55 protein-coding genes (1 of these 55 running past the window's edge) are annotated in these 54,674 nt (G+C 66.9%); 24 read left to right on the top strand and 31 right to left on the bottom strand.

What is annotated here, in order from left to right; translation table 11 throughout:
- Both ACODRX_RS15760 and ACODRX_RS15755 read right to left on the bottom strand, forming a co-directional pair.
- A protein-coding gene (locus ACODRX_RS15760; protein ID WP_488872471.1) for an NAD(P)-dependent oxidoreductase crosses the window boundary here: on the bottom strand, positions 1 to 491 show its 5' portion. 433 nt of this gene lie to the left of the window's left edge; the window shows 491 of its 924 coding nt (coding positions 1–491); its start codon is at positions 489 to 491; the stop codon falls past the left edge of the window.
- Between the two features lie 107 nt (positions 492 to 598).
- Positions 599 to 1,645, bottom strand: coding sequence for a type IV pilus twitching motility protein PilT (locus ACODRX_RS15755; protein WP_488872470.1), 1,047 nt, complete (start codon positions 1,643 to 1,645; stop codon positions 599 to 601).
- Between the two features lie 120 nt (positions 1,646 to 1,765).
- On the opposite strand from ACODRX_RS15755, the gene ACODRX_RS15750 reads away from it, so the two are divergent.
- Genes ACODRX_RS15750 through ACODRX_RS15740 form a run of 3 tightly spaced genes read left to right on the top strand, consistent with a single transcriptional unit; the run spans position 1,766 to position 4,082 of the window.
- The gene (locus ACODRX_RS15750; protein ID WP_488872469.1) at positions 1,766 to 2,488 is read left to right on the top strand and encodes a YggS family pyridoxal phosphate-dependent enzyme; all 723 of its coding nucleotides are present in this window, start codon (positions 1,766 to 1,768) and stop codon (positions 2,486 to 2,488) included.
- A gap of 34 nt (positions 2,489 to 2,522) precedes the next feature.
- Positions 2,523 to 3,656 carry an aminotransferase class V-fold PLP-dependent enzyme gene (locus ACODRX_RS15745; protein WP_488872468.1) on the top strand — a complete coding sequence of 378 codons (1,134 nt, stop codon included), beginning with the start codon at positions 2,523 to 2,525 and terminating at the stop codon, positions 3,654 to 3,656.
- Positions 3,657 to 3,674: 18 nt separating this feature from the next.
- On the top strand, positions 3,675 to 4,082 hold the full coding sequence (locus ACODRX_RS15740) for an FKBP-type peptidyl-prolyl cis-trans isomerase (protein WP_488872467.1): 408 nt from the start codon (positions 3,675 to 3,677) through the stop codon (positions 4,080 to 4,082).
- A gap of 97 nt (positions 4,083 to 4,179) precedes the next feature.
- On the opposite strand, the gene ACODRX_RS15735 is transcribed toward ACODRX_RS15740, so the two are convergent.
- From ACODRX_RS15735 to norR, 6 genes are all read right to left on the bottom strand, one after another.
- Positions 4,180 to 4,434 carry a Txe/YoeB family addiction module toxin gene (locus tag ACODRX_RS15735; RefSeq protein ID WP_488872466.1) on the bottom strand — a complete coding sequence of 85 codons (255 nt, stop codon included), beginning with the start codon at positions 4,432 to 4,434 and terminating at the stop codon, positions 4,180 to 4,182.
- Positions 4,431 to 4,682, bottom strand: a complete 252-nt coding sequence (locus ACODRX_RS15730) for a type II toxin-antitoxin system Phd/YefM family antitoxin (RefSeq protein ID WP_488872465.1) — start codon at positions 4,680 to 4,682, stop codon at positions 4,431 to 4,433. Before ACODRX_RS15730 ends, ACODRX_RS15735 begins: the two co-directional genes overlap by 4 nt.
- Before the next feature lie 66 nt (positions 4,683 to 4,748).
- On the bottom strand, positions 4,749 to 4,997 hold the full coding sequence (locus ACODRX_RS15725; protein ID WP_488872464.1) for a DUF3297 family protein: 249 nt from the start codon (positions 4,995 to 4,997) through the stop codon (positions 4,749 to 4,751).
- A 62-nt stretch (positions 4,998 to 5,059) separates the two neighbouring features.
- Complete coding sequence (locus tag ACODRX_RS15720) at positions 5,060 to 5,458, bottom strand: type II toxin-antitoxin system VapC family toxin (protein WP_488872463.1); 399 nt, start codon at positions 5,456 to 5,458, stop codon at positions 5,060 to 5,062.
- On the bottom strand, positions 5,455 to 5,706 hold the full coding sequence (locus ACODRX_RS15715; protein WP_488872462.1) for an AbrB/MazE/SpoVT family DNA-binding domain-containing protein: 252 nt from the start codon (positions 5,704 to 5,706) through the stop codon (positions 5,455 to 5,457). The genes ACODRX_RS15720 and ACODRX_RS15715 overlap by 4 nt, the downstream gene beginning before the upstream one ends.
- Positions 5,707 to 5,755: 49 nt before the next feature.
- A complete protein-coding gene (gene norR, locus ACODRX_RS15710; RefSeq protein WP_488872461.1) occupies positions 5,756 to 7,351 on the bottom strand; it encodes a nitric oxide reductase transcriptional regulator NorR in 1,596 nt (531 codons plus the stop codon).
- Positions 7,352 to 7,500: 149 nt separating this feature from the next.
- On the opposite strand from norR, the gene hmpA reads away from it, so the two are divergent.
- Positions 7,501 to 8,679, top strand: a complete 1,179-nt coding sequence (gene hmpA, locus ACODRX_RS15705) for an NO-inducible flavohemoprotein (RefSeq protein ID WP_488872460.1) — start codon at positions 7,501 to 7,503, stop codon at positions 8,677 to 8,679.
- A 112-nt stretch (positions 8,680 to 8,791) separates the two neighbouring features.
- Positions 8,792 to 10,105: a DUF445 domain-containing protein gene (locus ACODRX_RS15700; protein ID WP_488872459.1), complete on the top strand. Its 1,314-nt coding sequence runs from the start codon at positions 8,792 to 8,794 to the stop codon at positions 10,103 to 10,105.
- 33 nt (positions 10,106 to 10,138) lie between these two features.
- On the opposite strand, the gene ACODRX_RS15695 is transcribed toward ACODRX_RS15700, so the two are convergent.
- The 3 genes from ACODRX_RS15695 to ACODRX_RS15685 all read right to left on the bottom strand — a co-directional run bounded on the left by ACODRX_RS15695 (position 10,139) and on the right by ACODRX_RS15685 (position 13,623).
- Positions 10,139 to 11,494: an L-type lectin family protein gene (locus ACODRX_RS15695; protein WP_488872458.1), complete on the bottom strand. Its 1,356-nt coding sequence runs from the start codon at positions 11,492 to 11,494 to the stop codon at positions 10,139 to 10,141.
- A gap of 298 nt (positions 11,495 to 11,792) precedes the next feature.
- Complete coding sequence (locus ACODRX_RS15690; protein ID WP_488872457.1) at positions 11,793 to 12,518, bottom strand: OmpW/AlkL family protein; 726 nt, start codon at positions 12,516 to 12,518, stop codon at positions 11,793 to 11,795.
- A 184-nt stretch (positions 12,519 to 12,702) separates the two neighbouring features.
- The gene (locus ACODRX_RS15685; RefSeq protein ID WP_488872456.1) at positions 12,703 to 13,623 is read right to left on the bottom strand and encodes a phosphoribosylaminoimidazolesuccinocarboxamide synthase; all 921 of its coding nucleotides are present in this window, start codon (positions 13,621 to 13,623) and stop codon (positions 12,703 to 12,705) included.
- 452 nt (positions 13,624 to 14,075) lie between these two features.
- Here ACODRX_RS15685 and hpf point away from each other — a divergent pair, with 452 nt between their 5' ends.
- The 3 genes from hpf to hprK all read left to right on the top strand — a co-directional run bounded on the left by hpf (position 14,076) and on the right by hprK (position 15,990).
- The gene (gene hpf / locus ACODRX_RS15680; RefSeq protein ID WP_488872455.1) at positions 14,076 to 14,408 is read left to right on the top strand and encodes a ribosome hibernation-promoting factor, HPF/YfiA family; all 333 of its coding nucleotides are present in this window, start codon (positions 14,076 to 14,078) and stop codon (positions 14,406 to 14,408) included.
- A 126-nt stretch (positions 14,409 to 14,534) separates the two neighbouring features.
- A complete protein-coding gene (locus ACODRX_RS15675) occupies positions 14,535 to 15,029 on the top strand; it encodes a PTS sugar transporter subunit IIA (protein ID WP_488872454.1) in 495 nt (164 codons plus the stop codon).
- Positions 15,030 to 15,033: 4 nt separating this feature from the next.
- The gene (hprK, locus tag ACODRX_RS15670; RefSeq protein ID WP_488872453.1) at positions 15,034 to 15,990 is read left to right on the top strand and encodes an HPr(Ser) kinase/phosphatase; all 957 of its coding nucleotides are present in this window, start codon (positions 15,034 to 15,036) and stop codon (positions 15,988 to 15,990) included.
- Between the two features lie 66 nt (positions 15,991 to 16,056).
- On the opposite strand, the gene fur is transcribed toward hprK, so the two are convergent.
- Complete coding sequence (gene fur, locus ACODRX_RS15665) at positions 16,057 to 16,485, bottom strand: ferric iron uptake transcriptional regulator (RefSeq protein WP_488872452.1); 429 nt, start codon at positions 16,483 to 16,485, stop codon at positions 16,057 to 16,059.
- Positions 16,486 to 16,615: 130 nt separating this feature from the next.
- Between fur and ACODRX_RS15660 the strand changes: the two genes are divergently transcribed.
- The 4 genes from ACODRX_RS15660 to ACODRX_RS15645 are packed head-to-tail and all read left to right on the top strand — an operon-like array spanning position 16,616 to position 19,236.
- Positions 16,616 to 17,191, top strand: coding sequence for an outer membrane protein assembly factor BamE (locus tag ACODRX_RS15660; protein ID WP_488872451.1), 576 nt, complete (start codon positions 16,616 to 16,618; stop codon positions 17,189 to 17,191).
- A 54-nt stretch (positions 17,192 to 17,245) separates the two neighbouring features.
- Entirely contained in the window at positions 17,246 to 18,070 is an 825-nt protein-coding gene (gene dapB, locus ACODRX_RS15655) for a 4-hydroxy-tetrahydrodipicolinate reductase (protein WP_488872450.1), read from the top strand.
- Between the two features lie 16 nt (positions 18,071 to 18,086).
- Positions 18,087 to 18,812: a MotA/TolQ/ExbB proton channel family protein gene (locus ACODRX_RS15650; protein WP_488872449.1), complete on the top strand. Its 726-nt coding sequence runs from the start codon at positions 18,087 to 18,089 to the stop codon at positions 18,810 to 18,812.
- A 10-nt stretch (positions 18,813 to 18,822) separates the two neighbouring features.
- Positions 18,823 to 19,236: an ExbD/TolR family protein gene (locus tag ACODRX_RS15645; protein ID WP_488872448.1), complete on the top strand. Its 414-nt coding sequence runs from the start codon at positions 18,823 to 18,825 to the stop codon at positions 19,234 to 19,236.
- Between the two features lie 83 nt (positions 19,237 to 19,319).
- On the opposite strand, the gene ACODRX_RS15640 is transcribed toward ACODRX_RS15645, so the two are convergent.
- Positions 19,320 to 20,549 carry a mechanosensitive ion channel family protein gene (locus ACODRX_RS15640; protein WP_488872507.1) on the bottom strand — a complete coding sequence of 410 codons (1,230 nt, stop codon included), beginning with the start codon at positions 20,547 to 20,549 and terminating at the stop codon, positions 19,320 to 19,322.
- A gap of 338 nt (positions 20,550 to 20,887) precedes the next feature.
- Between ACODRX_RS15640 and leuS the strand changes: the two genes are divergently transcribed.
- The 3 genes from leuS to holA are packed head-to-tail and all read left to right on the top strand — an operon-like array spanning position 20,888 to position 25,152.
- Positions 20,888 to 23,590, top strand: a complete 2,703-nt coding sequence (leuS, locus tag ACODRX_RS15635) for a leucine--tRNA ligase (RefSeq protein ID WP_488872447.1) — start codon at positions 20,888 to 20,890, stop codon at positions 23,588 to 23,590.
- Positions 23,591 to 24,106, top strand: a complete 516-nt coding sequence (locus ACODRX_RS15630; protein ID WP_488872446.1) for an LPS-assembly lipoprotein LptE — start codon at positions 23,591 to 23,593, stop codon at positions 24,104 to 24,106. It abuts the gene before it with no gap.
- Entirely contained in the window at positions 24,106 to 25,152 is a 1,047-nt protein-coding gene (gene holA, locus ACODRX_RS15625; RefSeq protein WP_488872445.1) for a DNA polymerase III subunit delta, read from the top strand. The genes ACODRX_RS15630 and holA overlap by 1 nt, the downstream gene beginning before the upstream one ends.
- Positions 25,153 to 25,221: 69 nt before the next feature.
- On the opposite strand, the gene ACODRX_RS15620 is transcribed toward holA, so the two are convergent.
- The gene (locus tag ACODRX_RS15620; RefSeq protein ID WP_488872444.1) at positions 25,222 to 26,238 is read right to left on the bottom strand and encodes a 1-aminocyclopropane-1-carboxylate deaminase; all 1,017 of its coding nucleotides are present in this window, start codon (positions 26,236 to 26,238) and stop codon (positions 25,222 to 25,224) included.
- A 139-nt stretch (positions 26,239 to 26,377) separates the two neighbouring features.
- Here ACODRX_RS15620 and ACODRX_RS15615 point away from each other — a divergent pair, with 139 nt between their 5' ends.
- Entirely contained in the window at positions 26,378 to 26,887 is a 510-nt protein-coding gene (locus ACODRX_RS15615) for an Lrp/AsnC family transcriptional regulator (protein WP_488872443.1), read from the top strand.
- 49 nt (positions 26,888 to 26,936) lie between these two features.
- On the opposite strand, the gene ACODRX_RS15610 is transcribed toward ACODRX_RS15615, so the two are convergent.
- Entirely contained in the window at positions 26,937 to 27,128 is a 192-nt protein-coding gene (locus ACODRX_RS15610; protein WP_488872442.1) for a hypothetical protein, read from the bottom strand.
- 142 nt (positions 27,129 to 27,270) lie between these two features.
- Complete coding sequence (locus ACODRX_RS15605) at positions 27,271 to 27,552, bottom strand: hypothetical protein (protein ID WP_488872441.1); 282 nt, start codon at positions 27,550 to 27,552, stop codon at positions 27,271 to 27,273.
- A 55-nt stretch (positions 27,553 to 27,607) separates the two neighbouring features.
- On the opposite strand from ACODRX_RS15605, the gene ACODRX_RS15600 reads away from it, so the two are divergent.
- From ACODRX_RS15600 to ACODRX_RS15590, 3 genes are all read left to right on the top strand, one after another.
- Positions 27,608 to 28,888 (top strand): glutamate-5-semialdehyde dehydrogenase, encoded by a 1,281-nt coding sequence (locus ACODRX_RS15600; protein WP_488872440.1) that lies wholly within the window; start codon positions 27,608 to 27,610, stop codon positions 28,886 to 28,888.
- Positions 28,889 to 29,000: 112 nt separating this feature from the next.
- The gene (gene trkA, locus ACODRX_RS15595) at positions 29,001 to 30,494 is read left to right on the top strand and encodes a Trk system potassium transporter TrkA (protein ID WP_488872439.1); all 1,494 of its coding nucleotides are present in this window, start codon (positions 29,001 to 29,003) and stop codon (positions 30,492 to 30,494) included.
- Between the two features lie 16 nt (positions 30,495 to 30,510).
- Positions 30,511 to 31,977, top strand: a complete 1,467-nt coding sequence (locus tag ACODRX_RS15590; protein ID WP_488872438.1) for a TrkH family potassium uptake protein — start codon at positions 30,511 to 30,513, stop codon at positions 31,975 to 31,977.
- A gap of 30 nt (positions 31,978 to 32,007) precedes the next feature.
- Here ACODRX_RS15590 and ACODRX_RS15585 read toward each other — a convergent pair whose 3' ends face one another.
- The 15 genes from ACODRX_RS15585 to ACODRX_RS15515 form a co-directional block, all read right to left on the bottom strand.
- Positions 32,008 to 34,518 carry a penicillin acylase family protein gene (locus tag ACODRX_RS15585; protein ID WP_488872437.1) on the bottom strand — a complete coding sequence of 837 codons (2,511 nt, stop codon included), beginning with the start codon at positions 34,516 to 34,518 and terminating at the stop codon, positions 32,008 to 32,010.
- A 43-nt stretch (positions 34,519 to 34,561) separates the two neighbouring features.
- Complete coding sequence (locus ACODRX_RS15580) at positions 34,562 to 35,650, bottom strand: 2Fe-2S iron-sulfur cluster-binding protein (RefSeq protein ID WP_488872436.1); 1,089 nt, start codon at positions 35,648 to 35,650, stop codon at positions 34,562 to 34,564.
- Between the two features lie 21 nt (positions 35,651 to 35,671).
- On the bottom strand, positions 35,672 to 36,199 hold the full coding sequence (paaD, locus tag ACODRX_RS15575) for a 1,2-phenylacetyl-CoA epoxidase subunit PaaD (RefSeq protein WP_488872435.1): 528 nt from the start codon (positions 36,197 to 36,199) through the stop codon (positions 35,672 to 35,674).
- A gap of 4 nt (positions 36,200 to 36,203) precedes the next feature.
- Complete coding sequence (gene paaC, locus ACODRX_RS15570) at positions 36,204 to 36,986, bottom strand: 1,2-phenylacetyl-CoA epoxidase subunit PaaC (RefSeq protein WP_488872434.1); 783 nt, start codon at positions 36,984 to 36,986, stop codon at positions 36,204 to 36,206.
- 2 nt (positions 36,987 to 36,988) lie between these two features.
- Positions 36,989 to 37,285 (bottom strand): 1,2-phenylacetyl-CoA epoxidase subunit PaaB, encoded by a 297-nt coding sequence (gene paaB, locus ACODRX_RS15565; RefSeq protein WP_488872433.1) that lies wholly within the window; start codon positions 37,283 to 37,285, stop codon positions 36,989 to 36,991.
- Positions 37,282 to 38,295, bottom strand: coding sequence for a 1,2-phenylacetyl-CoA epoxidase subunit PaaA (paaA, locus tag ACODRX_RS15560; RefSeq protein ID WP_488872432.1), 1,014 nt, complete (start codon positions 38,293 to 38,295; stop codon positions 37,282 to 37,284). The genes paaB and paaA overlap by 4 nt, the downstream gene beginning before the upstream one ends.
- 36 nt (positions 38,296 to 38,331) lie before the next feature.
- Positions 38,332 to 39,477 (bottom strand): ABC transporter substrate-binding protein, encoded by a 1,146-nt coding sequence (locus ACODRX_RS15555; protein ID WP_488872431.1) that lies wholly within the window; start codon positions 39,475 to 39,477, stop codon positions 38,332 to 38,334.
- Between the two features lie 36 nt (positions 39,478 to 39,513).
- Positions 39,514 to 40,839 (bottom strand): phenylacetate--CoA ligase PaaK, encoded by a 1,326-nt coding sequence (gene paaK, locus ACODRX_RS15550; protein ID WP_488872430.1) that lies wholly within the window; start codon positions 40,837 to 40,839, stop codon positions 39,514 to 39,516.
- Between the two features lie 64 nt (positions 40,840 to 40,903).
- Entirely contained in the window at positions 40,904 to 41,368 is a 465-nt protein-coding gene (gene paaI / locus ACODRX_RS15545) for a hydroxyphenylacetyl-CoA thioesterase PaaI (protein WP_488872429.1), read from the bottom strand.
- Between the two features lie 2 nt (positions 41,369 to 41,370).
- The gene (gene paaG / locus ACODRX_RS15540) at positions 41,371 to 42,171 is read right to left on the bottom strand and encodes a 2-(1,2-epoxy-1,2-dihydrophenyl)acetyl-CoA isomerase PaaG (protein ID WP_488872428.1); all 801 of its coding nucleotides are present in this window, start codon (positions 42,169 to 42,171) and stop codon (positions 41,371 to 41,373) included.
- Between the two features lie 10 nt (positions 42,172 to 42,181).
- Entirely contained in the window at positions 42,182 to 43,849 is a 1,668-nt protein-coding gene (gene paaN / locus ACODRX_RS15535; protein WP_488872427.1) for a phenylacetic acid degradation protein PaaN, read from the bottom strand.
- A gap of 264 nt (positions 43,850 to 44,113) precedes the next feature.
- A complete protein-coding gene (locus tag ACODRX_RS15530; protein WP_488872506.1) occupies positions 44,114 to 44,815 on the bottom strand; it encodes an ABC transporter ATP-binding protein in 702 nt (233 codons plus the stop codon).
- 46 nt (positions 44,816 to 44,861) lie between these two features.
- Positions 44,862 to 45,623: an ABC transporter ATP-binding protein gene (locus ACODRX_RS15525; RefSeq protein ID WP_488872426.1), complete on the bottom strand. Its 762-nt coding sequence runs from the start codon at positions 45,621 to 45,623 to the stop codon at positions 44,862 to 44,864.
- A 2-nt stretch (positions 45,624 to 45,625) separates the two neighbouring features.
- Complete coding sequence (locus ACODRX_RS15520; protein ID WP_488872425.1) at positions 45,626 to 46,564, bottom strand: branched-chain amino acid ABC transporter permease; 939 nt, start codon at positions 46,562 to 46,564, stop codon at positions 45,626 to 45,628.
- Between the two features lie 2 nt (positions 46,565 to 46,566).
- Positions 46,567 to 47,442, bottom strand: coding sequence for a branched-chain amino acid ABC transporter permease (locus tag ACODRX_RS15515; protein WP_488872424.1), 876 nt, complete (start codon positions 47,440 to 47,442; stop codon positions 46,567 to 46,569).
- Between the two features lie 406 nt (positions 47,443 to 47,848).
- Between ACODRX_RS15515 and paaX the strand changes: the two genes are divergently transcribed.
- From paaX to gshB, 5 genes are all read left to right on the top strand, one after another.
- Positions 47,849 to 48,820, top strand: coding sequence for a phenylacetic acid degradation operon negative regulatory protein PaaX (gene paaX, locus ACODRX_RS15510; protein ID WP_488872423.1), 972 nt, complete (start codon positions 47,849 to 47,851; stop codon positions 48,818 to 48,820).
- A gap of 139 nt (positions 48,821 to 48,959) precedes the next feature.
- Positions 48,960 to 50,249: a glutamate--cysteine ligase gene (gene gshA / locus ACODRX_RS15505; protein ID WP_488872422.1), complete on the top strand. Its 1,290-nt coding sequence runs from the start codon at positions 48,960 to 48,962 to the stop codon at positions 50,247 to 50,249.
- A gap of 198 nt (positions 50,250 to 50,447) precedes the next feature.
- On the top strand, positions 50,448 to 52,322 hold the full coding sequence (locus ACODRX_RS15500) for a potassium transporter Kup (protein ID WP_488872421.1): 1,875 nt from the start codon (positions 50,448 to 50,450) through the stop codon (positions 52,320 to 52,322).
- Between the two features lie 70 nt (positions 52,323 to 52,392).
- Complete coding sequence (locus ACODRX_RS15495; protein ID WP_488872420.1) at positions 52,393 to 53,571, top strand: benzoate/H(+) symporter BenE family transporter; 1,179 nt, start codon at positions 52,393 to 52,395, stop codon at positions 53,569 to 53,571.
- Positions 53,572 to 53,597: 26 nt separating this feature from the next.
- Entirely contained in the window at positions 53,598 to 54,548 is a 951-nt protein-coding gene (gshB, locus tag ACODRX_RS15490; RefSeq protein ID WP_488872419.1) for a glutathione synthase, read from the top strand.
- Positions 54,549 to 54,674: the final 126 nt, after the last annotated feature.

Here is a 54,674-nt window from a genome sequence, read left to right as displayed (position 1 = left end):
TCGAAGGCCGCCGCGTCGCCGCCGCACATCACCGTGAGCTGGCCGTTCTGCGCACCGGCCTGGCCGCCGGAGACTGGCGCGTCGACGAAGTGCAGCTCGCGCTGGCGCGCCTGGGCGTACAGCTCGCGCGCCACCTGGGCCGAGGCGGTGGTGTGGTCGGCGAAGATGGCGTCCGGCCGCATCCCGGCAAAGGCGCCATCCGGCCCCAGCACCACCGAGCGCAGGTCGTCGTCGTTGCCCACGCAGCAAAAGACGATGTCGGCGCCGGCGGCGGCCTCGCGCGGGGTGGCGGCCTGGCGGTGGGCGCCGCTGGCGGCGAATTCATCGGCCCACTGGCCGGCCTTGGCGGCGCTGCGGTTGTAGACGGTGACCCGGTGGCCCGCCTGGGCCAGGTGGCCGGCCATGGGGTAGCCCATCACGCCCAGGCCCAGGAAGGCCACGGTGCGTGCGGGAGTGGGTTCGTAGCTGCGAGCGTTGATGCTGGAAGTCATGGGTCTTTAAAAAAGTGAGCTGCTGGCGCTAATGTACCAACGGTTTTCAATGCTTGGGTCTTGAAGAGGCAAAGGGGTCAAGCGCTGGCAGCTATGGTTTTTCGGGGTCAAGCCGGGGGAAGGCTCTCGGGGGATTTTGCCTTGCCGCGCGCCTCGGCGGCGCTGATGGCCTTGCGCTGCACCAGCGCGGCCAGGCTCTGGTCCAGCGTCTGCATGCCCAGGTGCTGGCCGGTCTGGATGGCGGAATACATCTGCGCCGCCTTGGCCTCGCGGATCAGGTTGCGGATGGCCGGCGTGGCGAGCATGATCTCGTGTGCCGCCACGCGGCCCTGGCCGTCGCTGGTCTTGCATAGCTGCTGCGAAATCACCGCCTGCAGCGATTCGGACAGCATGGTGCGCACCAGCTCCTTTTCCCCGGCCGCGAAGACGTCGACGATGCGATCCATGGTCTGGGCGGCGCTGGCGGTGTGCAGCGTGGCGAACACCAGGTGGCCGGTTTCGGCGGCGGTCAGCGCCAGGCGGATGGTTTCCAGGTCGCGCATCTCGCCGACCAGGATCGCATCCGGGTCTTCGCGCAGGGCGGAGCGCAGCGCGGCCGAGAACGAATGCGTCTGCGCGCCGACCTCGCGCTGGTGGACCAGGCATTGCTTGGAGTGGTGCACGAACTCGATCGGGTCTTCGATGGTCAGGATGTGGCGCTGCGTGTTCTCGTTCAGGTGGTTGAGCATCGCCGCCAGCGTGGTCGACTTGCCCGAGCCGGTGGGCCCGGTCACCAGCACCAGGCCGCGCGGCCTGAGCGCCAGCTCGGCGAAGACCGGGGGCGCGTGCAGCTGCCGCAGGGTTGGCACCTGGCCGGCAATGGTGCGGATCGCCGCACCCGCGCCGCGGCTGTGGGTGAAGGCGTTGGCGCGAAAGCGCGCCAGGCCGGCGATCTCGAACGCGAAGTCGATCTCCAGCGCTGTGCCATACACTTGGCGCTGGGCCTCGCTCATGAGGCTGCAGACCATGGCGTGCACGGTCTGGTGGTCCAGCGGATCGAGCTTGATGCGGCGCATGTCGCCATGCACCCGGATCATTGGCGGCAGGCCGGCGGACAGGTGCAGGTCCGATGCCTGGTGCTTGACGCTGAAGGCCAGCAGTTGGGTGATGTCCATGTCGAATCTCCCTCGAATTTTTTGCCGCCGGGCCGCCCCCGGGCAAAAGGAGCCCCTTTGGATGCGCCTGGCGCAGTGAGCAAGCGTGGGGGGCAAAATTTTGGTATGTTGTGCTGCATTATGAACAGCATCCCGCAAAACATGGAGCAGGTGCGCCGGCAGATCGCCGACGCCTGCGCACAGGCCGGCCGCGACCCCGCCGGCGTGCAACTGCTCGCCGTCTCCAAGACCTTCGGCGTCGACGCCATTGCCGAGGCCATCGCGGCCGGGCAGCGGGCGTTCGGCGAGAACTATATCCAGGAGGCGGTGGAGAAGATCGTGCATTTCCGCGCGCAGCCCGGGGCGCAGGCGCTCGGCCTGCAGTGGCACTGCATAGGCCCGATCCAGAGCAACAAGACCCGGCTGGTGGCCGAGCATTTCGACTGGGTGCACACCATCGACCGGGCCAAGACCGCGCAGCGCCTGTCGCAGCAGCGGCCCGCGCACCTGCCGCCGCTGCAGGTGTGCCTGCAGCTCAACCCCGACGGCGGCGCCACCAAGTCCGGCATCGCGCCGGCCGAGGCGCCCGCGCTGCTGCGCGAGCTGCTGGCGCTGCCGCGGCTGCAATGGCGCGGGGTGATGAGCATTCCCGATGTAGCCCCCGGCTTCGAGGCGCAGTGCGCGCTGCACCGCAGCGTGCGGGCGGTCTTCGAGCAGATCGCCGCGCTGCGCCTGCCTGGGCTGGAGCGCTGGGACACCGTCTCGCTGGGTATGACCGCCGACCTGCTGGCCGCGATCAGCGCCGGCAGCACCATGGTGCGCGTGGGCACCGGTATTTTCGGCAAGCGGCACTACGCATGCTAAGCTGCGACGCGAAAATTTTTCAGGAGTGATGCATATGCCCGGCCTGCTGCCCGACGTCGATCCCGACGGCCTGCTCGAATTCTCGGTGGTCTACACCGACCGCGCGCTGAACCACATGTCCAAGCGCTTTGCCGGCGTGATGCAGGACATTCTCGGCGTGCTCAAGGAGGTCTACCACGCCCACACCGCCGTGCTGGTGCCGGGCAGCGGCACCTTCGGCATGGAGGCGGTCGCGCGCCAGTTCGCCAACCGCGAGAAGGTGCTCATCGTGCGCAATGGCTGGTTCAGCTACCGCTGGACGCAGATCTTCGAAGAAGGCGCGCTTGGCGGCGGCGCGGTGGTGTGCAAGGCGCGCAAGCAGGGCGATGGCCCGCAGGCGCCCTGGGCGCCCTGCCCGGCCGCAGAGGTGGCGGCCGCGATCCGCGCCGAAAGGCCCAAGGTGGTTTTCGCGCCGCATGTGGAAACCGCCAGCGGCATCATCCTCGGCGACGACTACCTGCGCGCCGTGGCCGATGCCGCGCATGAGGTGGGCGCGCTCTTCGTGCTCGACTGCGTGGCCTCGGGCGCGATGTGGGTGGACATGGAGAAGACCGGTGTCGACGTGCTCATCAGCGCGCCGCAAAAGGGCTGGAGCAGCTCGCCGTGCTGCGCGATGGTCATGCTCTCGGCCCGCGCGCGCGAGGCCATCGAGCACACGCGCAGCTCCAGCTTTTCGTGCGACCTGAAGAAGTGGATGCAGATCGCCGAAGGCTACGAAAAAGGCCAGCATGCCTACCACACCACCATGCCCACCGATGCGCTGGTGCGCCTGCGCGACGTGATGCTCGAAACCCGCGACTACGGCTTCGCCAAGGTGCGCGAGGAGCAGCTCGCCCTGGGCGCCCAGGTGCGGGCGCTGCTGGAGGCGCGCGGCTTTCCGAGCGTGGCGGCCGATGGCTGGAAGGCGCCGGGCGTGGTGGTCAGCTACACCACCGACCCGGGCATCCAGAGCGGCAAGAAATTCCTCGACGTGGGCCTGCAGACCGCTGCGGGCGTGCCGCTGCAGTGCGACGAGGGACCGGATTTCAAGACTTTCCGCATCGGCCTGTTCGGCCTGGAGAAATGGCACAACGTGGAGCGCAGCGTGGGCCATCTGCGCACGGCATTGGATACGATTGCCAAGGCCTGAGAACTGGAAGACCTGCATATGAGCAAAACCATCGTCACCCTGGCCGCCTGCGCGCTGCTGGCCGGCGCGGCCCATGCGGCTGCCCCGGTCAAGACCGCCAGCGGCCTGGTCTATGAAAGCCTGAAGGAGGGCAGCGGCGACAGCCCCAAGGCGAGCGACACCGTCAAGGTGCACTACCGCGGCTGGTTCCCCGAATCGGGCAAGGAGTTCGACAGCTCGATCGCGCGCGGCCAGCCCATCGAGTTCCCGCTCTCGGGCGTGATCCCCTGCTGGACCGAGGGCGTGCAGAAGATGAAGGTGGGCGGCAAGGCCAAGCTCACCTGCCCACCGGCCATTGCCTACGGCAGCCGCGGCGCCGGCAAGGTGATCCCGCCCAATGCCACGCTGAACTTCGAGGTGGAGCTGCTGGGCATCAAGGGGCGCTGAGCGGGGGCGGGTGTGTCCTGGTTTCAGGACGTTGCGACGCTGGCTGAGGAAAGCGTCTTGTATTCAGGACGCAAAAGGGCCGATTCCCGGATTCGGATCAGTAGTGAAACCGCAGCTGGGCCAGCTGCAATTCGTCCGGTTCCACTCGATACACCATGCGGTGCTCATCGTTGATGCGGCGCGACCAGAAACCCGCAAGCGCATGCTTGAGCGCCTCCGGCTTGCCCATGCCGGAATAGGGCTCCCGCCGGGTCTCTTGGATCAGCTTGTTGATGCGCAGCAGCATTTTTCGATCGTGCTGCTGCCAGTACAGGTAGTCCTCCCAAGCGGCAGCGGCGAAGACCAGCTTCACTCGGCCAGCTCGCGCGCAGAGCCTTGGCCCGCATTCAGTTGCGCGGCGGCCGCCAGCAGGCGCTGGGCATTGGCTGGCGTGCGTAGCAGGTAGGCGGTCTCCTCAAGCGCCTTGTAGTCTTGCAGCGAGAGCATGACGACCGATGGCTCGCCGTTGCGGGTGATGATGAGCGGCTCGTGGTCGTTGCAGACGCGGTTCATCGTGCTGGCCAGATTGGCGCGTGCGGCGCTGTAGCTGATGGCATCCATGGGATCTCCTTGGTCGGTACGTGATATTGTACGGGTTGGCCTCCCATGGCCCTGCCAGCGGCCCTGTCAGCGGTAATACGCCTCGACCTTTCCCTTGAGCTTGATCAGCAGCGGGCGGCCCTTGCGGTCCACGGTCTTGCCGGCGGGCACCTTGATCCAGCCTTCGCTCACGCAGTATTCCTCCACGTCGAAGCGTTCACTGCCGTTGAAGCGGATGCCGATGTCGTGGGCGAACACGGCGGCCACATGGTACGGGCTGCGGGGATCGATGCTCAGGTGGTCGGGCAGTTCGGGGCGCTCGGCGGTGTCGGTCATGCTGGAGGTTCTCCGGTGGAAAAAGGGGCCATTGTCGTGGATTGGCGGCGCAGGTGCCGCGCTTAGCCGATCAGTTGTGCTTGCAATCCTTGAGCGCTGGCCAGTGAAACCGCCTTTTTGTCGAAGGAGACAAAGATTTCGCCGCCCAGCCAGTGGCCCTCGTAGGCCACAATGCCATCCGCGAAATCGCCGCCAGCCTCCAGAAAGGCCAGGCCTGCTTCGACGGCCGGCCGATTCATGACAGCGTTGCCCGTTGCCAGCAGGGCCCGGATGGCCAAGGCAATGCTGCTGGAGGGCAGGCCGTAGACCCGTCTCAGTACCCAGACGAATTCGCACAGGCAAGGCAGTGAAATGGCAATCAGCGTGGCTTGCTGGAGAATTTTCTCGGCAGCCTGGGCCTGGGCGGCATCGTCGCGCACCGCGGCCCGGACGAGCACATTGGTGTCGGCGATGATCTTCACTTGATCCCGGCCCAGCCTGCGGCAGCGGCTTCGTTGATTTCCTCGATGGTGGCGACCTTGTCGGTTTGACCGGCAAGCACGCCCAGGAAGCTGTCAATGGTTCCGTTCGACTGCGCTGCCCGCATGCGCAGCTCTCCGCCGGGGAGCTTGTCGAGTTCGACCCGCTCGCCGGGCCGGATGCCCAAGTGTTGCAGCAGATCACGCTTGAGCGTTATCTGGCCTTTGATGGTGACGGCGAGTGAGGGCATGGCAATCCTTGCAGCGCAATATATATCCTTCGGATTGTAATGAAAATATTCATTCCTTTCCTGTGGCAAGCACGCCCAGCCGTCGCGCCAGGCGCTGCAGGTTGGCGCGGTCCATGCGCAGCTCGCGCGCGGCGGCGGCCCAGTTGCCGGCATGGCGCCGCAGGCTGGCCTGCACCAGGCCGCGTTCATAGCGCTCAACGGCGTCGCGCAGGCCCTGGGGCGGTGCGGCCTCGGCATGGGCCGGCGCAGGCGCTGCTGTGGCTGCGCCTGCATCGGCGGCGGGCGCCGCATCCCACAGCTCGGCCAGGCCCAGCGTGACGATGCGCGGCCGCGTGGCGGGGCTGTGCGGCGCGCGGGGCGCCCGGCTCAGCGCCTTGAGCACGCCGCGGCTGAGCAGGTGCTCCAGCTCGCGCACATTGCCCGGCCAGGGCTGGGCCAGCAGCGCCGACTGGGCGGCGGCATCGAGCCGCAGGCCGCCGAGCTGCAGGCGCGAGCGGTTGTCTTCCAGGAAAAAGCCGGCCAGCAGCAGCACGTCGCTGTCGCGCTCGCGCAGCGGCGGCACCTGCAGCGGGTAAACGCTCAGCCGGTGGTAGAAGTCGGCGCGCATGCGGCCGGCCTGCACCTCGGCGGCCAGGTCGCGGTTGGTGGCGGCGATCACGCGCACATCCACATGGTGCTCGCGGTCCGAGCCCAGGCGCTGCAGCTGGCCGCTTTGCAGCACGCGCAGCAGCTTGGCCTGCACCGGCAGCGAGAGTTCGCCCACCTCGTCGAGAAAGAGCGTGCCCTGGTGCGCCTGCTCGAACTTGCCACGGCGGTCGGCCAGCGCGCCGGTGAAGGCGCCGCGCACATGGCCGAACAGCTCGCTTTCCACCAGGTTGTCGGGCAGGGCCGCGCAGTTGATGCTGACCAGCGGCCGGTGCGCGCGCGCCGACTGCGCATGCACCGCCTGCGCGACCAGTTCCTTGCCGGTGCCGGTCTCGCCGCTGATGAGCACGCTCAGCTCGCTGGCGGCCACCAGCGCAATGTCCTTTTGCAGCTGGCGCATGGCCGGGCTGTGGCCCAGCAGCGGGCGTTGCACCGGCGCGGCCTGGGCTGCCGCCGTGGGCGGCGCGGCTGGCGGGCGGGCCAGCTCGCGCAGCCGCTCGGCGGTGCTCACCGTGGCGGCGGCCAGGTTGCTGAAGGCCTGCAGCGCGGCCAGCGAGGCCGGGTCGGCAAAGCGCCCGGCATCGAGCGCGTCCAGCGTCAGCAGCCCCCAGGGCAGGCCGCCGGCCTGCAGCACGCAGCCCATGCAGTCGTGCACATGCAGGCGGGCGATGGTCTGGCCCTGCTGCGCGACCAGCCCGTCGTAGGGGTCGGGCAGCGGGCTGTCGGGCGCGAAGCGCATGGCCTGGCCGGCGGCCAGCAGCTGGGCGAAGCGCGGATGCTCGGCGATGCGAAAGCGCCGCCCCAGCGTGTCGGGCACCAGGCCGTCGATGGCCACCGGCCGCAGCCATTCGCCTTCGAGCCGCAGCAGCGCCGCCGCATCGGCCGGCAGCACCGCGCGCAGCGCTGCCAGCAGGCGGCGCAGGCGCTCGCGCTCGGGCAGCTCCTGGGCCAGGTCGGCGACCAGCGGCACCAGGGCATGCAGGATGGCAGATGTGGTCATTTTGACTTGATATAGGTCATATAGACACGACTTTATCGCTGTCGAATTGACTCCTGTTGACGCAAGTGCTTGATGTGGCTGGTGCGCAGGGCTGGCATGGGGCTTGCCTGTGGAAAAGCCGAGTCCATTGACCGCAAGGAGTTTTTTCTGTGCTGACCGAGAACCAACGCGCCATCGTCAAGTCCACCGTACCGCTGCTCGAGACCGGCGGCGAGGCGCTGATCACCCATTTCTACAACACCATGCTGGGCGAGTACCCCGAGGTGCGGCCGCTGTTCAACCAGGCCCACCAGCAAAGCGGCGCCCAGCCGCGCGCGCTGGCCCACAGCGTGCTGATGTATGCCAAGCATATCGACAGGCTAGACGCCCTGGGTGATCTGCCCGCGCAGATCGTCAACAAGCATGTGGCGCTGCAGGTGCAGGCCGAGCACTACCCCATCGTCGGCACCTGCCTGCTGCGCGCCATCCGCGAGGTGCTGGGCGCCGAGATCGCCACCGACGAGGTGCTGGCCGCCTGGGGCGCGGCCTACCAGCAGCTGGCCGACATCCTGATCGCCGCCGAGCGCGATGTGTACGAGCGCACCGCCGCGGCCGAGGGCGGCTGGCGCGGCGAGCGTGCCTTCAAGGTCGAGAAGAAGGTGCAGGAGAGCGCCGAGATCAGCTCGCTGTACCTGGTGCCGGCCGATGGCGGCAAGGTGATCGCGCACCTGCCGGGCCAGTACATCGGCCTGCGCGTGGTGGTTGGCGGCGTGGAGCAGCGGCGCAACTATTCGCTGTCGGCGCCGGCCAACGGCCGCAGCCTGCGCATCAGCGTCAAGCGCGAGCCGGGGGGCAAGGTGTCCAACTTCCTGCACGACCAGGTGCAGGTGGGCGACACGCTGCAGCTGTTTCCGCCGGCCGGCCATTTCACGCTGCAGCACAGCGACAAGCCGCTGGTGCTGATCAGCGGCGGCGTCGGCATCACGCCCACGCTGCCCATGCTGGCGACCGCGCTGGCGGCCGAGCGGCCGGTGACCTTCATCCACTGCGCGCGCGAGCGCTCGGTGCATGCCTTCCGCGAACGCATCGACCAGCTGGCGGCCGAGCATCCGCAGCTCACCCGCTACTACTGCTACGACCGCGCCGTGCCCGAGGACGCGGTGGACGCCGAAGGCTACCTGAGCGAGCAGCGCCTGGGCGAATGGCTGCCCGCTTCGCGCGATGCCGACGTGTACTTCCTTGGCCCGCGCCCCTTCATGCGCGTGCTCAAGCGCTCGCTCAAGAACCTGGGCGTGCCCGACAAGCAGGTGCGCTACGAGTTCTTCGGGCCGGCCGAGGCCCTGGCCTGATAAATCGATAGCTGCCAGCGCCCTCTACGTAAAGGTTTTAATGCTGTAGAGCATTGAAATCTTTATCAATAAAGCGCTGGCAGCTATGCTTTTACTCGGCTACAGTGGAGCAATGCTGACAGCCGAACAACAAGCCCTGCTGCGCCGCGCCAAGCGCGTGCCGTTATTGCTGCTGCTGGCGGCAGCCGCGCTGTTTCTCGGGGTGAGCTGGCTGCTGCCGCAGCCTGGCGTGCAGGCGGCGTCCTGGCAGATGCTGCTGCGCTGCACCAAGGCCGTGGCCGAGGCGGCCATGGTCGGCGCGCTGGCCGACTGGTTCGCGGTGGCTGCGCTGTTTCGCCACATTCCGATTCCCTGGGTGCAGCGGCATACGGCCATCATCCCGCGCAACAAGGACCGCATCGGCATGAACCTGGCGACCTTCGTACGCGACAAGTTTCTCGATGCCGACTCCCTGGTGCGCCTGATCCGCCAGCACAGCCCGGCCGACAAGCTGGCGCAGTGGCTCAAGAGCCCGGCCCATGCCGAACTGCTGGGCCACCAGGTGGCGCGGCTGGCGGCGGCGGCGCTCGATACCGCGCAGGACCAGCAGGTGGAGCGTTTCATCAAGACCGCGCTGCGCACGCTGCTCGGGCAGATGGATCTGTCGCAGACCCTGTCCAGGGTGCTGGCCACGCTGACGCAGGACGGCCGCCACCAGGCCCTGCTGGAGCAGGCGCTCGGCCGGCTGGTCGAGCTGCTGCACGAGGCCGAGACCCGCACCCTGATCGCGCAGACCATTGCCCACTGGCTCAAGACCGAGCATCCATGGAAGGAGAAGATGCTGCCCACCGACTGGCTCAGCGGCAAGGGCTCGGACATGGTGGCCAGCGCGCTCGAATCGCTGCTGGAGGCGATCGCCGACAACCCGCAGCACCTGCTGCGCGCCAAGTTCGATGCCAGCATGCACGAATGGGTGGAGCGGCTGGCGCACGATCCGGCCTGGCTGGCCAAGGGCGAGGAGCTGCGCCGCTACCTGCAGCACGACCCGCAGGTGGGCGCCTATGTGCAGGCGCTGTGGCAGAGCCTGCGCGCCGCGCTGCAGCGCGACCTGGCGAGCGAGCACTCGATGCTGGCGCGCAATGTGCGCGCCATGGGGCTGTGGCTGGGCCGCTCGCTGGCCGGCGACGAGGCGCTGCGCCGCTCGCTGAACCGGCGCATGGAGATCTGGGTCCAGGGCCTGGCGCCCGATATCTCGCAGTTCCTGGCCGCGCACATCGAGGAGACGGTCAAGCGCTGGGATGCGCGCGAGCTGAGCGACCTGGTCGAGTGGAACATCGGCCGCGACCTGCAGTTCATCCGCATCAACGGCACGCTGGTGGGCGGGCTGATCGGGCTGGTGCTGTTCTGGGTCGATCAGCTGTTCCAGCTGCGCTGGGCCGGGCCCTGAGGCCCGCCTGCCCCGTCTCGCCTATCGCGCCGCTCAGTCGGCCTGGCGGGCTTTGCGGCGCCGCGCCAGCAGCGCGCCCAAGCCGCCCAGGCCGGCCGATGCCAGCAGCAGCCCCGCGCCCTGCAGCAGCGGCACCGGCGCTGCCGCGGCAGGAGGCTGCGGCGGCTGGGTGGGGACCTGCGCCGTCAGCTCGGCCGTGGCCTCTTTCTCTGGTCCGGCATAGATCGAGTTGGCGTTGAAGCTGATCTTGGCGGTATTGGGAATCACCTGGCCATCGGTGACGCCGCTGGCCAGCTGGCCGGTGACGGTGAATTCCACCTTGCCATTGGCCTCGAAGCTGCCGCCGTTGAGCGCCTGGATGCTGCCGCTGCCGCTGGCTCCCGGGCAGCCGGTGCCGGCGCAAGTCCAGCTCGGGTTCGTGATTTCGGCGGGAATCGCATCTTCGAACCTGATGTTGCCGCTCGGGATGTCGAAGGACGAGAGGTTGCTGAAAGTGATCTTGTAGGAAACGGTCGATCCTGGCTTCGCAGGCGTGGGCGTCAACAGGGTCTTGGCTGCGTCCACCTCGGCCAGCACGGCAAACACCGCATTGCGCACCTCGTGGATGTTGGTGCGGGTGCCGGTGGCAGAGGTAAAGCCCAGGCGCACCGCGGCCGGGGCCGCATAGGGGAACGACACATTGTTGTGCACCACGGTGGATGCGCCGTCGCGCACCAGGGTCACCGTGATGTTGTAGCCCGGCGATGCCGGCTGCAGCGTGGCCTGGACCTTGGTGACGGTGGGGCGCTCGGTCACCGCAGGAACATCGATGCCCGGCGCGTATTTAGTGGTGGCCACCAGCGGGTAGTTGTCCGTCTCCGGTCCACGGATCACCACGCTTTGGGCATGTTCTGCGCGTGCGGGGTCGGTATTCAGGAAGCCGCAGTTCTTGGCCGGCCACGACGGGCCGGAGAAATTGCCCCATTCGTCCAGCCCGATGGCCAGGTAGGCGCCTGCGCCCGCGCAATAGCCGAGCGAGCCGCCGGAGGAGGCGCCCGACATGTCCTTGCTTGCGTCGTACAGGAACGCCGCCAGGCCATCGGCGCCGTTGCCGCCCCAGGAGACGTATTCGAACTCGAAATACAGCGGCGTGCCGGGCGTGAGTACCTCGGATGCGCCGCTCAGCACCGCGCGGCCGATCTGCGACTGCTTCAGCGGATTCAGGCGCAGCCAGCCCGAGCCATCGGCGTCGATGCTCGGCGCCGTCAAGGCCGAGTTGTTGGAGATGGTCCAGTTGGGAGCCGTGGTGCCGGTGAAGGTTTCTCGTATGGCCGCCTGCGACAGCGATGCGCCCAGAAGGGCGGGCAGCAGCCACCATGCGGCTTTGGAGCAATGTCGTGAGAGTGCCATGGGAGATCTCCTCGTGGGGCGCGCGGCCTTGCCTGGACCGCAGGATTGGATGATTTGGATTGATTATTTTTATATTGAAAACTCAATGAATTGAAAATATGAATTGTCAAGATTTGATAACTGTCAGCGCCTGCAGCGCAGGCGCAGCCATCGTGGTGCGGGAAAAATGGCCCCCACGCTTGCCCACTTCGTGTGGCCGCTGCCCCCCGAGTGGGTGCTTTTTGCCTTGGGGCGGCCCGGCGGCAAAAAAAAGCGCCCCGCAGGGCGCTTGGAATCTCCGCTCCAGTGAGCAGGCGGGTCAGAACTTGTAGGTCAGGTACAGGAAGGGGACGAACGGGTCCAGCGTGACCCGCGTCTTGGAGACGGCCACCGTCTTGCCGCCGACCTGCGTGGTCAGCGTGGCGTTGGTCTTCATCGGGATGTAGGACACCGAGAAGGTCAGGCCCCAGTTCTTGTCGATCGCGTAGTTGGCGCCCACGTTGAACACCGGTGCCCATTTGCTGTCGATGTCGGCCGAGGTGGACGATGCGCCCGGCGGCAGCTTGAGCGCGCCGCCCAGCGTGTTCTGCAGGCCCTGGGTCAGGTGGACGCTGCGAAACGCGGTGTAGGTGACGCCGGCGCCCACCGACAGGCGGAACCTGTCGTCGGCATTGCCGAAGAAATACTTGGCCAGCACGGAGGGCGCGTACAGCTTGGCGCTGCCCAGCTCGCCAATCGGCGCCAGCGTGCCGGCGCCATCGAGCTTGATCTTGGGGGGCACGCCCAGCACGCCTTCGATGGCCCAGTTGTCGGTCAGGAAGTAGTGCACATTCAGGCCCAGCGTGGTGGCGTTGTGCACGTTTGCGCCCGAGCCGGGGATTTCCTGCTGCACCGGGCTGACGAAGCGCAGCGGCGTGGTGCTGTCCTGCGGCGCATAGAGCAGTGCGCCCGCGCCCACCACCCAGTCGCCTGCCTTCTGCGCGTGGGCACCGCCGGCAATGGCGGTCAGGGTCATGGCGGCGACCCAGATCTTGGAAAATTTCATGGCTTGTCTCCTTGCATGGTCAGGGTTGGTTTTTTGGCTATTCTGATCTGAGCATGGAAAAAAAGCACGGCCGTTCGCATTGAATGTGTAATAAAAAGCACATTCGTTCGAAATTGTGGTTTGTTCATAAAAAAACCTGCCGCAAGGGCAGGTTTTCGGTTAGGCGGAGCGAGGGCGGTTTGGCTCAGGCGGTCAGCCGCTGCAGCGCCTCGCGGTACTTGGCGGCGGTCTTCTCGATCACCTCCTGCGGCAGGCGCGGGGCGGGGGCGGTCTTGTCCCAGGGCTTGCCACCCACCTTGGCCTGCTCCAGCCAGTCGCGCACGAACTGCTTGTCGTAGCTGGGCGGGTTGGCGCCCTGGGCCAGCGCGTCGGCATAGCCTTCGACCGGCCAGTAGCGCGAGCTGTCGGGGGTGAGTACCTCATCCATCAGCACCAGCTGGTGGTTCTCGTCCAGCCCGAACTCGAACTTGGTGTCGGCGATGATCATGCCCTTGTCCAGCGCGATGGCGGCGGCCTTGCGGTAGATGGCGATGCTGATGTCGCGGATCTGGGCGGCCAGCTCGGGGCCGACCATCTCCACCGTGCGCTCGAAGCTGATGTTCTCGTCGTGCTCGCCGGCCTCGGCCTTGGCGGCGGGCGTGTAGATGGGCTCGGGCAGCTTGGCGGAATTGGTCAGGCCCGCGGGCAGCGGCACGCCGCACACCGATTGCGACTCCTGGTATTCCTTCCAGCCGCTGCCGGCCAGATAGCCGCGCACCACCGCCTCGATGGGCACCGGCTTGAGGCGCTTGACCAGCATGGAGCGGCCCTGCACCTGCGGCACTTCGGCGGGGGTGACCACGCTCTCGGGCGCGTCGCCGGTGAGATGGTTGGGGCAGATGCCGCCCAGCTTGTCGAACCAGTACAGCGCCATCTGGGTCAGCAGCGCGCCCTTGCCCGGGATGGGCTCGCCCATGATCACGTCGAATGCCGAGAGGCGGTCCGAGGCCACCATCAGGATGCGGTCGTTGCCCACTGCGTAGTTGTCGCGCACCTTGCCCCGCGCCAGCAGCGGCAGGGAGGTGATCTTGGAGGTATGCAGGGCAGTTGTGGTGGCTTGGGTCATGGTCGGGAGAAGGCTCGATTGCAGCGGGCCCGGCCAAGTCCTGGCGCGGGTCCAACGGGTGATTCTAGTCGGCAACCGGCCGGGCGGGGCGTTTGCGCCCGGCGCAGGCCGGCGGCTGCGGCCAAGCCGCACACGAAAGCACGTAGTCCGATAGGTGAGGGCGCCAGGCCGGGCGGCGCGGTGCTGAATTTTTTTAGGAGCAGCGCATGCGCGCCAAGCATGATCGACATGCCGGTGGCGCCGCAGCTTGCAAGGGCCAACTTGTAACCGCTGTGGCGCGAAAGCGGGCTTGCGGGCGCCAATTCCCGACCCCTGGCACTGTCATGGACTTGCAATTTTGCAGAGCCGGGCGCATAGTGGTTTCCACGCATGCATGTGTTTCCGTCCTCGCAATGCCTAGGATTTTTCAGAAATCGAAGGCATGTTTCTGTCCTGCAGAAGGAGACTTGTTCATGAATTTGACGATCAGCGGTCACCATTTGTCCGTAACCCCTGCGCTGCGTGAATATGTAACAGCCAAGCTGTCCCGTGTCACGCGCCATTTCGACCAGGTGGTGGATGCGAAGGTTTTGCTTTCGGTCGAGAAACAGAAAGAAAGGGAGAAGCGGCAGCGGGTTGTGTGCAACCTGCGTGTCAAGGGTGACGACCTGTGCGTGCAGTGCAGCCACCATGATCTCTATGCAGCCGTCGATGCCTTGGTCGATCGCCTCGACCGCATGGTCGGCCGCCACAAGCAGCGTGTTCAATCCCACTACAGCGATGCTCTCAGGCAGGCTTTGGCGTAAGCCAAAAACCGAGTAAAAAAGCTTGAACAATCTGTATCCGATAATACGGGGCAGCTACGCCACTGCGGTGGCGTGGCTGCGTTTGTCCGGGTATGCCGTGCCGATTGCCAGCTGACACACACTCCAATGAACTGTCTTGCCTCCATATTGCCCCCTGCCCAAGTGTTAGTGAGCGTTGATGTCACCAGCAAAAAACGCGCATTCGAGGAGGCCGGTCTCCTGTTTGAGAGCCTGCATGGACTCTCGCGTGCCTTGGTCACGGACAGCCTGTTTGCCCGTGAACGGCTGGGATCGACGGGGCTGGGGCATGGCGTGGCCATACCGCATGGCCGCATCAAGGGCCTGAAGTCGCCGATGGCGGCCGTCTTTCAGCTGGCCCGGCCCATCGGTTTCGATGCGCCCGACGAGCAGCCGGTCAGCCTGCTCATCTTTTTGCTGGTGCCCGAAGCGGCGACCCAGCAGCATCTGGAAATCCTGGGCGAGATCGCCGAGCTGTTGAGCAATGGCGCGCTGCGCGACCAGATGAAGATCACCGCCAATGCCCAGGAGCTGCATGCCATGATTGCCAACTGGCAGTCGACCGCTGCGGCCGCCCGCACTTCGAGCCAGGTCTCGGCCTGACGCGATGAAGCCCAATGTGGTCAGCGCGGACGTCCTCTTCGAGGCGTTTCGCAGTTCCCTGCGCTGGGAATGGCTGGCGGGGCTGGGCGCATCGGAGCGCCGCTTCGACGAGGTCGCGGTGCGCAGCGCGCGCTCCAGCGCCGACCTGGTGGGCTATCTCAACTACATCCACCCCTACCGCGCCCAGGTGCTGGGCGAGCGCGAGATCTCCTACCTCACCAACTCCACCACCGAGGACTGCAAGCGCCGCATCGCCCGCATCGTGACGCTGGAGCCGCCGGTGCTGGTGCTGGCCGATGGCCAGGGCGCGCCGCAGGAGCTGCTCTCGATGTGCGAGCGGGCGCAGATCCCGATGTTCTCCACCGGCGAGTCGGCCGCGTTCGTGATCGATGTGCTGCGGGCCTATCTGTCCAAGCACTTCGCCGACCGCACCACCATGCACGGCGTGTTCATGGACATTCTCGGGCTGGGCGTGCTGATCACCGGCGAGTCAGGCCTGGGCAAGAGCGAGCTGGGGCTGGAGCTGATCACCCGCGGCAACGGCCTGGTGGCCGACGATGCGGTCGACCTGTACCGCATCAACCAGACCACGATCGAGGGCAAGTGCCCCGAGCTGCTGCAGAACCTGCTGGAGGTGCGCGGCATCGGCCTGCTCGACATCCGCGCGATCTTCGGCGAGACCGCGGTGCGCCGCAAGATGCGGCTCAAGCTCATCGTGCACCTGGTGCGCAAGGAGACGATGGAGCGCGACTACGAGCGCCTGCCGTCGGCGCCACTGACGCAGGACGTGCTGGGCATTGCGGTGCTCAAGGTGGTGATCCAGGTGGTGGCCGGGCGCAACATCGCCGTGCTGGTGGAGGCGGCGGTGCGCAACACCATCCTGCAGCTGCGCGGCATCGACACCTACCAGGAATTCGTCGACCGCCACCGCAAGGCGATGGCGCGCGGCATAGAAATCTAAGCAAAAAAATTCCCTGCCGCCCGTATGCCAGGCGCAGGGAGCTGGTGGCCGGTTGAAGGGGCTGGCCTATTTGTGCAGCTTGGCCACGCAGGCGGCGCACTGGCCATACAGCGCCATCGCGTGGTCGTGCACCGCCCAGCCCTTTTGCTGGGCGATCAACTGCTGGCGTTTTTCGATCTCGGGGTCGAAAAACTCCTCCACCTTGCCGCAGCTGGTGCAGATGAAGTGGTCGTGGTGCTGGCCTTCGTTCAGTTCGTAGACGGCCTTGCCGCCCTCGAAGTTGCTGCGGATCAGAATGCCGGCCTGCTCGAACTGCGTGAGCACGCGGTACACGGTGGCGAGGCCGATGTCGGAGCGCTCTTCCAGCAGCACGCGGAACACGTCTTCGGCCGTCATGTGGCGCTGGGCGCCGCTTTGGAAGATGTCGAGGATCTTCAGGCGGGGCAGCGTTGCCTTGAGGCCGGTGCTCTTGAGGTCTTCGATATGGTTGTTCATGGGCTCCTGGTATCTCTTGGATCGTGTTTGCGGCCCGCCGCGGCAGCGTAAAGATCATATACAGGTTCTTACGGCGCCTGGCGGCAGGCCTGCCGCTACAATGGTCCATCATATCGCTATGTATAAAACCATGCCCGTACAAGTCACCTCCAGCGTCCGCCTGGCCATGTTGCTGGCGCTTGGAGCCAGCGTGGCGGCCTGCAGCACTTTCAACGACGCCAGCCGCAAATTCGCCGATACCATCACGCCCTACAAGGTGGAGGTGGTGCAGGGCAATGTCGTGACCAAGCAGCAGGTCGAGGCCTTGCAGCAGGGCATGAGCCGCCAGCAGGTCAAGGACGTGCTGGGCACGCCGCTGCTCACCAGCGTGTTCCATTCGGACCGCTGGGACTATGTCTTCACGATCAAGCGGCCCGGCGTTCCCGAGCAGACCCGCAAGTTCTCGGTCTTCTTCAAGGACGATGCGCTCGAGCGCTTCGAGGGCGACGAGATGCCGAGCGAGGAGGAGTTCGTCGCTTCGCTGAGCACCTCCATCAAGAACCCCAAGGTGCCGGTGCTGGAGGCCACGCCCGAGCAGCTGGCCAAGAGTGCCGGCAAGCCCGCCCCGCAGGCCGATGCCGATGCCGGCGACGATGCCGCCAAGCCGGCCGCCGCCGCGGGCACGCGGCCCAGCAGCTATCCGCCGCTGGAGGCGCCGGCGCGCTAGGGCGGGAGTGCGCCGCGCCGCACCCATTGAGCAATTTGATCAGGCGACTTCCGAATGACCACCTCTTCTCCTTCCGCCCGCCGCGTTGCCGTGGCCGGCGCCAGTGGCCGCATGGGCCGCATGCTGATCGAAGCCATCGTCCAGGCCGATGACCTGGTGCTGGCCGGCGCGCTCGACGTGCCGCAAAGCCCGTTGCTGGGCAGCGATGCCGCGGGCTTTCTGGGCAAGGCCAGCGGCGTGGCCATCACCGCCGACCTGCAGCAGGGCCTGGCCCAGGCCGATGTGCTGATCGACTTCACCCGCCCCGAAGGCACGCTGGCCCATTTGGCCGCCTGCGCCGAGCGCGGCGTGCAGGTGGTGATCGGCACCACCGGTTTCAGCGAGGCGCAAAAGGCCGAGATCGCCCGCCATGCGCAAAAGACCGCCATCGTGTTCGCGCCCAACATGAGTGTGGGCGTGAACGTGGTCATGAAGCTGCTGGAGATGGCGGCCAAGGCACTTGCCACCGGCTATGACATCGAGATCATCGAGGCCCACCACAAGCACAAGGTGGATGCGCCCTCGGGCACCGCGCTGAAGATGGGCGAGGTGATCGCCGAGGCCCAGGGCACGCGGCTGGCCGACCGCGCGGTGTACGAGCGCTATGGCGATACCGGCGCGCGCGTGGATGGCAGCATCGGCTTTGCCACCGTGCGCGGCGGCGATATCGTGGGCGAGCATACCGTGCTGTTCGTGGGCGCGGGCGAGCGCATCGAGATCAGCCACAAGTCCAATAGCCGGGCCGGCTATGTGCAGGGCAGCCTGCGCGCGGCACGCTTCCTGGCGGCGCAGCGCAGCGGCCTGTTCGACATGTACGACGTACTGGGCCTGGACCGCTAGGTAGCCGGGCGCTGCGATGACTCCGCTGCAATGGCTGGCGCAAACGGATGGGGTGAGCCGCAGCACGGCCGGCGTGCTGCTTGCGATGTCGGTGGCCAGCTGGGTGGTGATCGTGGCCCGGTGCTGGTGGCTGGCACGCGCCGGGCGCGACACGCCGCGCGCCATCGGCGCCTTCTGGCAGGCGCCCGGCTGGGCGCAGGCGTTGCAGGCTGCCTCGCGCCTTGACCGCAGCGGCATCGTCGCGCCGGCGCTGGCCGCGATGCAGGGGCTGACGGCCGGCGCCGGCGGCCTGGCGGCCGCCAGCGGCACGCAGGTGCAGGCCACGCGCGTGCTGCGCGAGGCCCTGCTGGCCGCAACCCGGCAATTGCAGTGGGGCCAGACCCTGCTGGCCACCATCGGCGCCACCGCACCCTTCGTGGGGCTGCTGGGCACGGTCTGGGGCATCCACCAGGCGCTGGTGTCGCTGGCCGGCACGGCCCGCATCAGCATCGAGCAGCTGGCCGGCCCGGTGGGCGAGGCGCTGGTGATGACCGCCGCCGGGCTGGCGGTGGCCATACCCGCGGTGCTGGCCTACAACCTGCTGGGGCGCAGGGCGGCGCTGGTCGAGGAGCAGCTCGAAGGCTTGGCGCACGACCTGTGCGAATGGGCCAAGGGCCGGGCGGGTGACGAGCCCCAGCCGCTGTCAGCCCATGCGGCCCATGCGCTGCCTGCGGCGCACATGGCCTCGGTGGGCGCGCGCTGAAGGCGGGGCCATGGCATTCGGGCGCTTCCGTGCATCGCAGGCCGCGCAGCCGATCAGCGCCATCAATGTGACGCCGCTGGTCGACGTGATGCTGGTGCTGGTGGTGATCTTCATCCTGGCGGCGCCACTGCTGGCGGCCTCGCTGCGGCTGGAGCTGCCGCAGGCGCGCTCGGCCACGCCCAGCGATGCGCCGGCGGCGATTGCGATCCAGATCGATGCCCAGGGCCGGCTTTTCGCCGATGGCCAGGCCACCGACCTGCCAGCGCTGCAGCAGCGCCTGCAGCAGGCGGGCGCCAGCCGCCCCGATACCGAGGTGCAGCTGAGCATAGACCGGGCGGTGCCCTACGGCAGCGTGGTCGGGGTCATGGACGCGGCCCACGCCGCCGGGCTGAGCCGGCTGGGTTTCGTGGCTCAGAAAAAATAGGAGCTGCCAGCGCTTGCTATGTAAGTGTTTGCGATATAAAAGTATTTGAATCGCTTATGTAGCATGCGCTGGCAGCTCATTTTTTATTGAGGTACCGTGCCCGGCCGCAGCGCCAGCGCCAGGTCGCTGCCCGAGGGGTTCTGGAAGGCGCGCAGGCCGAACTCGGGCAGGATGGCGACCAGGTGGTCGAAGATGTCGGCCTGGATGCCCTCGTATTCCGTCCACGCGGTGGTCGCGGTGAAGGCGTAGATCTCTATCGGCATGCCGTTTTCGCTGGGCTGCAGCATGCGCGCCATCAGCGTCATGTCCTTGCGCAGGCGCGGATGGGCCTGCAGGTAGGCATTCACATAGGCGCGGAAGGTGCCGATATTGGTGAGCGCGCGCAGGTTCACGATCTCGCCGGCCATGTCGGGCGAGCGGCGCGCGAAGTCGGCGTTGTAGGCGGCGATGTCGGCGCGCACCTGGGTGAGGTAGGGGCGCAGCAGCGCGATGTGGTTCAGCTCGTCGATCTCCTCGGGCGTGAGAAAGCGCGCGGTGCCGGCATCCAGGTTCAGCGCGCGCTTGATGCGGCGCCCGCCCGATTCGGACATGCCGCGCCAGTTGCGAAAGCTCTCGCTCATCAGCCGCCAGGTGGGAATGGTGGTGATGGTGTTGTCCCAGTTGCGGATCTTCACCGTGTTCAGCGCCATGTCCACCACCGCGCCGTCGGCGCCAACCTGGTCCATCTGCAGCCAGTCGCCCACGCGCAGCATGTCGTTGCCGGCCAACTGCACGCCGGCGGTGAAGGAGAGGATGGTGTCCTTGAACACCAGCATCAGCACCGCCGACATCGCGCCCAGGCCCGACAGCAGGATCAGCGGCGAGCGGTCGATCAGCGTGGCCACCATCACGATGCAGGCCACCAGCATGATGACGAGCTTGCCCAGCTGCACATAGCTCTTGATGGAGCGGGTGGGCGCGCCGCCGTCGCGCGCGGCGCTGATCGAGGCCTGGTTGTGCTGCTCCAGCGCATCGAGCAGCGCCATCAGCACGCGCGCGGCCTGCAGCACGGTAACGGCCACCGCCACATTGCGGATCACGGTGGCGGCGGCCGGGTGCAGGTGCGGCACCGCCGCGATGCCGGCCTGGATCACCAGCGACGGCACCAGCTGCGACAGCCGCCTGAGCACGGTGTCGCCCAGCAGCGCCTGCAGCCAGCCCGGAGGCAGGTTGCGCCGAAAGCGCGGCACCGCCCGCAGCAGCAGCAGGCGCACGGTCCAGCGCAGCGCATAGGCCAGCAGGACCAATGCGGCCAGCGCGATCGCGGTCTGCATCCAGGGGTCGAGGGAGTGGAGGGTGGCGAAAACGTCAAAGCTCACGGGGGCGTGTTCCTTGGGCTGAGGGTGGGCCAGGTGCCGGGGCCAGCGAGGGCCGGGCGCGGAGATTGCTCTTGAAACGAGAGCTGATTGCGCAATGCAGACAAGCATTGCCGATGGTTTTGCCGCAATATTGTGACAGGACGTGCAAACCCCGGCCGCGCACTGCGTTTTCGGCGCCGGGCCGCATACCATGGCGCGGCGGTTGCATTGCCCGAAGCGCCTACAATCTTCGACCATTCGGGACGCGCCCAGTGATCGGTGGCGGCGGCCCGCCTGTTTTTCCGACCCGTTCCATGCAAGACAAATACAACCATACCGAAGTCGAGCGCGCCGCGCAGGCCCACTGGGCCGCGGGCGACGCCTACCGTGTCACCGAAGACAAGACCAGGCCCAAGTACTACGCCTGCTCCATGCTGCCCTACCCCAGCGGCAAGCTGCACATGGGCCATGTGCGCAACTACACCATCAACGACATGCTCACCCGCCAGCTGCGCATGAAGGGCTACAACGTGCTCATGCCCATGGGCTGGGACGCCTTCGGCCTGCCGGCCGAGAACGCGGCGCTCAAGAACAAGGTGCCGCCGGCCAAGTGGACCTACGAGAACATCGCGTACATGAAAAAGCAGATGCAGGCCATGGGCCTGGCCATCGACTGGAGCCGCGAAGTCGCCACCTGCGATCCCGATTACTACCGCTGGAACCAGTGGCTGTTCCTGAAGATGCTGGAAAAGGGCATCGCCTACCGCAAGACCCAGGTCGTGAACTGGGACCCGGTGGACCAGACCGTGCTGGCCAACGAGCAGGTGATCGACGGCCGTGGCTGGCGCACCGGTGCGCTGGTGGAAAAGCGCGAGATCCCCGGCTACTACCTGAAGATCACCGACTACGCCCAGGAGCTGCTCGACCATGTGCAGCTCGGCGGCGACAAGGCCACGCTCACCGGCTGGCCCGACAAGGTGCGCCTGATGCAGGAGAACTGGATCGGCAAGAGCGCCGGCGTGCGCTTCGCCTTCACGCACGACATCAAGGGCGCCGACGGCCAGCCGATCCAGGACGGCCGCCTGTACGTCTTCACCACGCGCGCCGACACCATCATGGGCGTGACCTTCTGCGCGGTGGCGCCCGAGCATCCGCTGGCGCTGCATGCCGCGGCCACGCAGCCCGAGCTTGCCGCCTTCATCGAGGAATGCAAGAAGGGCGGCACTACCGAGGCCGAGCTGGCGCTGAAGGAAAAGGAAGGCCGGCCCACGGGCCTGTTCGTCACCCACCCGCTCACCGGCGCCCAGGTCGAGGTCTGGGTTGGCAACTATGTGCTGATGAGCTATGGCGACGGCGCGGTGATGGGCGTGCCGGCGCATGATGAGCGCGACTTCGCCTTTGCCAAGAAATACGGCATCGCCATCCGCCAGGTCATCGCGGCCGAAGGCGAGAGCTTCGGCACCGAGGCCTGGGCCGACTGGTACGGCGACAAGCAGCGCGCCGTGTGCGTCAACTCCGGCGAACTCGACGGCCTGGGCCATGCGGCGGCCGTGGACAAGGTTGCCGAACTGCTGGCCGCCAAGGGCCTGGGCGAAAAGAAAACCACCTGGCGCCTGCGCGATTGGGGCGTGAGCCGCCAGCGCTACTGGGGCACGCCGATCCCGATCATCCACTGCGAGGACTGCGGCCCGCAGCCCGTGCCCGAGCAGGACCTGCCCGTGGTGCTGCCCCAGGATCTGGTGCCCGACGGCTCGGGCAACCCGCTGGTCAAGAGCGAGGCGTTCCACGCCGGGGTGGTCTGCCCCTGCTGCGGCAAGCGCGCGCGCCGCGAGACCGACACCATGGACACCTTCGTGGACTCGTCCTGGTACTTCATGCGCTATTGCGACCCGAAGAACAGCGAGCGGATGGTGGCCGATGGCGCCGAGTACTGGATGCCGATGGATCAATACATCGGTGGCATCGAGCACGCCATCCTGCACCTGCTGTATGCGCGCTTCTGGACCAAGGTCATGCGCGACCTGGGCCTGGTCAAGGTGGACGAGCCCTTCACCCGGCTGCTCACCCAGGGCATGGTGCTCAACCACATCTACAGCCGCCGCACCGCCAAGGGCGCCAAGGAATATTTCTGGCCCAAGGACGTGGAGCATGTGCTGGGCGATGACGGCAAGATCGTCGGCGCCAAGCTCAAGAACGCGGTGGACAGTGCCGACGGCCTGCTGCCCGCGGGCAGCGCCATCGACTACGAGGGCGTGGGCACCATGTCCAAGTCCAAGAACAACGGCATCGATCCGCAGGAGCTGATCGAGAAGTACGGTGCCGACACCGCGCGCCTGTACACCATGTTCACCGCGCCGCCCGAGCTGACGCTGGAGTGGAACGACGCCGCCGTGGAGGGCAGCTACCGCTTCCTGCGCCGGGTGTACAACTTTGGCGTGAAGCTGGCGGCGCCCGAGTTCGATGCGGCCCGCGCCAGCGCGGCCGGCGCCGGCGTCAAGGGCCTGGCCCTGGGCAAGGAAGCCAAGGCGCTGCGCTTCGAGGTATACACCGTGCTCAAGCAGGTGGAGTACGACTACCAGCGCATGCAGTACAACACCGTGGTCTCCGGCGCGATGAAGATGATCAACGCGCTCGAGGACTTCAAGGCGCTGGACAGCGCGGGCGGGCGCGAGGCGCTGCTCGAGTGCTTCGGCATCCTGCTGCGCGCGCTGTACCCGGCCACGCCGCACCTGGCCCATGTGCTGTGGAGCGAGCTGGGCTACGCCCAGGCGCAGGGCGAGCTGCTCGATGCGCCCTGGCCCGAGATCGATCCCCAGGCCCTGGTGCAGGACGAGATCGAGCTGATGCTGCAGGTCAACGGCAAGCTGCGCGGCGCGATCCGCGTGCCGGCGGCGGCCGACAAGGCCGCCATTGAAGGCGCGGCGCTGGCCAGCGAGGATTTCCAGAAATTCGCCAATGGCGCGGCACCCAAGAAAGTGATCGTGGTGCCGGGCCGGCTGGTCAACGTGGTGGTGTAAATGATGCAAAGACGCACGCTGTTGTCCCTGGGCGCCGCGCTGCCGCTGGCGGCGTGCGGCTTCAAGCTGCGCGGCTCGGTGGACTTCGCCTTCCGCTCGATCTATTTCAATGGCGCGGCCAACTCCGACTTCCTCAAGGAGCTGCAGCGCAACCTGGAGGCATCGGGCAGCGGCCTGAAGGTGCTGCGCGAGCCCGGCGACGCGACCAAGGCCGAGGCCATCTACGACGACCTGGGCCAGCGCCGCCAGCAAGTCATCATCTCGCGCGATGCCACGGGCCAGGTGCGCGAGATGCAGGTGCGCCTGTTCGCCAAGTTCCGGGTGCGCACCCAGGGCGGCGCCGAGTACATACCCGAGACCGAGCTGATGCAGTACCGCGAGATCAGCTACCTGGCAACCTACGCGCTGTCCAAGGCCTCCGAAGCCGACATGCTCTACCGCAACATGCAGACCGACCTGGTGCAGCAGATCGTGCGCCGCCTGTCCACCGTGAAGCAGGCCCGGCCCGTGGACTGATGCACATCGCGCTGAACCAATTGCCCGCGCAGCTGGCCAAGGGCCTGCGCGGGCTCTACACCTTGCATGGCGACGAGCCGCTGCTGCTGCAGGAGGCGGGCGACGCCATCCGCGCAGCCGCCCGCCAGGCCGGCTATACCGAGCGCAGCAGCTTCACCGTGGCCGGCGCGCACTTCGACTGGAGCGCGGTGCTGGCGGCGGGCGGCTCGCTCAGCCTGTTCGCCGACAAGCAGGTGGTGGAGGTGCGCATCCCCTCCGGCAAGCCCGGCAAGGACGGCGCCACCGCGCTGCAGCAGCTCGCGGCAGCGGCCGAGGGCAACGACTGCCTGCTCACCATTGTCAGCTTGCCGCGGCTGGACAAGGCCGCCAAGTCCAGCGCCTGGTTCGGCGCGCTCGACGGCGCGGGCGTGTCGGTGCAGATCGACAGCATCGAGCGCCAGGCGCTGCCGCAGTGGATCGCGCAGCGGCTGGGCGCCCAGGGCCAGCGCGTGGCCGGCGGCGACGAGGGCTTGCGCACGCTGCAGTTCTTTGCCGACCGGGTCGAAGGCAACCTGCTGGCCGCGCACCAGGAGATCCAGAAACTGGCGCTGCTGTACCCTGCGGGCGAGCTCGGCTTCGAGCAGGTGGAGCAGGCCGTGCTCAACGTGGCGCGCTACGACGTGTTCAAGCTCTCGGATGCGGTGCTGTCCGGTCAGGGCATGCGGGTGGCGCGCATGCTGGGCGGCCTGCAGGCCGAAGGCGAGGCCGAGGTGCTGGTGCACTGGGCGCTGGCCGAGGACATCCGCGCGCTCAAGCGCGTGCGCGATGCCCTGCAATCGGGCAAGCCCCTGCCGATGGCCTTGCGCGAAAACCGCATCTGGGGCGCCAAGGAGCGCCATTTCGAGCGCATCGCGCCGCGCCTGAGCGAGGCCATGGCCTCGCGCCTGCTGCATTCGGCCCATGTAGTGGACGGCATCGTCAAGGGCCTCAAGCACCCGGACTGGCCCCAGGACAGCTGGCGCGCGCTGAACCAGCTGGCGCAGCAGTGCTGCCGGGCCTACCGCTAAGAGCGGGCCGGCGGCGGCGCTCAGATCAAGGCAATCGACAGCAGCTGTGCCTGGCGCGTGGGCGTGGGTTCAGCCGTTACGAAAAAGAAAGCTGTAGGCGTTCAGGGCAGGCACGCCGCCCAGATGCGCATACAGCACCTTCGATCCCGCCGGAAATTCGCCCTTGCGCACCCTGTCGATCATGCCGTGCATGGATTTGCCCTCGTACACCGGATCGGTGAGCACGCCTTCCTGGCGCGCGCACAGGCGGATGGCTTCGAGCGTGCCCTCGTTGGGCAGTCCGTACTCTGGGCCGCCATAGCGGGTGTCGAGCACCACGTCGGCCTCGGTGATGTCGCGGCCCAGCTCCACCAGCTGTGCGGTGTTCTGGGCAATGCGCAGGATCTGAGCCCGCGTCTGCGCGGGCCTGGCCGAGGCATCGATGCCGATCACCCGGTCGGCGCGCCCGTCGGCCGCGAAGCCCACCACCATGCCCGCCTGCGTGCTGCCGGTGACCGAGCAGACCACGATGTAGTCGAACCGGAACCCCAGCTCCTGCTCCTGCTGGCGCACCTCCTCGGCAAAGCCCACGAAGCCCAGGCCGCCATAGGGATGCTCGGAGCAGCCCGCGGGTATGGGGAAGGGCTTGCCCCCGGCCTTGCGCACATCCGCCATCGCCTGCTCCCAGCTCGGGCGGATGCCGATATCAAAGCCCGCCGCATCCAGGCGCACATCGGCGCCCATGATGCGGCTCATCTCGATGTTGCCGACGCGGTCGTACAGCGCGTCGGAGTAGTTGACCCAGTTCTCCTGCACCAGCACGCATTTCATACCCAGGTGCGCGGCCACCGCGGCCACCTGGCGTGTCTGGTTCGACTGGATGCCGCCGATGGAGACCAGCGTGTCGTAGCCGCCCGCGATCGCCTCGGGGATCAGGTATTCCATCTTGCGCGTCTTGTTGCCGCCGAAGGCCAGCCCCGAGTTGCAGTCCTCGCGCTTGGCGAACAGCTGCACCTTGCTGCCCAGGTGGGCCGACAGGCGCGGCAGCGGCTGGATCGGGGTGGGGCCAAAGGTGAGCGGGTGGCGGGGGAATTTCTGCAGATTCATGGAGGACTCCGTTCGCTGGTGGATGTCCTTGAATCGTAGAAAGATACTCGCTTAACAGGGTTGTGAAAAATCGATGAAAAATGGCCAATACATCGGAGAATATGCGACGAAACACTCCATGTATTTCAGGGAATTTGAAATGTGCGCAACAAAAGTTCGTTCCAGGAATGCCCCTGCCGAGCCCGCTGAAGTCGACCGCACCGACCGCGCCATCCTGCGCCAGCTGCAGCGCGACGCCGCGCTGTCCAACGTGGCGCTGGCGGCCAAGGTGCATCTGAGCCCGCCGGCCTGCCTGCGGCGTGTGGAGCGGCTCAGGCGCCTGGGTTTCATCGACGGCGTGGTGGCGCGGCTGAACCCGCAGGCCGTGGGGGCGGGCATGCTGGTGATGATCGGCGTGGTGCTCGACCGCTCCACACCCGAGTCGTTCGCGGCCTTCGAGAAGGCCGCGGCCAGGATCTCCGGCTGCATGGAGTGCCATGTGGTGACGGGCGAGTTCGACTACTTCATGCTGATCCGCACCCGGGACGGCGAGAGCTTCAACCGCCTGCATGCCGAGCAGCTGCTCTACCTGCCGGGCGTGCGGCAGGTGCGCTCGTTCATGGTGCTGCGCAACGTGGTCTCGACCACCGAGCTGCCGCTGGCGGTGTAGAAAAAACGCAGGGCGCCTGGGCGCCCTGGTGTGTTTCGGCTTGGTGTGGCTACTGGCTGGCGTCCGTGGGCGGCTGCTGTTCGCCATCCAGGTGCTCGCGGATTTTCTCTTCGGCGACCTTCTCGCCTTCGAAACCGGCAATCACGGCCATGCCCTTCTTGAGCATGCCGGCGTCCGGATCGACTTTCTTGAGCGCCTCTTCGGCGACCACGGCGCCGACGATTTCATTGAGCAATCCCATAAGACCTCCGCATCGCGGGTTGATTCGAGGCGCCCAAGTTAGCACCGCGCCGGCGCCGCCGCCAGCGGCTTTGCGCTTCTTTGCCCGGCGCAGGTTTCGCTTGCAATTGCCGGCCATGGTTGACAATGGCCGCGGCGGTTTTTCAGCTGTTGTAAAGCCTGGCCCGGGCCTTCTCGGCCCACAGGCGCAGGCTGTCCAGCAGGTCTTTCTGGCTGAAGGAGCAGCTTTCCTCGCTGAACAGCGCGCTGGATTCGAGCCGGTCCAGCAGTTGCAGCAGCACGGTTTCGAACTGCGGCGGCAGCGCCGCCAGCAGCGCGCCCAGGCCGCGCGCCTGGGTGCTCAGTGCCTGCGCGCCGAGCGCGCCCGCGTCAAACTGCCGCAGCGCGGCCTGCAAGGCATCCAGTTGGTCGGTGGCGGTGGTCATGGGGTTGAATCTCCGGGGGCTGCTGCGATGCAACAGATACGTCACAATGGCGGGCATGAACGCCCTGAACATCGCCGACTATACGCATACGCTGGGCCTGCAGGCCAAAACGGCCGCCGCCGAGATGGCCAAAGCGTCTGCCGCCACCAAGAACCGCGCCCTGCTGGCGCTGGCGCGCCTGCTGCGCGAGCAGGCGCAGCCGCTGCAGGCGGACAATGCCCGCGACCTGGAGCGCGCCGTGGCCAATGGCCTGTCCGCGCCCATGGTGGACCGCCTGCGCCTGACGCCCAAGGTGCTGGAGACCTGCGCCCAGGGCTGCGAGCAGCTGGCGGCCATGGCGGATGTGATCGGCGAAGTCATCGGCATGAAGCAGATGCCCAGCGGCATCCGCGTGGGCCAGATGCGCGTGCCTATCGGCGTGTTCGGCATGATCTACGAAAGCCGCCCCAACGTGACCATCGAGGCGGCCAGCCTGTCGATCAAGAGCGGCAATGCCTGCATCCTGCGCGGCGGCTCCGAGGCCATCGACTCGAACAAGGCGCTGGCGCGGCTGGTGCAGGCGGCGCTGGCCGAGGCCGGCCTGCCCGAGCACGGCGTGCAGCTGGTGCAGACCACCGACCGCGAGGCGGTGGGCCAGCTGATCGCCATGCCCGAGTATGTGGACGTGATCATTCCACGCGGCGGCAAGGGGCTGATCGAGCGCATCAGCCGCGAGGCCAAGGTGCCGGTGATCAAGCACCTGGACGGCAACTGCCACACCTATGTCGATGATCCCTGCGACATCGCCATGGCGGTGACCGTGGCCGACAATGCCAAGACGCAGAAATACAGCCCCTGCAATGCCAGCGAGGGCCTGCTGGTGGCGCGCGGCGTGGCGGCCGAGTTCCTGCCGCGGATCGGGGCCGTCTATGCGGCCAAGGGCGTGGAGATGCGCTGCGACCCCGAGGCGCTGGCGCTGCTGCAGGGCGTGGCGGGCGCCAAGCTGGTGCCGGCCACCGAGCGGGACTGGGGCGAGGAGTACCTGGCGCCGATCATCAGCATCAAGGTGGTGGCCGGCGTCGACGAGGCGATTGCGCATATCAACCGCTATTCCAGCCACCACACCGACGCCATCCTGACGCGCGACCACATGCATGCCCAGCAGTTCCTGCGCGAGGTGGACTCGGCCAGCTGCATGGTCAACGCCAGCACCCGCTTTGCCGATGGCTTCGAGTACGGCCTGGGCGCCGAGATCGGCATCAGCACCGACAAGTTCCATGCCCGCGGCCCGGTGGGCATCGAGGGCCTGACCTCGCTGAAATACCTGGTACTGGGCAACGGCGAAGTCCGGGTTTGAATGAAATTGGCTGCCAGCGCTTGTCTTGCAAGCGCTGGCAGCTATATTTTTTGATGTTCTGCCTGGGCGTTGGACGCGGTATGATGCGCCTGCATCCATCGTTGGTATCGCTATGAAAATCATCATCCTCGGCGCGGGCCGTGTGGGCGAGAGCGTGGCCGACAACCTGATCGGCGAGAAGAACGACATCACCGTCATCGATACCGACGCCTCGCGGCTGCGCGAGCTGGAGAGCCGGTTCGACCTGCGCGGCGTGGTGGGCGACGGCATCGACCCGGCGGTGCTGGCCGAGGCCGGCGCGCGCGATGCCGACATGCTCATCGCCTGCGCCCCGCAGGACGACACCAACCTGGTGTGCTGCAAGCTGGCCAAGCTGCTGTTCAACATCCCCACGCGCATTGCCCGGGTGCGCAATACCGCGCTGCGCAGCCATGCCGAGCTGCTGTCCGACGAGGGCTTTGCGGTCAGCCGCGCCTTCTGTCCCGAAGAGTCGCTGATGAACTACATCGGCAAGCTGGTCGAGCACCCCGAGGCCCTGCAGGTGCGCGAGTTTGCGCTCGGCCATGCCTGCCTGGTGTCGGTGCGCGCGCGCGGCGGCGCGCCGGTGGTGGGGCTGTCCATCTCCGATGTGCGCCAGGGCGTGCCCGACATGCCCATGCGCGTGGTGGGCATCTACCGGCGCTTCCTGCACGAGGCCGACCGCTTCGTGCCCTGCGAGAACAACACCCGGATCGAGCCGGGCGACGAGGTCTTCATCCTCGCGGCGCGCAAGCAGGTGGACCAGGTGCTGGCGGCCTTCCACCGGCAGGTGGGCGAGCGCGAGCGGCCGGTGCGCCGCATCATGATCGCCGGCGGCGGCCGCGTGGGCTTCCGGCTGGCGAAGCACCTGAGCGGCATGGGCGACTTCCAGATCAAGATCCTCGAAAAAGACGAGGACCGCTGCGTCTACCTGGCCTCGCAGCTGCCGTCCAACGTGCTGGTGCTGCGCGGCGATGCCACCGACGAGCACCTGATCGAGGGCGAGAGCATCGAGGACGTGGACATGTTCCTGTCGCTGACCAGCGACGACGAGGACAACATCATGGCCAGCCTGCTGGCCAAGAAGCTGGGCGCCAGCCGCGTGCTGGCGCTGATCAACCGCCGCAGCTACGCCGAGCTGATGCACGGCACGCAGATCGATATCGCGCTGGCGCCGGCCCAGGCGGTGCTGGGCGAGCTGCTGGCCTATGTGCGCCAGGGCGACGTGCAGGCGGTGCACAGCCTGCGCCGCGGCGTGGCCGAGGCGCTGGAGATCGTGGTGCGCGGCGATGCGCGCACCTGCAAGGTGGTGGGGCGGCGCGTGGGCGGCCTGCGCCTGCCGCACCAGGTGCATGTGGGCCTGATCGTGCGCGGGCTGCCCGCGCCCGATTCGCGCAGCACCAACGGCAGCGGCGGCGACGAGGCCGAGGAGCCGGATGACGCCGCGCCGCCGGCGGTGCCCGAGGTCATCGTGCCCACCAGCGGCACCGTGCTGCAGCCGGGCGACCATGTGATCCTCTTCCTGCCGAACAAGCGCCTGGTGCACCAGGTGGAGTCGCTGTTCAGCGTTGGCGCCACATTCTTCTGACCAAGCAGTCCACGCCATGGCCGATTTCCTTCCCGTCCTGCGTGTGCTTGGCGTGCTGCTGATGCTGTTCGGCGGCGTCATGCTGGTGCCGGCCGGCGTGTCGTACGCCATGGACGACGGCGTGTTCTGGGTCTATCCGCAGGCCATGGTGGTGGCCGTGGCGGCGGGCCTGGCCATCTGGTGGCTGGGCCATCGCAGCCGGCGCGAGCTGCAGGCGCGGCACGGGGTGATGCTGGTGGCCTTCGTCTGGCTGGTGCTGCCGGTGGCCGCCTGCGTGCCGCTGATGCTGGGCTTTGCGCAGATCGGCCGGCCGCTCACCTGGGTGCATGCCTATTTCGAAGCCGTCTCGGGGCTGACGACCACCGGTGCCACCGTGCTCAACCATGTCGATACGCTGCCGGTGTCGCTCAACGTGTGGCGAACCTTCCTGCAGTGGCTCGGCGGCATGGGCATCCTGATCCTGGCGGTGGCGGTGCTGCCGCTGCTGGGCGTGGGCGGCAGCCAGCTGTTTCGCGCCGAGGCCGCCGGCCCGGTCAAGGACACCAAGCTCACGCCCCGCGTGGCCGAGACGGCCAAGGGGCTGTGGGGGGTGTACGGCGTGTTCTCGCTGCTGTGCGCGCTGGCGTATTGGCTGGGTGGCATGACGCCGCTCGACGCGCTGATGCACATGTTCGCCACGGTGAGCCTGGGCGGCCTGGCGCCGCACGACGCCAGCTTTGCCTACTTTGCGTCGCCGCTGCTCGAAGGCATCTGCACCGTGTTCATGCTGCTGGCCAGCTGCAATTTCGCGCTGTATTTCGTGGCCGTGCGCAAGCGCCGGCTCAACTGCCTGTACCAGGACCCGGAGATGCGCGCGACCATCCTGACGCTGCTTGGCAGCGGCCTGGTGGTGGCCGCGCTGCTGTGGCTCAAGGGCGTGTACGGCCCGCTGGAGGCCTTGCGGCTGGGCATGTTCCATGCGGTCTCGGTGGCCACGACCACCGGCTTCGCCACGGTGGACTACCTGCAGTGGCCGGCGTTCGCGCCGGTGCTGATGCTGATGCTGTCGGGCGTGGCCACCAGCGCCGGCTCCACCGGCGGCGGCATCAAGATGGCGCGGATGATCCTGCTGCTCAAGCAGACCCGGCGCGAGATGACACGCCTGGTGCACCCGCAGGCGGTGCAGCCGGTGACCATGGGCGGCGCGGTGGTGCCCGACCGCATGATCTTCGCGGTGCTGGCCTTCATGCTGGTGTACGGCGCGACGATTACCGGGCTGACCATGGCGCTGCTGCTGACCGACATGGACCCGCTGACGGCCTTCTCCGCCGCGCTGGCCAGCGTGCACTGCACCGGGCCGGGCCTGGGCGAGCTCGGTCCGGCCAACAACTATGCGGGCCTGACGGATTTCCAGCTCGGCGTGTGCACGCTGGCCATGCTGATGGGGCGGCTGGAGATCCTGAGCTTCATGGCGCTGCTGACGCCGGCCTTCTGGAGGAGGTGAGGCTGGCTGCGATGCCCCGGCCCCCGGCCGTCAATAGCGCAGCTCGCGCCGCGACTCCAGCTGGGCGTCCACCTGCTGGGCGGTGATGGCCTCGTGCTTGCAGCCGAAGGCCTGGTACAGCTCCATCTGGTCCTGGTAGTGCGGTGATTGGCGGCCGTCGGGCGCGACAAAGCCGCTTTGGCCGGGAGGCGCGGCCGTGCACAGCTGCACCGCGCCCTGTGCCGGGAAAATCACCCGGTTGTTCTCGGTGCCGCGGTTCATGTAGGTGGGCAGCGCCAGGGCCTCGTCTTCGCCCGCCTGCGGATAGCCCATGAAGTTGGTGGTGAGGAACGGGTGCGGGGCCACCGGCGTGAGCCAGGCCGACATGTCGCTGCCGTATTTCGCCGTCAGCTCGCGCACGGCTTCGGCCAGCGCATCGCGAATCATTGGATGCTGGTCTGCGCCATTGAAGAAGTCGTAGGCCTGCGGTACGCCGGCCTTGCTGCCGGCCAAGGCGTTGTACAGCAGCTTGGAGCCGTTGCCGGGCCGGATGCTGCCGGGCGGCACCGCGGCTGGATAGCCGGCGGACGAATACTGGGCAAACACCTCGGCCGGAAGGTCGTCCGCCAGCAGTTTGCGGTACATGATGGGCAGCCAGGCGCGCATCACGGTCGCGGCCGGCTCGATGTAGTTCGGGCCGTTATGCGGGTTGGTGTTCAACCCGTTCCAGGAGGCCAGCAGCTGCGCTGCCTTGCGCACCGGATCGGCCGGTGCCAGCGCGCGGGTGGCGGCCGCGATGTACGGCACGAAGTAGCGGGCGTTCGTGTCGGCAAACGAGGCCTCGCGGTTCAGCTCCCACACCTGTTCGGGCGAGAGCCTGGGCCGGGCTTCGATGCGCAGGATGAGTTCGTTGACGCGGTCGACGAAGCTGAAGTTGCCGCCGTCCGTCAAGGCGCCGGGGGCGGGCTGGTTGTTCCAGTTGGCAATGTAGCCCTGCGCGGGGTTGTAGACCTGGGGCAGCTGCTCGAAGGGCTTGAAACCCTGCCACTCCATGCTGCCGTCGCCCAGCGCGGGCAGGCGGACGTCCTGCGCCGCAGGGCGGATCGGCAGGCGGCCCGGCGACACGTAGCCGATGTTGCCCTGGGCGTCGGCATAGTACCAGTTGATGGTGATCGCCACCCGCGCGGCCTGCCGCAGGAATTCATCCCAGTTGCGGGCCCGCGTCATGTGGATCCAGCCCAGCAGGGATTCGATTTCATGGCCGTCCCAGGCGCGGCGCATCGAGTAGGCCACATGGCTGGCCGCGTCCACGCTGGTGACGATGCCGTGCACCGTGCTCAGCACCTCGACCTGCCGATCCGCCTCGCCCTTGACCTTGACGGTCTCGGTGCGCTGGCCCATGGCCCGGTACTGCCCCTGGTAGAGGTATTGGCGGTGATTCGCCGGGTCGAGCTGCTCCTGGTACATGTCGTTCACATCCTGCGGGCCGGCGGTGGCGCCCCAGCTGATGTGGCCGTTCGTGCCGAACAGCACTACCGGGTGTGCGAAGGGCGTGTTGCCGACGAGATCGAAACCGGCGCCGTGCAGGCCGATGCCGAACACATAGGCCGGGTTGAACCAGCCGAACTGGGGGCCGTTGACCAGGACCGTGCTGCCATCGGTGGTTTTTTTCGGGCCCACGATCCACAGGTTGGAGGCGACGGGCCGCTCTTGCGGCAGGGCCATGCCTTTCCAGGTGGCGAGCAAGGTGTCCGTGCGCTCCAGGGTGGCAATGGAAACCGGTGCGAGCCTGTCGCGCTGAGCCTGGCCGCGGCCCTCCGATGCGGTCGCTTGCACGGCCGCGGCGCCGCCCGGGCGCGGCACGGTGGTGGGGGCGGCCGTGTCTTCCAGCCACCGCAGCTGCTCGAACAGCTGGCTGCCCAGCTGCTCGCCTTTGGCACGCTGGAGCTGCTGGAGCAGTTGCAGGTTGGCGATTTCGCTGCTGCCGTTCGAGAACCGGTTGGCCATGGTGCCAACCCAGATCATCGCCACGTCATAGCCTGTCCAGGGAACGGGATCGAAGCCCGCATCGGCGAACTGCCTGGGCAGTAGCGTGGCCCGGTTCGCGAGGACTTCGCGGATGCGTGCATTGAAGCCGTCGGCATAGCCCTCGAAGATGTCTCTGTCCTCTGGCGCGAGCCGCGCCAGCTGGGCCTTGATTGAGGCCGGCGTGAAGAGCCGGCGCACATCTGCATCGCGCGCCGCATGCTTCGGGCCCAGCACCTCGGCGACGCTGCCCAGTACCGAGCGCCGGGCCATCTCCATCTGGAAGAGCCGGTCCTCGGCTACGGCGTAGCCGAAGCCATGGAATACGCCGCGCACCGTGTCCGCATAGACGTGGGGAATGCCGTAGCGGTCGCGCTTGAGCGTCAGCGATCTCGGGGCAGTGGCGGTGGCGGCGGTGGATTCTGGGGCGCTTGCCTTGGCATGGTCGCCGCTGCTGCTGCTGCAGGCGCCGAGAAGCAGAAGGGCCAGCGCGGCGGCCAGCGGCCGGGCCCGCATGGCCGGTGCAGTGATGCTCATGCTTGTCTCCGATCTAAACACGGTGGCGACGGGCGGTCTCGCCTCAGCGGTGGTCGAAGCTCAGCTTCAGCTCCTTGCCCACGGGACGGGCCTGGCAGCTGAGCACAAAGCCCTGGGCGACTTCGTCGTCTTCGAGGGTGTAGTTCTTGTCCATCGTCACTTCGCCGCACAGCACCTTGGCCCGGCAGGTGCAGCAGACGCCGGCCTTGCAGGAGAACGGCAGGTCGAGCCCGGCGTCGAGCGCGACGTCCAGCACGCGCTCGCTGGGGGCCATGGCCATCTGGTGCTCGGTGCCGTCGATGACGACGGTCAGCTGCACGCTGCGCTCGACCTTGGCCTTGGGGGCGTCGATCGTGACGATCTGCACGCCCGCCGGAGCGCCCGCGTTGAAGCGCTCGGTATGCACCCGGTGGGCTGGAACTCCGACCGCCAGCAAGGCCTGCTCGGTGGCGTCCATCATGGGCTCGGGGCCGCAGATGAAGACCTCGTCCATGCTCTTGACCGGCAGGAAGGTGGAGATCAGCGCGTTCACCTTGTCGCCATTGATGTAGCCCTGCAGCAGGTCCACTTCCTGGGCCTGGCTCGACAGGACGTGGATCATCGTGAAGCGGTCGGCGAAGCGGTCCTTCAGGTCCTGCAGCGCCTCGTTGAACATGATGGTGGCCGTGTTGCGGTTGCCGTAGATCAGGGTGAACTTGGATTCGGGCTGCTCTTCGAGCGTGCTGGCGGCAATGGACAAAATGGGGGTGATGCCCGAGCCGCCGGCAAAGCCGACACGGTGGATGGCGCGGGGCTTTTTGACGACGAAGCGGCCGTCCGGCGGCATGACGCCGATGTGGTCGCCGGCCTTGACCGCGGTGACGGCCCAGTTGGAGAAGACGCCGTTTTCCACCGGGCGGATGCCGACCTCGATTTCACCGCTCCTGGCGAATCGGCTGCGCGGGCTGCTGATGGAGTAGTTGCGGCGCACGTCCTGGCCGTTGATGCGGGCGCGCAGCGTCAGGAACTGGCCGGGCTCGAAGGCGAAGGCGGCCCGCAGCTCGGCGGGGATGTCGAAGGCGATGGCCACGGCGCCTGCGGCTTCCGGACTGACGCGCTTGACCTTGAGTGCATGGAAGTGGGGGGCGGACATGCTGGCTTCTCCGGTGGGTGCTCAATAGGGCTTGAAATAGTCGAAGGGTTCCTGGCAGTCCAGGCATTTGTAGAGGGCCTTGCAGGCGGTGGAGCCGAAATGCGAGGACTCCACGGTATGGTGGGAGCCGCAATGCGGGCACGGCACGGCAGGCCTGGCGGCGGCGCCGCGCACGAAGTGCAGCACGTTCTGGCCGGCCGCGCGATCGGGGGCGCAGCGCCCGCCGGGTGGCGCAATGCCGTAGGCGAGCAGCTTTTGCCTGGCGGCAGCGCTCATCCAGTCGGTGGTCCAGGCCGGAGCGAGCTGCGTCACCACCCGGGCGTGCAGGCCGGCCGCCTGCAGGGCGGCGCGCACATCGTCCTCGATCTGGCCCATCGCCGGGCAGCCGCTGTAGGTGGGGGTGATGACCACTTCCAGGCCATCCGGGCCCGCGCGCACATCGCGCAGAATGCCCAGCTCGCGCAGCGATACCACGGGGATTTCCGGGTCTGCCAGCGCCTCCAGGGCGGCCCAGGCGGCTTGCACGGGATTGGCGACGGTGCTGCTCATGGCGTCACCAGGTGGCGTGCGGGTGGGCGCGGGCCAGGCCCTGCATTTCGGCCAGCAGAAAGCCCAGATGCTCGGAATGCAGGCCGCTCTTGCCCTGGGTGATGTAGCCGCCGGCAGGCGGCCGCGCCAGCCCGGCTTCGGCCAGGGCGTCGTCGACCAGCGCATCCCATGGGGCGCGCAGGCCGGGTACATGCACGCCCACGCCGGCGGCCTCGGCCGCGGCTTCGATGCTGCTGCCGGTCCAGAACTCCTGGGTGTAGGGCATCAGGTGGTTCAAGGCCGCCTGGGCGCGGGCCTGCGATTCGTCGGTGCCGTCGCCCATGCGCACCAGCCAGTCCCGCGAGTGGCGCAGGTGGTAGCGCACTTCCTTGAGCGACTTGGCGGCGATGGCCGCGAGCTGCTCGTCGCTGGACTGCTGCAGCGCCTCCCAGACCAGCACCATCAGCGCGCTGTAGAGGAAGTTGCGCACGATGGTGGTGCCGTAGTCCATGCCGGCCTGTGCGTAGCCGACCAGCGGGCCGTGGTGCGGCAGCTCCAGCAGGGTGTAGTTGCGGAACTCGGGCCCGTCGCGGAAATAGGCCAGCCGGTCTTCGCTGGCGTCGCCGCCGATGGCCGTGGCGGCCTGCTGGTACAGCAGGCGCGCCTGGCCGATCAGGTCGAGGCTGACGTTGGCCATGGCAATGTCTTCTTCGAGTATGGGGCCGTGGCCGCACCATTCGGCGTTGCGCTGGCCCAGCACCAGGGCGTTGTCGGCCAGGTGCAGCAGGTAGTTGGCGGTCGCGCTCATGGTCACATGTGCCCCACTTCTTGCGGAATGTCGTAGAACGTCGGGTGGCGGTAGATCTTGTCCGCCGCCGGATCGAACAGCTCGCCCTTGTCGCTGGGGTTGCTGGCGGTGATCTGGGCCGAGGGAATGACCCAGATGCTCACGCCTTCCTGGCGGCGGGTATAGACGTCGCGCGCCATCTCCAGCGCGTGGCGCGCATCCGAGGCGTGCAGGCTGCCGCAGTGCTTGTGGTCCAGGCCTTGCTTGCTGCGAACGAAGACTTCCCACAGGGGCCAGTCTTTCAGGGCGGGGGTGTTCATGCTGCTTCCTTCATCGCGCGTTGTTGTTGTTTGCGGGCGTGGGCGAGCGCGGCATCGCGCACCCATTGGCCGTCGTTGTGGGCCTTGACGCGGGTGGCCAGGCGCTCGGTGTTGCAGGGGCCGTTGCCGTTGACCGTGGCCCAGAATTCGTCCCAGTCGATCGGGCCGTAGTCGTGGTGGCCGCGCGCCTCGTTCCACTGGAGATCGGGGTCGGGCAGGGTCACTCCCAGCACCTTGGCCTGCGGCACCGTGGCGTCGATGAATTTCTGGCGCAGCTCGTCGTTGGAGACGCGCTTGATGCCCCAGCGCATGCCTTGGGCGCTGTTGGGGCTGTCGGCATCCGGCGGGCCGAACATGGCCAGGCATTTCCACCACCAGCGGTTGACCGCGTCCTGCACCATGGCCTTTTGCTCCGCGGTGCCGCGCATCATGACCAGCAGTGCCTCGTAGCCCTGGCGCTGGTGGAAGGACTCCTCCTTGCAGACGCGGACCATGGCGCGCGCATAGGGGCCGTAGGAGCAGCGGCACAGCGGCACCTGGTTCATGATGGCGGCGCCATCGACGAGCCAGCCGATCACGCCCACGTCGGCCCAGGTGAGGGTCGGGTAGTTGAAGATGGAGCTGTACTTGGCCTTGCCGCTGTGCAGGGCCTGCAGCATCTGGTCGCGGCCGACGCCCAGCGTTTCCGCCGCGCTGTACAGGTACAGGCCATGGCCGCCTTCATCTTGCACCTTGGCAATGAGGATCGCCTTGCGCTTGAGGCTGGGGGCGCGGCTGATCCAGTTGCCTTCGGGCAGCATGCCGACGATCTCGCTGTGGGCATGCTGGCTGATCTGGCGCACCAGGGTCTTGCGGTAGGCGTCGGGCATCCAGTCCTGCGGCTCGATGCGGCCGTCGGCATCGATGCAGGCATCGAACTTCGCCATCAGCTGCGGCGGCTCCACGGCTGCCGCGGCCTTTTGGCCGGGTTGGCCGGCATCATCCGGCACGCTGAACGATTGGGTGTACATCGCGGTTGCTCCTTGGGGTTGAGTGGTGCTGCGGATTCAGGGCAGCAGGCGCCATGTGCCGTCCTTGACTTCCAGCATGCGGAAGGCCGACAGGTCGAGGCCCATGTGGTCCGTGGGCGACATGTTGAAAGTGCCGCTGGTGGCAACGAAGTGCTTCGTGCCCTCGATGGCGTCGCGCACCTTGGCCTTGTCGGCGCTGCCGGCGCGCTTCATCGCGTCGACGGTCAGCATCAGGGCGTCGTAGGCGTAGCCGCCGAAGGTGGATGCCTCGGACTTGTAGCGGGTCTTGTAGGCTTGGTCGTAGGCCGTCACGACCGCCTTCTGCGGGTCGCTGTCCGGCAGCTGGCCGGGGATCAGCTGGGCCGGCGAAGGCAGGCGCAACCCGTTTGCGGCAGGGCCTGCGAGCTTGAGGAATTCGTCCGACGCCACGCCATGCGACTGGTACAGCGGCAGCTTGATGCCCAGCTGCCGGTAGTTCTTGGTGACGATGGCCGGCCCCTGGCCGAGCCCGAAGACGAACACGGCCTGTACGCCGGCGGTGTTCTTGATCTTGGTCAGCTGCGGACTCATGTCCGTGTCCTTGGCGCCATAGGTCTCGTTGGCCACCAGCGTGATGCCGTACTTGGCGGCAACGGCCTCGGTCTCCTTCTTGCCCGATTGCCCGAAGCCGGAGGTCTCCGACAGCAGCGCCACCTTGGCCAGGCCGCGCTTTTTCATGTCCTCGAACACTTTTTCCGCGGCCATGCGATCGGTGTGGGGGGTCTTGAACACCCATTTCTTCACCGGCTCGACCACCACCACGGCGCCCGCCAGCGAGATGAAGGGGGTTTGCGCCTTGGTCAGCAGCGGCGCCATCGACATGGTGGCGCCGGTGGTGGTGCCGCCGATGACGGCATCGACCTTGTCGTTGTCGATCAGGCGCTTGGCGAAGCCGTTGGCCTTGTTGGCATCGCTGCCGTCGTCATAGTGCACCAGCTCCAGCTGGCGGCCCAGCACCCCGCCCTTGGCGTTGAGGTCTTCCACGTACAGCTGCAGGGTCTTCAGTTCAGGATCGCCGAGAAAGGCCGCCGGGCCGGTGACCGACAGCACGGCGCCGATCTTGATGGGCTCGGCGGCCGGGGAAGCGGCCGCGCCCAGTGCCAGCAGGGCGCCGGCGGCGATGGATTGGAGGGGAAATTTCATGCGTGTCTCCGGGGTGAAGGGGCTGGGGGTGGTGGCTCAGACCTGCTTGGGCCGCTCGTCGAATACGCGGCGGGCCTTGCCGGTCAGGGTGCGCGGCAGGGCATGGGCTTCGAAGACCTTGACGAGGGTGGAGATGCCGACGATGGTCTTGATGTGGTGCTGCAGCTCTTTGCCGATCCGCTGTACGTCGCTGGCGCCCAGCTGGCCGCTGGCATGGGGCTGCAGCTCGCAATGCACTTCCACGTTGTCCATATGGCCGTCGCGCGACAAATGGATCTGGTAGATGCCCGACAGCTGGGGGATGCGCATGATCTGCTCTTCGACCTGGGTGGGGAAGAGGTTGACGCCGCGCACGATCAGCATGTCGTCCGAGCGGCCGGTGATCTTGCCGATGCGGCGGAAGGCGCGCGCCGTGGGCGGCAGCAGGCGCGTGAGGTCGCGGGTGCGGTAGCGGATGACGGGAAAGGCCTGCTTGGTCAGCGAGGTGAAAACCAGCTCGCCCTGTGCGCCGTCCTCCAGCACTTCGCCGCTGTCGGGGTCGATGATTTCGGGGTAGAAGTGGTCTTCCCAGATCACCGGGCCGTCCTTGGACTCGATGCACTCCGACGCGACCCCCGGCCCCATCACTTCGGTCAGCCCATAGATGTCGATGGCGTCGATGCCGAGCTTTTTCTCGATCTCGGCGCGCATGCCCTCTCCCCAGGGCTCGGAGCCGAAGATCCCGACTTTCAGCGAGATGTCCTCGGGCTGTATGCCCCGGCGCTCGAACTCCTCGGCGATCACCAGCGAGTACGACGGGGTGACCATGATGGCATCGGCCCTGAAGTCCAGGATCTGCTGGACCTGCTTTTCGGTCTGGCCGCCGGACATGGGCACGGCCGTGCAGCCCAGGCGCTCTATGCCGTAGTGCGCGCCCAGGCCGCCGGTGAACATGCCGTAGCCATACGAGTTCTGCACCATGTCGCCGGCGCGCACGCCGGCGGCGCGCAGCGAGCGGGCGATCAGCTCCGCCCAGTGCTCGATGTCCTGCCGGGTGTAGCCGACCACGACCGACTTGCCGGTGGTGCCGCTGGAGGCATGCAGGCGCACCACCTGCTCGCGCGGCACGGCGAACAGTCCGAAGGGGTAGTGGTCGCGCAGGTCCAGCTTGGTCATGAATGGAAACCGGGCCAAGTCCTCCAGCGACTTCAGGTCGTCGGGGTGCACGCCCTTGGCGAGGCATTTGTCCCGGTAGGGGGCTACGTTGTCGTAGGTGTGGCGCAGCGACCACTGCAGGCGCTGCAGCTGCAGCGCGGAAATCTCGTCGCGGCTGGCTTTTTCGATCGGCTCCAGGTCGCCCGGCGCGGGCTGCTTGACGGTCATGGCTGGTCTCCTTGGATAGGTCTGGAATCTGGATGGCTGGCTGTGGCTGGCGCGGGGAGGGGCTTCAGGCCCCGGCGGCAGGATGGGCCGTGACTTCGCCCTTGACGCGGTAGCTCTTGCCCCGAAAGAGCGCCACCGTCTTGCCGCCGGCCACGCCGACGGTGACGTCGTAGACCCCGGTGCGGCCGGTGGCCGAGCGTTCGACGGCCGTGGCCTCGAGCACGTCGCCCACCTGGGCCGGGGCGACAAAGTCGATGTGGCAGGCCGAGCCCACGGTGTTGAGGTTGTGGCTGTTGCAGGCGTAGGCAAAGGCGGTGTCGGCCAACGTGAAGATCAGGCCGCCGTGGCAGGTGTAGTGGCCGTTGACCATGTCGGCGCGCACGGCCATGCGCAGCATGGCGGTGCCCGGCGCCACCGATACCAGCTCCATGCCAAGTGCATGGGCGGTCAGGTCGCGTTGCCACATGGCCTGGCTGGCGGCTTCGGCCAGGGCCTGGGCGGTTGCAGTTGCGGTTGCGCTGGCATTCATGTTCATGCTCCGGTGAAATGGGGCGCACGCTTTTCGAGAAAGGCGGCCACGCCTTCCACGTAGTCGCGGCTGCGGCCGAGTTCGCGCATGTACAGGCCTTCCAGCGTGAGCTGCTGCTCCAGCGTGTTGCTGCGTCCTGCCTGCATGGCCTGGCGGGTGCGCACCAGCGCGCGGGTGGGCATGGCGGCCAGCTGCCGCGCCAGCCCGTCGACGGCGGCCGCGAAGGCCTCGTCGGCCACCGCCTCCCAGATCAGGCCCCACTCGGCGGCCTTGGCGGCGGGCAGCTTGTTGCCGGTCAGCGCCAGGCCGAGCGCGCGGGCCTGTCCCAGGCGCTGCGGCACCAGCCAGGAGCAGGCGCTATCGGGGATCAGGCCGATCCGGGCGAAGGGCAGCATGAAAGAGGCGCAGTGGGCGGCTATCACCATGTCGCAGGCCAGCGCCAGGCTGGCGCCGGCCCCGGCGGCAACGCCGTTCACGGCGGCAATGGTGGGCACGCGCAGGTTGGCCAGCCGCATGGCCAGCGGCTTGTAGTGGCGCTCGACCACATCGCCGAGATCGGGCGGGGTGTCGCCAGGCACGAAACGCACCTCGGCGTCGGCCAGGTCCTGGCCGGCGCAAAAGCCCCGGCCGGCGCCGCTCAGCACCAGCACGCGTACGGCGCTCTGGTGCTGGATGCCGTCCAGGGCAGCGCGCAGCTCCGCGTGCATGGCCGCGTTGAAGCTGTTCATTTTGTCCGGGCGGTTGAGTGTCAGGCGGGCCACGCCGCCGTCGCTCACCTCGAACAGGATGTGCTGGTAGTCCATGGACCGCTCCTCAGGCGTGGTAGCGGCGCTGCACCACGCGGAAGCGGTTGGCCACAAACGCGGAGTCCGAGTAGGAGGCATTGGCGGAAGGATTGCCGCCGGTGCCGTGGTAGTCGGAGAAGGCGCTGGACTGGTTGACGAACACGCCGCCTGTCAGGTTGATGGACAGGGCCACCTTGCCGCGCCAGCTGGCTGCGGTCATGGCGTCGACCACCTCCTGGCGGGTGGAGTACAGGCCCACCGTCAGCGCGCCATGCTCGCGCACGACGCGCTCGGACAGGGCGATGCCGGCGGCGCTATCCGCCACCTTGACGACAAAGCTGATCGGGCCGAAGCGCTCTTGCATGTAAGCCGCCTCGTCGGCTGCGTCGCAGGCCAGCAGCACCGGGGTGCGCACCTGGGCCGCGGGAAACTCGGGGTTGCCCAGCGCCTGCGAGGCCAGCACCACGCGGCCCAGCTGGCCGCTGTTGGCATGTTCCACGCGTGCCACGGTGGCTTCGGACTGGATGGCGCCGAGCACGGCGCAGGCCACCTCGGGCTTGGACAGGAAGCGGCTGATGGCCTGACCCAGGTCGGCGCAGACTTGGTCGTAGCTCTTGTGGCCTTCGTCGGTGTCGATGCCGCCGGCCGGAACGAAGATGGCCTGCGAGGTGGTGCACATCTGGCCCGAGTACAGCGACAGCGTGAAGGCCAGGTTGCCCAACATGGCCTTGTAGGCATTGGTCGAGTCGATCACGATGTTGTTCACGCCGGCCAGCTCGGCATAGACCTGGGCCTGCTTGCAATGCTCGATCAGCCACTGGCCGAAGGCATTGCTGCCGGTGAAATCCACCGAGCTGACGCCGGGGTGCGTGGCCAGGGCCTGGGTGGTGCTGCGGCTGTCGGTGGCGCACAGCGTGACCAGGTTGGGATCGATGCCGTTTTCGGCCAGCACGCTGCGGATGGTGCGCACGGTGATGGCGGCGGGCAGGATGGCATTGCTGTGCGGCTTGACGATGACGGCATTGCCGGTGGCCAGGGCGGCGAACAGGCCGGGATAGGTGTTCCAGGTGGGGAAGGTGCCGCAACCCACCACCAGGCCAACGCCGCGGCCCACGATCTCGAAATGCTTTTTCATCAGCAGGGCCGGGTTCTTGCCCTGGGGCTTTTCCCACACGGCCTCGGCAGGCACGAAGCTCTGCTCGCGCCAGGCATAGGCCACGGCCTCCAGGCCGCGGTCCTGGGCATGGGGGGCGCCGGCCTGGAAGGCCATCATCCAGCCCTGGCCGGTGGTCATCATGACGGCATGGCCCAGCTCGAAGCTCTGCCGGTTCAGGCGCGCCAGGATTTCCAGGCAGATGCCGGTGCGCGCCGCGGCCCCTATGGCCTGCCAGCCCGGCATCGCGGCCAGGCCTGCCGCGATCAAGACCTCGTGGCCGCACAGCGGGTAGCGCACGTTCAACGGGCCGCCGTAAGGCGAGGATTCGTTGCCAGTCCAGCCGCTTTGCCCAGGCTGGTGCAGCTCGAAGTCCTGGCCCAGATGCGCTTCATAGGCGCGCTTGCCTTCTTCTGCGGCCGTCTCGCCATAGGCCTTGGGGCTGGGCATCTCGGGGTAGGGCGACCAATAGCCGCGGGTGGCAATGGCATGCAGGGCGCCCTGGAGCGTGGCGTGGTGCTTTTCAAACAAGGGGTGGGACATGCTTTTTCCTGGGTGGTGGCGGTGGGGCTTCATGCGCGGCGCCATGGGGCTCTGGCGCCTTGCTTAAAGTGATACATAAAAATAAAATTACATGGAAATATTGTGTCTATTGATCCATGTCAAAAGAATGGTGTTAACCCTTAAATGATGCAAAAAATAATTCATCGTTATTTTTATGTATCGCTTTTTTGGAAGTGGGGAAGGCGGGGTAGCGCCGCCAACGGTAGTGCGGGAGAAAGGGGTGGCCGACGGGCCAGCCGGGTATCACATGCCCAGATAGGCTGCCCGTACCTGCTCGTTGTGTATCAAATCCTGGCCGGAGCCGGTCAGGCCGATTGCGCCGGTTTCGATCACATAGCCCCGGTCTGCCAGCGCCAGCGCGGCAAAGGCGTTCTGCTCGGCCAGGATGATGCTCATCTCCTGCGCCTTCAACGCCTTGACCACGTTGAACACTTCCTGCACCAGCAGCGGGGCCAGCCCCATCGACGGCTCGTCGAGCAGCAGCAGCCTGGGGCGGCCCATCAGCGCCCGGCCGATGGCGAGCATCTGCTGCTGCCCGCCGGACAGCGTGCCCGCGGGCAGCTTGCGCTTTTCCTTCAGGATGGGAAACATGGCATAGACCCTGTCCAGGTCTTCGGGCAGCTGGTGCCGGGGCCGGGTGTAGGCGCCTAGCCGCAGGTTGTCCTCGATGGCCAGGGGGCCGAACACCTGGCGCCCTTCGGGGCTTTGGCAGATGCCCAGGCGCATGCGCCGATCGGCCCGCACCCCGGAGATGTCCGCGCCATCGAACCAGAGGTGTCCGCCGCTGATGGGCTGCACGCCCGAGAGGGCGCGCAGCAGGGTCGTCTTGCCGGCGCCGTTGGCGCCGACCAGGGCCACGGTTTCGCCTTGGCGCACTTCCATGTCCAGGCCCTTCAGCGCCTCGATGCGGCCATAGCAGCTGCGCAGTCCCTGCACCTTGAGCAAGGTCTGGCCGCCGGCGGTGTGCAATGCGTGCATGTGGGTTTTCCTTTCAGGCATGTGCGCCCAGATAGGCTGCGATCACATCGGGGTTGCTGCGGATTTCGTCTGCACTGCCCTCGGCCAGCCGCTTGCCGTAGTCCAGCACCAGGATGCGGTTGGACAGGTTCATCACCATCTTCATGTCGTGCTCCACCAGCACGACGGTGACGCCGGAATCGGCCACCTTGCGCACCAGCTGGTCGATCTCGATGGTCTCCTTGGGGTTGAGCCCGGCCGCGGGCTCGTCCAGGAATATCAGGCGCGGCTGCATGGCCAGGGCGCGGGCGATTTCCAGGCGCTTGAGCGCCCCGTAGGGCAGGGCGTCGGCGCGCGCGCCCAGGTATTGCTCCAGCCCGACAAAGCGCATCAGTTCTGCCGCTTCGTGGCGCAGCGCCTTGTCCCCGGCGCGCAGGCCGGGCCAGCCCAGGGCGGCCTTGAACAGGTTGCGGTCCAGCCGCAGATGCGCCCCCAGCATGACGTTTTCGAGCGCCGTCATGTTCATGCAGATCTGCAGGTTCTGGAAGGTGCGAGCCACGCCGCGCTCGGCCAGCTCGTCGGGGGATTTGCCCTGAATCGGCTCCCCCGCCAGGCGGATCTCGCCGGCGCTCGGCTGGTAGACCCCGGTGATCAGGTTGAACAGCGTGGTCTTGCCCGCTCCGTTGGGCCCGATCACCGCGTAGACGATGCCGGCATCGATGCTGAAGGACACCTCCTGAAGCGCCTTGACGCCGCCGAAATGGATGGACAGGCCCTTGACTTCGAGTAAAGCCATGTTCATTCCCCCTTGCCGAATCTGGCGGCCAGGGTCGGCACCAGGCCCTTGGGCAGGAAGATCATGCACAGCATGAGCACCGCGCCGAAGACCACGGTCTCCCAGCCTTCGAAGGTGGCCAGCGCCTGGGGCAGGGCCGTCAGCAGGACGGCGCCGACGATGGAGCCGAACACCGAGGCCATGCCGCCCACCACGACCATCGTGACCAGCTCCACCGAGTGGAAGAAGTCGGCGAAATTGGGCGTGACAAAGGCCATGTAGTGTGCGGTGACGCTGCCCATGAGGCTGGCGAACACCGCCGACATGACAAAGACCGTGACCTTGTAGCGCACCACATGCACGCCGACCACCTGCGAGGCCACCTCCGAGCCGTGCAGGGCGCGCAGTGCGCGGCCAAAGGGCGAGTCGATCATGTTCAGCGAAGCCCAGACGCTGAAAACCAGCAGTCCGGCGACCACCCAGTACCACTGCCGGTCGCTGCTGAGCTCATGGCCGAACAGCTCCATGGGGGGCACCGCCATGCCATCGGGCCCGCCGGTCCACTGGGCCTCGTTGCGCAAGGCGATGTTGATGATGATGCCCAGCCCCAGCGTTGCCATGGCAAGGTAGTTGCCCTTGAGCTTGAAGATGGGGCGTGCCACGATGCCGGCGATGGCCGCCGTGGCGACCGCGCCTGCCGCCATGGCCAGCAGTGGGTGCCAGCCGAAATGCGTGGGCAGGACGGCGGAGGCATAGGCGCCAATGCCCAGGAAGCCCGCATGCCCGAGGCTGATCTGGCCGGCGAAGCCGATCAGCAGGTTGAGCCCGATGACGATGATGGCATTGATGCCTATGCGGATCGCCAGGTCCAGGTAGTAGCTGTTGGGCACGATCCAGGGCAGGACCAGCAGCACGGCGGCCAGCAGGCCCAGGCCGAGGGTGGTGTTCTTTTTCGATGCCATGCTCACACCCGATCGGTTGATTTGCCGCCGAACAGGCCGCGTGGCTTGAAGAACAGCATCAGCAGGATCAGCGCGAACGGGATGGCGTCCTTGTAGGCGGACGAGACATAGCCCGCGCCCAGGGCCTCGAGCACGCCGACCAGCAGGCCGCCGACCACGGCGCCCAGGCCATTGCCCAGGCCGCCGACCACGACGGCAACGAAGCCCTTGAGGCCCAGCATGATGCCCACGTCGTAGGAGGTCATGGTCAGGGGCGTGATCAGGATGCCGCCAAGCGCGCCCAGGGCGGCGGCCATGGCAAAGCTCATGAACAGGACCCAGCCGGTGTTGATGCCTGCCAGCTCCGCCGCCATGCGATTGATGGAGGTGGCCAGCATCGCCTTGCCCGTGAGGGTGTGGTTGAAGAAATGCCACAGGGCGGCCACCACGGCGCCGGTCACCCCCAGCACCCACAGGCTCTGCGGCAGCAGGGTAGCGCCCAGCAGCGTCAGCGGCGACTCGCCGGAAAACGCCGGCAGGCTGTGCGTGCCCTTGCCAAGCCAGATTTGGACCAGGCCGCGGATCACCAGCGATGCGCCGATGGTGATGATGATCAGCGACACCGGTTCGGCGTTCTTGACCGGCTCGATGGCCAGCTTCTCCAGCGCCACGCCGACCAGCGCCGGAAGGGCGATGGCGAGCAGGGCCACCACGGGTATGGGCAGGCCCATCTGCGCGAAGACCACGGCCAGCATGCCGCCGAGCATGATGAATTCGCCCTGGGCGAAATTGATGACGTTGCTGGCGTTGTAGATCAGGGTGAAGCCCAGCGCCGTCAGCGCGTAGGTGGCGCCTACGGTGATGCCCGAGAAGAGGAACTGGAGGAATTCGGCAAGCATCAGCGCTTCCTCCTGGGGATGGGGTGTGCGTGGGGTTCCAGTGGCATGGCGGCGCTCCTTGTGAATTTGCGTTTTTAATTGATACAAATCAAGTTGTTTATTATTTATTTATGTATCTATTTTTCGGAATAGGGTTAGCACCAATGAAGCATGATGGCAGATGCCTGTGTGCTTGCTTTTCTTGGTTCATACGTGCTTGCTGTCCTCTTGATTGCGCGGGAAAGGACTGGCGTGGGCGGATGAAGGCAGGGCGTGGAACGCCATGCTTGTTTGCCTTTTATTGATACTTTAATTTTGTGTTTATTGTTTTATATGTGTCTTTATGAGCGCTGGCGATGCCTCGCCAGCGATTTGGCAGGGCTGGTCATCGGTACCATCTTGGAAATGAATGCATCGCACACCGCATATGAACGTACCTACTGAGCCCGATGCCATCGAGGCCCTGCTGGAGCACTTTCGCCAGAAAAGCCGAGTCCAGGCGCGCTCGCTCATCACTTCCGTGTTTGGCGATGCCATACTGCCGCGCGGCGGGCGGGTCTGGCTGGGCAGCCTGATCCAGTTGCTGCAGCCGCTGGACATCAACGAGCGGCTGGTGCGCACCACGGTGTTTCGGCTGGTCAAGGACGAGTGGCTGCAGGCCGAGGCGCTGGGGCGGCGCACGGACTACATGCTCACCCCCGCGGGGCGCCGCCGGTTCGAGAAGGCCTCCCGGCAGATCTATGCCATCGATAGCCCGGGGTGGGATCGCCGCTGGCGCCTGATCATGGTGATGGGCGACCTGGATGCCCGCCAGCGCGAGCGCTTGCGCCGGGCCCTGTCTTGGCAGGGGTTCGGCGAGACCGGCACGGGCTGCTTCATCCATCCCAGCGCCGAGCTGGATGCGGCACTGGATGCGGTGGCCGCCGAAGGCCTGGCGGACCTGCTGCCCCAGCTCATGCCCATGGTGGCGATCAATCCCAGGCTGAATCCCGCCGCCGAGGATGCCAGCCTGATCCGCCAAGCCTGGGATCTGGATGAGCTGGCGGTTGCCTATGACGGCTTCGTGGCGCGCTACCAGCCGGTGCTGGATGCGCTCAGGCAGGCTCCGGGCGGCGAGGTGGACGAGGAGCAGGCGTGCCTGACGCGCATTCTGCTGATCCATGATTTTCGCCGCCATCTGCTGCGCGACCCCCAGCTGCCCGAAGTGCTGCTGCCCGCGGGCTGGCCCGGCCACCAGGCGCGGCTGCTGTGCAAGGAGATATACCGGCGTCTGCTGGAGCCGTCGGAGCGGCACCTGGACAAGTGCCTGCAGCTGGCGGGGGGGGAGATGCCGCGCGCTGCGGATTGGCTGTCCGGCCGCTTCCAGATCCCGGACGATGCCCTGGCGGTTCCGGGCTGACGGGCTTTCGCGCTTGGTGGCCAGGGTCGAACGGCGGGGGGGCTATTGAAACCCCGAATGTCCGACGCCAATTCTCTACAATTGCCGGTCAACGACCTCGCCCGCCGCGCGGCGGGCCCACGAAGAATACATACCTCCTATGGTCCCGAATCTGATTACCGCCCTCACGGGGCCCATCGACGAACTGGAGCAGCGCATGCTGGACTCCATGCCCGCGATCGAGCGCTGGTTCCGCCTGGAATGGATGGAGCACACGCCGCCGCTGTATTCGTCGGTGGACATCCGCAACGCCGGCTTCAAGGTGGCGCCGGTGGACACCAACCTGTTCCCCGGCGGCTGGCAGCATCTCACGCCCGAGATGGTGCCGCTGGCGGTGCAGGCGGCGATGGCGGCGATCGAGAAAATCTGCCCCGAGGCCCGCAACCTGCTCATCATCCCCGAGAACCAGACGCCGAGCCCGCAGTACCTGGCCAATTTGCTGCAGCTGCGGCATATCTTCGGCATGGCGGGGCTGAATGTGCGCATCGGCTCCATCGATCCCGAAATCAAGGATGCGGTCAAGCTCAAGGTGGGCAGGCAGGAGCTGGTGCTCGAGCCCGCGCTGCGCCAGGGCCGGCGCGTGGGGCTGCGGCACTTCGACCCTTGTACCATCCTGCTGAACAACGACCTGTCCGCGGGCGCGCCGGGCATCCTCGAAGAGGTGTACGAACAGTTCGTGCTGCCGCCGCTGCATGCGGGCTGGAGCGTGCGCCGCAAGAGCCGCCATTTCCAGAGCTATGAAGAGGTGGTCAAGCGCTTTGGCAAGCTGATGGGCATCGACCCCTGGCTGCTCAATCCCATGTTCAGCCGCCTGGGCAACGTCAATTTCCTGGACGACGCCGACCCTGGCATGCAGGAGCTGGGCGAGGGCGTCGATACGCTGCTGGCCAAGGTGCGGCGCAAGTACAAGGAATACGGCATCAACGAGAAACCGTTCGTGGTGGTCAAGGCGGACAACGGCACCAACGGCCTGGGCGTGATGACGGTGCACGACGCGAAGGAGCTGCAGTCGGTGGGCGCCAAGGTACGCAGCCAGATGGCCACCGGCAAGGGCGGCGCGCCGGTGCACGACGTGATCATCCAGGAGGGCGTGCAGACCATCGAGCGCATGCAGAACGAGGCCGCCGAGCCGGTGGTCTACATGATCGACCGCTATGTGGTGGGCGGCTACTACCGCGCCCACTCCGACAAGGGCCGCGAGGAGAACCTCAACGTGCCGGGCGCCCACTTCATTCCGCTGGCCTTCGAGCAAGGCATCTCGCCGGGCGACTCGGTGGGCGCCAGCGCGCCCAACCGCTTCTATATGTATGGCGTGGTGGCGCGCCTGGCCATGCTGGCCGCCAGCTATGAGCTGGAAGCGACCGACCCCGAGGCCGAGATCTACGACTGATTTCGCGGCCAGGTTGGAATGGGTGCTATATAAATTATAGCTATTGGCGCTTATTCCATGGGCGCTAAAGGCGAATTTCGCACAAAAATTCCCGGCCTGCTGTCAAGTGGTACTGTCCCGCATTCAAAATCCGCCGGATGGCGCACAATCGACATCCAATAAAAAGGCCATGCCAACGCATGGCGGCAAAGGCTTGACGTGCAAAGCAGCTCAAAATCTTCGCTCGGCGCCCTGACGCTGGGCGCAGTCGGCGTGGTGTATGGCGATATCGGCACCAGCGTGCTCTATTCGGTGAAAGAGGTTTTCGGCTCGGGGCATGTCCCGTTCACCCACGCCAATGTCTATGGGGTGCTGTCCATCCTGTTCTGGACGCTGACGCTGATCGTGTCGCTCAAGTACGTGGTGCTGGTGCTCAGGGCCGACAACAACGGCGAGGGTGGCCTGATCGCGATGCTGGCGCTGGCCTCGCAGGCGGTGAAGGACCAGCCCCGGCTGCGCGCCGCGCTGATGATGGTGGGCATCTTCGGCACCTGCCTGTTCTATGGCGACGGCGTCATCACGCCGGCCATCTCGGTGCTGTCGGCCGTCGAGGGCCTGGAGGTGGTGTCGCCGCGCTTCAAGGGGGCGGTGATACCGCTGACGCTGGTGGTGCTGATCGGGCTCTTCCTCATCCAGAAGCGCGGCACGGCCGATGTGGGGCGCTTCTTCGGCCCCGTGATGGTGCTGTGGTTCGTCAGCATCGCCCTGCTGGGGTTGTGGAACCTGGTCGGGCACCCGACCATCCTGTGGGCGCTGAGCCCGCACCACGCGCTGCGCTTCATCATGCACAACCCGGGCATCAGCTTCATCATCCTCGGCGCGGTGGTGCTGTGCGTCACCGGTGCCGAGGCGCTGTATGCCGACATGGGGCATTTCGGGCGCAAGCCCATCCGCATCGCCTGGTTCTCCATCGCCATGCCGGCGCTGACGCTGAACTACTTCGGCCAGGGCGCGCTGCTGCTGGAGAATCCCGAGGCGGTCAAGAACCCCTTCTTCATGCTCGGCCCCGACTGGGCCACGCTGCCGGTGGTGCTGCTGGCGACCATGGCCACGGTGATCGCGTCGCAGGCCCTGATCACCGGCGCCTTCAGCGTGAGCAAGCAGGTGATCCAGCTGGGCTATCTGCCGCGCCTGAGCATCGAGCACACCAGCGTGCGCGACACGGGGCAGATCTACATCCCCTTCATCAACTGGGGGCTGTGCGTGGCCATCGCGCTGGCGGTGCTGCTGTTCAAGTCCAGCAGCAACCTGGCGGCGGCCTACGGCATTGCGGTCACGCTCGATATGACGATCACCACCGTGCTCACCTTCTTCGTGCTGCACAAGGGCTGGAAATACCCGCTGTGGCTGGCGCTGGCGCCCACCGCGTTCTTCTTCGTGATCGACATCACCTTCTTCAGCTCCAACCTGCTCAAGCTGTTCGACGGCGGCTGGTTCCCGCTGGCGATCGGCCTGTTCATGTTCACGCTCATGACCACTTGGAAGCGCGGCCGCGACCTGGTGCATGAAAAACTGCATGCCGACGGCATCGAGCTCAAGGGCTTTTTGCAGATGGTGCTGCAGCAGCCGCTGACCCGGGTGCCCGGCACCGCGGTGTTCCTGACCGCTGACCCCAACGTGGTGCCCACGGCCCTGCTGCACAACCTCAAGCACAACAAGGTGCTGCACGAGCAGAACATCTTCCTCACCATCGTCAACCACGAAGTGCCGTGGATCGGCCTGGACAAGCGGGTGCAGATGCAGGCGCTGGGCAGCAACTGCTGGAGCGCGCAGATCAACTACGGCTTCAAGAACGACCCCGATGTGCCCGCCGCGCTGCAGGTGCTGCGCGGGCGCGGCTGCGAGATGGAAAGCATGGCGACCAGCTACTTCCTGTCGCGCGACGTGTTCATCCCCTCGGAAAAGAACGTGGGCATGGCATCCTGGCGCCAGAAGCTGTTTGCGCAGATGCACCACAACGCGGCCGGCGTGGGCGACTTTCTGCTGCTGCCCAGCAACAGCCTGGTGGAGCTGGGATCCAAGGTCGAGGTCTAGCGCGTGGCTGCAGGCCAGGCCGATTGCTGGTAGGCTGCGGGGCTTTTGAGCCTCGCAAGCAGCATTCACCATGCAGTTCTTCCGTGACTGGAGCCCGTCGGCCTTCGTGGCCGGTTTCGTGGCCGTGCTGGTCGGCCTGACCAGCTCCATCGCCATCGTCTTCCAGGCGGCGCAGGCCTTCGGCGCCACCCCGCAGCAGGTCTCGTCCTGGGTCTGGGCGCTGGGCATAGGCATGGGGCTGTGCTCGTGGCTGCCGTCCATCCGCTGGCGCAAGCCGGTCATGGTGGCATGGTCCACGCCCGGCGCGGCCGTGCTCGCCACAGCCGGCGCGGCGGGCGGCTTTTCCATGCCCGAGGCGGTGGGCGCCTTCATCCTGAGCGCCGCGCTCATCACGCTGGCGGGCGCCTCCGGCTGGTTCGAGCGGCTGATGGACCGCATCCCGCTGGCGATCGCCTCGGCCCTGCTGGCCGGCGTGCTCACGCGCTTCGGCCTGGATGCCTTCGCCGCCGCCACCGGCAACCTCTGGCTGGTGGCCGCCATGCTGCTGGGCTACCTGGTAGCGCGCCGCTGGTGGACGCGCTATGCGGTCATGGCCACCCTGCTGATCGGCATCGCCGTCGCCTATGCGCAGGGGCGCATCACCTGGTCGGCGGTGCATGGCGCCTGGACCTGGCCGGTCTTCACCATGCCCAGCTTCAGCTTCTCGGCCGCGGTCAGCCTGGCGCTGCCGCTGTTCGTCGTCACCATGGCCTCGCAGAACCTGCCGGGTGTCGCGGTCATCCGCGCCTCGGGCTACGACCTGCCCATCTCCAAGCTCATCACCATGACCGGTGTCGCCACCTTGCTGCTGGCGCCCTTTGGCGGCTATGCGCTCAACCTCAGCGCGATCACCGCGGCCATCTGCATGGGCGAAGAGGCGCACCCCGACCGCAAGCGCCGCTACACGGCCGCGGTGAGCTGCGGTGTGATCTATGTGGTGCTGGGCTGCTTTGGCGCAGTCATCGCCGGGCTGCTGATGGCCTTCCCGCGCGAGCTGGTGGTGGCGATCGCCGGCATCGCCCTGCTGGGCACCATCGCCAACGGCCTGCTGGTGGCGCTGCGCGACGAGCAGTACCGCGAGGCCGCGCTCATCACCTTCCTCGTCACGCTCAGCGGCGTATCGATAGCCGGAGTCGGTTCGGCATTTTGGGGCGTGGTGGCCGGCAGCATTGCGCTTTTTGTGCAACATTACGGGCAACTGCGCAAATAGCGCCATCGACCTTGGATTGGATTCCCATGCACATTCTGTTCGTCGCCGACCCCCTGGAAGTCTTCAAAACCTACAAGGACAGCACCTTCGCCATGATGCGCAGCGCGCAGGCGCACGGCCACAGCATCAGCGCCTGCGAACCCCAGGACATGCAGTGGATGAGCGGCGGCCAGGTCAGCGCGCGCGTGCGCGACATCGTGCTGACCGGTGGTGAAGACCCCTGGTTCAGCGTCAGCCAGGAGCGGCGCGCGGCCATCGCCTCATTCGACGCGGTCATCATGCGCAAGGATCCGCCGTTCGACAGCGAATACTTCTACGCCACCCACTTGCTGGAGCAGGCCGAGCGCGAAGGCGCCAGGGTCTTCAACCAGCCGGCGGCGCTGCGCGACCATCCGGAAAAGCTGGCGGTCATGGAGTTCGCCCAGTTCGCTCCGCCCACGTTGGTCACGCGCCGCGCGCAGGACATCCGCGATTTCCACGCCCAGCACCAGGACATCATCCTCAAGCCGCTCGACGGCATGGGCGGCATGGGCATCTTCCGTGTCGGCGCCGACGGCATGAACCTCGGCAGCATCATCGAAACCCTGAACCAGGGCGGGGCGCAAAGCGTCATGGTGCAGAAATACCTGCCCGAGATCGTGGCCGGCGACAAGCGCGTGCTGATCATCGGCGGCGAACCGGTGCCCTACTGCCTGGCGCGCATCCCGCAGGGCAGCGAGATCCGCGGCAACCTGGCGGCCGGCGGCAAGGGCGTGGCCCAGCCGCTCGCCCAGGAAGACCAGGAGATCGCCCGCTATATAGGAGAGCGGCTCGCGCCGCGCGGCCTGCTGCTGATCGGGCTCGATGTCATCGGCCACAGCATCACCGAGATCAACGTCACCAGCCCCACCTGCTTCCAGGAAATCGAGCAGCAGACCGGCTTCAAGGTGGCCGACATGTTCGTCGCCGCGCTGGAAAAAGCAATGCGCCAAGGCTAAGTGCTTGATTTGTCATAATTCGGACAAATAAGCTGGTTCAAATTGGAGATTTTTCTCGGGATTGATGGGAAGGGTGGGAAAACCCCTGTATACTTCAGTCCATCGACAGCGCGGTGCTCCTGAGCT

Source organism: Comamonas sp. FG99, assembly GCF_057808605.1.
The sequence above is the reverse complement of the archived record's forward strand: the minus strand, read 5'-3'. Positions and strand labels throughout refer to the sequence as shown.

Coding starts and splice junctions, on each gene's coding strand:
- ACODRX_RS15610 (WP_488872442.1), bottom strand. CDS start 27,128: ATGGGATTGCTCAATGAAATCGTCGGCGCCGTGGTCGCCGAAGAGGCG.
- ACODRX_RS15685 (WP_488872456.1), bottom strand. CDS start 13,623: ATGACCCAAGCCACCACAACTGCCCTGCATACCTCCAAGATCACCTCC.
- hpf (WP_488872455.1), top strand. CDS start 14,076: ATGAATTTGACGATCAGCGGTCACCATTTGTCCGTAACCCCTGCGCTG.
- ACODRX_RS15755 (WP_488872470.1), bottom strand. CDS start 1,645: ATGGACATCACCCAACTGCTGGCCTTCAGCGTCAAGCACCAGGCATCG.
- ACODRX_RS15600 (WP_488872440.1), top strand. CDS start 27,608: ATGAACGCCCTGAACATCGCCGACTATACGCATACGCTGGGCCTGCAG.
- hprK (WP_488872453.1), top strand. CDS start 15,034: ATGAAGCCCAATGTGGTCAGCGCGGACGTCCTCTTCGAGGCGTTTCGC.
- paaG (WP_488872428.1), bottom strand. CDS start 42,171: ATGGACTACCAGCACATCCTGTTCGAGGTGAGCGACGGCGGCGTGGCC.
- gshA (WP_488872422.1), top strand. CDS start 48,960: ATGGTCCCGAATCTGATTACCGCCCTCACGGGGCCCATCGACGAACTG.
- trkA (WP_488872439.1), top strand. CDS start 29,001: ATGAAAATCATCATCCTCGGCGCGGGCCGTGTGGGCGAGAGCGTGGCC.
- ACODRX_RS15495 (WP_488872420.1), top strand. CDS start 52,393: ATGCAGTTCTTCCGTGACTGGAGCCCGTCGGCCTTCGTGGCCGGTTTC.
- ACODRX_RS15615 (WP_488872443.1), top strand. CDS start 26,378: ATGTGCGCAACAAAAGTTCGTTCCAGGAATGCCCCTGCCGAGCCCGCT.
- ACODRX_RS15645 (WP_488872448.1), top strand. CDS start 18,823: ATGGCATTCGGGCGCTTCCGTGCATCGCAGGCCGCGCAGCCGATCAGC.
- paaB (WP_488872433.1), bottom strand. CDS start 37,285: ATGAACACCCCCGCCCTGAAAGACTGGCCCCTGTGGGAAGTCTTCGTT.
- paaC (WP_488872434.1), bottom strand. CDS start 36,986: ATGAGCGCGACCGCCAACTACCTGCTGCACCTGGCCGACAACGCCCTG.
- fur (WP_488872452.1), bottom strand. CDS start 16,485: ATGAACAACCATATCGAAGACCTCAAGAGCACCGGCCTCAAGGCAACG.
- ACODRX_RS15660 (WP_488872451.1), top strand. CDS start 16,616: ATGCCCGTACAAGTCACCTCCAGCGTCCGCCTGGCCATGTTGCTGGCG.
- ACODRX_RS15630 (WP_488872446.1), top strand. CDS start 23,591: ATGATGCAAAGACGCACGCTGTTGTCCCTGGGCGCCGCGCTGCCGCTG.
- ACODRX_RS15740 (WP_488872467.1), top strand. CDS start 3,675: ATGAGCAAAACCATCGTCACCCTGGCCGCCTGCGCGCTGCTGGCCGGC.
- ACODRX_RS15585 (WP_488872437.1), bottom strand. CDS start 34,518: ATGAGCATCACTGCACCGGCCATGCGGGCCCGGCCGCTGGCCGCCGCG.
- ACODRX_RS15650 (WP_488872449.1), top strand. CDS start 18,087: ATGACTCCGCTGCAATGGCTGGCGCAAACGGATGGGGTGAGCCGCAGC.
- norR (WP_488872461.1), bottom strand. CDS start 7,351: ATGACCACATCTGCCATCCTGCATGCCCTGGTGCCGCTGGTCGCCGAC.
- paaN (WP_488872427.1), bottom strand. CDS start 43,849: ATGTCCCACCCCTTGTTTGAAAAGCACCACGCCACGCTCCAGGGCGCC.
- leuS (WP_488872447.1), top strand. CDS start 20,888: ATGCAAGACAAATACAACCATACCGAAGTCGAGCGCGCCGCGCAGGCC.
- ACODRX_RS15640 (WP_488872507.1), bottom strand. CDS start 20,549: ATGCAGACCGCGATCGCGCTGGCCGCATTGGTCCTGCTGGCCTATGCG.
- ACODRX_RS15590 (WP_488872438.1), top strand. CDS start 30,511: ATGGCCGATTTCCTTCCCGTCCTGCGTGTGCTTGGCGTGCTGCTGATG.
- ACODRX_RS15730 (WP_488872465.1), bottom strand. CDS start 4,682: ATGGATGCCATCAGCTACAGCGCCGCACGCGCCAATCTGGCCAGCACG.
- paaX (WP_488872423.1), top strand. CDS start 47,849: ATGAACGTACCTACTGAGCCCGATGCCATCGAGGCCCTGCTGGAGCAC.
- ACODRX_RS15620 (WP_488872444.1), bottom strand. CDS start 26,238: ATGAATCTGCAGAAATTCCCCCGCCACCCGCTCACCTTTGGCCCCACC.
- ACODRX_RS15555 (WP_488872431.1), bottom strand. CDS start 39,477: ATGAAATTTCCCCTCCAATCCATCGCCGCCGGCGCCCTGCTGGCACTG.
- paaK (WP_488872430.1), bottom strand. CDS start 40,839: ATGACCGTCAAGCAGCCCGCGCCGGGCGACCTGGAGCCGATCGAAAAA.
- holA (WP_488872445.1), top strand. CDS start 24,106: ATGCACATCGCGCTGAACCAATTGCCCGCGCAGCTGGCCAAGGGCCTG.
- ACODRX_RS15515 (WP_488872424.1), bottom strand. CDS start 47,442: ATGCTTGCCGAATTCCTCCAGTTCCTCTTCTCGGGCATCACCGTAGGC.
- gshB (WP_488872419.1), top strand. CDS start 53,598: ATGCACATTCTGTTCGTCGCCGACCCCCTGGAAGTCTTCAAAACCTAC.
- paaI (WP_488872429.1), bottom strand. CDS start 41,368: ATGAATGCCAGCGCAACCGCAACTGCAACCGCCCAGGCCCTGGCCGAA.
- paaD (WP_488872435.1), bottom strand. CDS start 36,199: ATGAGCAGCACCGTCGCCAATCCCGTGCAAGCCGCCTGGGCCGCCCTG.
- ACODRX_RS15715 (WP_488872462.1), bottom strand. CDS start 5,706: ATGCCCTCACTCGCCGTCACCATCAAAGGCCAGATAACGCTCAAGCGT.
- dapB (WP_488872450.1), top strand. CDS start 17,246: ATGACCACCTCTTCTCCTTCCGCCCGCCGCGTTGCCGTGGCCGGCGCC.
- ACODRX_RS15605 (WP_488872441.1), bottom strand. CDS start 27,552: ATGACCACCGCCACCGACCAACTGGATGCCTTGCAGGCCGCGCTGCGG.
- ACODRX_RS15520 (WP_488872425.1), bottom strand. CDS start 46,564: ATGGCATCGAAAAAGAACACCACCCTCGGCCTGGGCCTGCTGGCCGCC.
- ACODRX_RS15725 (WP_488872464.1), bottom strand. CDS start 4,997: ATGACCGACACCGCCGAGCGCCCCGAACTGCCCGACCACCTGAGCATC.
- ACODRX_RS15580 (WP_488872436.1), bottom strand. CDS start 35,650: ATGTCCGCCCCCCACTTCCATGCACTCAAGGTCAAGCGCGTCAGTCCG.
- ACODRX_RS15525 (WP_488872426.1), bottom strand. CDS start 45,623: ATGGCTTTACTCGAAGTCAAGGGCCTGTCCATCCATTTCGGCGGCGTC.
- paaA (WP_488872432.1), bottom strand. CDS start 38,295: ATGTACACCCAATCGTTCAGCGTGCCGGATGATGCCGGCCAACCCGGC.
- ACODRX_RS15695 (WP_488872458.1), bottom strand. CDS start 11,494: ATGGCACTCTCACGACATTGCTCCAAAGCCGCATGGTGGCTGCTGCCC.
- ACODRX_RS15750 (WP_488872469.1), top strand. CDS start 1,766: ATGAACAGCATCCCGCAAAACATGGAGCAGGTGCGCCGGCAGATCGCC.
- ACODRX_RS15675 (WP_488872454.1), top strand. CDS start 14,535: ATGAACTGTCTTGCCTCCATATTGCCCCCTGCCCAAGTGTTAGTGAGC.
- ACODRX_RS15690 (WP_488872457.1), bottom strand. CDS start 12,518: ATGAAATTTTCCAAGATCTGGGTCGCCGCCATGACCCTGACCGCCATT.
- ACODRX_RS15700 (WP_488872459.1), top strand. CDS start 8,792: ATGCTGACAGCCGAACAACAAGCCCTGCTGCGCCGCGCCAAGCGCGTG.
- ACODRX_RS15745 (WP_488872468.1), top strand. CDS start 2,523: ATGCCCGGCCTGCTGCCCGACGTCGATCCCGACGGCCTGCTCGAATTC.